General features: G+C 66.3%; 55 protein-coding genes and 1 tRNA gene (1 of these 56 running past the window's edge). 30 read left to right on the plus strand and 26 right to left on the minus strand.

The genetic code is table 11. From position 1 onward, the window contains the following. From P2G67_RS01285 to P2G67_RS01310, 6 genes are all read left to right on the plus strand, one after another. On the plus strand, positions 1 to 557 hold the 3' portion of the coding sequence (locus P2G67_RS01285; RefSeq protein ID WP_275819232.1) for a branched-chain amino acid ABC transporter permease. 340 nt of this gene lie to the left of the window's left edge; the window shows 557 of its 897 coding nt (coding positions 341-897); its start codon lies off the left edge, out of view; it ends in the stop codon at positions 555 to 557. Further along, the gene (locus tag P2G67_RS01290; RefSeq protein ID WP_275819233.1) at positions 554 to 1,591 is read left to right on the plus strand and encodes a branched-chain amino acid ABC transporter permease; all 1,038 of its coding nucleotides are present in this window, start codon (positions 554 to 556) and stop codon (positions 1,589 to 1,591) included. Before P2G67_RS01285 ends, P2G67_RS01290 begins: the two co-directional genes overlap by 4 nt. A gap of 1 nt (position 1,592) precedes the next feature. Further along, positions 1,593 to 2,747 (plus strand): ABC transporter substrate-binding protein, encoded by a 1,155-nt coding sequence (locus P2G67_RS01295; RefSeq protein ID WP_275819234.1) that lies wholly within the window; start codon positions 1,593 to 1,595, stop codon positions 2,745 to 2,747. Positions 2,748 to 2,822: 75 nt separating this feature from the next. After that, positions 2,823 to 4,142 carry a type I glutamate--ammonia ligase gene (locus tag P2G67_RS01300; protein ID WP_275819235.1) on the plus strand — a complete coding sequence of 440 codons (1,320 nt, stop codon included), beginning with the start codon at positions 2,823 to 2,825 and terminating at the stop codon, positions 4,140 to 4,142. Positions 4,143 to 4,152: 10 nt separating this feature from the next. After that, positions 4,153 to 4,956, plus strand: a complete 804-nt coding sequence (locus P2G67_RS01305; protein WP_275819237.1) for an N-formylglutamate amidohydrolase — start codon at positions 4,153 to 4,155, stop codon at positions 4,954 to 4,956. 3 nt (positions 4,957 to 4,959) lie between these two features. Continuing rightward, the gene (locus P2G67_RS01310; RefSeq protein WP_275819238.1) at positions 4,960 to 5,574 is read left to right on the plus strand and encodes a cysteine hydrolase family protein; all 615 of its coding nucleotides are present in this window, start codon (positions 4,960 to 4,962) and stop codon (positions 5,572 to 5,574) included. A gap of 12 nt (positions 5,575 to 5,586) precedes the next feature. On the opposite strand, the gene P2G67_RS01315 is transcribed toward P2G67_RS01310, so the two are convergent. The 5 genes from P2G67_RS01315 to P2G67_RS01335 form a co-directional block, all read right to left on the minus strand. Beyond that, complete coding sequence (locus tag P2G67_RS01315; protein ID WP_275819240.1) at positions 5,587 to 6,234, minus strand: DedA family protein; 648 nt, start codon at positions 6,232 to 6,234, stop codon at positions 5,587 to 5,589. After that, positions 6,231 to 6,614, minus strand: a complete 384-nt coding sequence (locus tag P2G67_RS01320; protein ID WP_275819242.1) for a hypothetical protein — start codon at positions 6,612 to 6,614, stop codon at positions 6,231 to 6,233. Before P2G67_RS01320 ends, P2G67_RS01315 begins: the two co-directional genes overlap by 4 nt. A 73-nt stretch (positions 6,615 to 6,687) precedes the next feature. Further along, positions 6,688 to 8,358: a thiamine pyrophosphate-binding protein gene (locus P2G67_RS01325; protein ID WP_322099618.1), complete on the minus strand. Its 1,671-nt coding sequence runs from the start codon at positions 8,356 to 8,358 to the stop codon at positions 6,688 to 6,690. A 133-nt stretch (positions 8,359 to 8,491) separates the two neighbouring features. Further along, positions 8,492 to 9,409, minus strand: a complete 918-nt coding sequence (locus P2G67_RS01330) for an anti-sigma factor family protein (protein ID WP_275819244.1) — start codon at positions 9,407 to 9,409, stop codon at positions 8,492 to 8,494. Continuing rightward, positions 9,406 to 9,924: a sigma-70 family RNA polymerase sigma factor gene (locus tag P2G67_RS01335; RefSeq protein WP_275819246.1), complete on the minus strand. Its 519-nt coding sequence runs from the start codon at positions 9,922 to 9,924 to the stop codon at positions 9,406 to 9,408. Before P2G67_RS01335 ends, P2G67_RS01330 begins: the two co-directional genes overlap by 4 nt. A gap of 305 nt (positions 9,925 to 10,229) precedes the next feature. Here P2G67_RS01335 and P2G67_RS01340 point away from each other — a divergent pair, with 305 nt between their 5' ends. After that, positions 10,230 to 10,622: a DUF4168 domain-containing protein gene (locus P2G67_RS01340; protein WP_275819248.1), complete on the plus strand. Its 393-nt coding sequence runs from the start codon at positions 10,230 to 10,232 to the stop codon at positions 10,620 to 10,622. A gap of 241 nt (positions 10,623 to 10,863) precedes the next feature. Here the strand turns inward: P2G67_RS01340 and P2G67_RS01345 are convergent, their stop codons facing one another. Further along, the gene (locus P2G67_RS01345) at positions 10,864 to 11,016 is read right to left on the minus strand and encodes a hypothetical protein (RefSeq protein ID WP_275819250.1); all 153 of its coding nucleotides are present in this window, start codon (positions 11,014 to 11,016) and stop codon (positions 10,864 to 10,866) included. 220 nt (positions 11,017 to 11,236) lie between these two features. Between P2G67_RS01345 and pncA the strand changes: the two genes are divergently transcribed. Together pncA and P2G67_RS01355 are read left to right on the plus strand one after the other, a co-directional pair. After that, complete coding sequence (gene pncA, locus P2G67_RS01350; protein ID WP_275819252.1) at positions 11,237 to 11,875, plus strand: bifunctional nicotinamidase/pyrazinamidase; 639 nt, start codon at positions 11,237 to 11,239, stop codon at positions 11,873 to 11,875. Between the two features lie 16 nt (positions 11,876 to 11,891). After that, positions 11,892 to 12,155 carry a hypothetical protein gene (locus tag P2G67_RS01355; RefSeq protein ID WP_275819254.1) on the plus strand — a complete coding sequence of 88 codons (264 nt, stop codon included), beginning with the start codon at positions 11,892 to 11,894 and terminating at the stop codon, positions 12,153 to 12,155. Positions 12,156 to 12,208: 53 nt separating this feature from the next. Here the strand turns inward: P2G67_RS01355 and pdeM are convergent, their stop codons facing one another. Genes pdeM through P2G67_RS01370 form a run of 3 tightly spaced genes read right to left on the minus strand, consistent with a single transcriptional unit; the run spans position 12,209 to position 15,011 of the window. Continuing rightward, positions 12,209 to 12,928: a ligase-associated DNA damage response endonuclease PdeM gene (pdeM, locus tag P2G67_RS01360; protein ID WP_275819256.1), complete on the minus strand. Its 720-nt coding sequence runs from the start codon at positions 12,926 to 12,928 to the stop codon at positions 12,209 to 12,211. Between the two features lie 14 nt (positions 12,929 to 12,942). Further along, complete coding sequence (locus P2G67_RS01365; protein ID WP_275819258.1) at positions 12,943 to 13,923, minus strand: NADPH:quinone oxidoreductase family protein; 981 nt, start codon at positions 13,921 to 13,923, stop codon at positions 12,943 to 12,945. Positions 13,924 to 13,946: 23 nt separating this feature from the next. Beyond that, entirely contained in the window at positions 13,947 to 15,011 is a 1,065-nt protein-coding gene (locus P2G67_RS01370) for an asparaginase (RefSeq protein WP_275819260.1), read from the minus strand. A gap of 88 nt (positions 15,012 to 15,099) precedes the next feature. Between P2G67_RS01370 and P2G67_RS01375 the strand changes: the two genes are divergently transcribed. The 3 genes from P2G67_RS01375 to rlmN all read left to right on the plus strand — a co-directional run bounded on the left by P2G67_RS01375 (position 15,100) and on the right by rlmN (position 17,619). Further along, complete coding sequence (locus P2G67_RS01375; protein ID WP_275819263.1) at positions 15,100 to 15,645, plus strand: RNA methyltransferase; 546 nt, start codon at positions 15,100 to 15,102, stop codon at positions 15,643 to 15,645. Positions 15,646 to 15,934: 289 nt separating this feature from the next. Then, the gene (locus tag P2G67_RS01380) at positions 15,935 to 16,468 is read left to right on the plus strand and encodes an invasion associated locus B family protein (RefSeq protein ID WP_275819265.1); all 534 of its coding nucleotides are present in this window, start codon (positions 15,935 to 15,937) and stop codon (positions 16,466 to 16,468) included. 11 nt (positions 16,469 to 16,479) lie between these two features. After that, positions 16,480 to 17,619: a dual-specificity RNA methyltransferase RlmN gene (gene rlmN / locus P2G67_RS01385; protein ID WP_275819266.1), complete on the plus strand. Its 1,140-nt coding sequence runs from the start codon at positions 16,480 to 16,482 to the stop codon at positions 17,617 to 17,619. Between the two features lie 25 nt (positions 17,620 to 17,644). Here the strand turns inward: rlmN and P2G67_RS01390 are convergent, their stop codons facing one another. Then, positions 17,645 to 18,196, minus strand: coding sequence for an invasion associated locus B family protein (locus P2G67_RS01390; protein WP_275819269.1), 552 nt, complete (start codon positions 18,194 to 18,196; stop codon positions 17,645 to 17,647). A 216-nt stretch (positions 18,197 to 18,412) separates the two neighbouring features. Between P2G67_RS01390 and P2G67_RS01395 the strand changes: the two genes are divergently transcribed. The 6 genes from P2G67_RS01395 (at position 18,413) to P2G67_RS01420 (ending at position 24,338) form a co-directional block, all read left to right on the plus strand. Further along, a complete protein-coding gene (locus tag P2G67_RS01395) occupies positions 18,413 to 19,201 on the plus strand; it encodes a DeoR/GlpR family DNA-binding transcription regulator (RefSeq protein WP_275819270.1) in 789 nt (262 codons plus the stop codon). Then, complete coding sequence (locus tag P2G67_RS01400) at positions 19,191 to 20,339, plus strand: ABC transporter ATP-binding protein (protein ID WP_275819272.1); 1,149 nt, start codon at positions 19,191 to 19,193, stop codon at positions 20,337 to 20,339. Before P2G67_RS01395 ends, P2G67_RS01400 begins: the two co-directional genes overlap by 11 nt. Positions 20,340 to 20,437: 98 nt before the next feature. Then, entirely contained in the window at positions 20,438 to 21,721 is a 1,284-nt protein-coding gene (locus tag P2G67_RS01405) for an ABC transporter substrate-binding protein (protein WP_275819273.1), read from the plus strand. 73 nt (positions 21,722 to 21,794) lie between these two features. Next, positions 21,795 to 22,673 (plus strand): carbohydrate ABC transporter permease, encoded by an 879-nt coding sequence (locus tag P2G67_RS01410; RefSeq protein ID WP_275819274.1) that lies wholly within the window; start codon positions 21,795 to 21,797, stop codon positions 22,671 to 22,673. Beyond that, the gene (locus tag P2G67_RS01415; protein ID WP_275819276.1) at positions 22,670 to 23,491 is read left to right on the plus strand and encodes a carbohydrate ABC transporter permease; all 822 of its coding nucleotides are present in this window, start codon (positions 22,670 to 22,672) and stop codon (positions 23,489 to 23,491) included. Before P2G67_RS01410 ends, P2G67_RS01415 begins: the two co-directional genes overlap by 4 nt. Positions 23,492 to 23,528: 37 nt before the next feature. Beyond that, positions 23,529 to 24,338, plus strand: coding sequence for a phosphodiesterase (locus P2G67_RS01420; protein ID WP_275819278.1), 810 nt, complete (start codon positions 23,529 to 23,531; stop codon positions 24,336 to 24,338). Here the strand turns inward: P2G67_RS01420 and P2G67_RS01425 are convergent. Continuing rightward, entirely contained in the window at positions 24,332 to 24,985 is a 654-nt protein-coding gene (locus tag P2G67_RS01425) for a DsbA family oxidoreductase (RefSeq protein ID WP_275819280.1), read from the minus strand. The two genes, P2G67_RS01420 and P2G67_RS01425, sit on opposite strands and share 7 nt — an antisense overlap. 111 nt (positions 24,986 to 25,096) lie before the next feature. Here P2G67_RS01425 and P2G67_RS01430 point away from each other — a divergent pair, with 111 nt between their 5' ends. From P2G67_RS01430 to P2G67_RS01465, 8 genes are all read left to right on the plus strand, one after another. After that, positions 25,097 to 26,743, plus strand: coding sequence for an acyl-CoA synthetase (locus P2G67_RS01430; protein WP_275819282.1), 1,647 nt, complete (start codon positions 25,097 to 25,099; stop codon positions 26,741 to 26,743). Beyond that, positions 26,740 to 27,501, plus strand: a complete 762-nt coding sequence (locus P2G67_RS01435; protein ID WP_275819284.1) for an SDR family NAD(P)-dependent oxidoreductase — start codon at positions 26,740 to 26,742, stop codon at positions 27,499 to 27,501. The genes P2G67_RS01430 and P2G67_RS01435 overlap by 4 nt, the downstream gene beginning before the upstream one ends. A 2-nt stretch (positions 27,502 to 27,503) precedes the next feature. Beyond that, positions 27,504 to 28,883: a phosphotransferase gene (locus tag P2G67_RS01440; RefSeq protein ID WP_275819286.1), complete on the plus strand. Its 1,380-nt coding sequence runs from the start codon at positions 27,504 to 27,506 to the stop codon at positions 28,881 to 28,883. A gap of 297 nt (positions 28,884 to 29,180) precedes the next feature. Then, positions 29,181 to 30,956 (plus strand): fatty acyl-AMP ligase, encoded by a 1,776-nt coding sequence (locus P2G67_RS01445; protein WP_275819288.1) that lies wholly within the window; start codon positions 29,181 to 29,183, stop codon positions 30,954 to 30,956. 63 nt (positions 30,957 to 31,019) lie between these two features. Next, a complete protein-coding gene (locus P2G67_RS01450; protein ID WP_275819290.1) occupies positions 31,020 to 32,021 on the plus strand; it encodes an NAD-dependent epimerase/dehydratase family protein in 1,002 nt (333 codons plus the stop codon). Further along, positions 32,021 to 32,272 (plus strand): acyl carrier protein, encoded by a 252-nt coding sequence (locus P2G67_RS01455; protein ID WP_275819292.1) that lies wholly within the window; start codon positions 32,021 to 32,023, stop codon positions 32,270 to 32,272. Before P2G67_RS01450 ends, P2G67_RS01455 begins: the two co-directional genes overlap by 1 nt. Then, the gene (gene spt, locus P2G67_RS01460) at positions 32,272 to 33,486 is read left to right on the plus strand and encodes a serine palmitoyltransferase (protein WP_275819294.1); all 1,215 of its coding nucleotides are present in this window, start codon (positions 32,272 to 32,274) and stop codon (positions 33,484 to 33,486) included. Before P2G67_RS01455 ends, spt begins: the two co-directional genes overlap by 1 nt. 21 nt (positions 33,487 to 33,507) lie before the next feature. Beyond that, a complete protein-coding gene (locus P2G67_RS01465) occupies positions 33,508 to 33,936 on the plus strand; it encodes a GFA family protein (protein WP_275819295.1) in 429 nt (142 codons plus the stop codon). Between the two features lie 12 nt (positions 33,937 to 33,948). Here the strand turns inward: P2G67_RS01465 and P2G67_RS01470 are convergent, their stop codons facing one another. Genes P2G67_RS01470 through P2G67_RS01505 form a run of 8 tightly spaced genes read right to left on the minus strand, consistent with a single transcriptional unit; the run spans position 33,949 to position 41,856 of the window. Continuing rightward, positions 33,949 to 34,848: a hypothetical protein gene (locus P2G67_RS01470; protein WP_275819297.1), complete on the minus strand. Its 900-nt coding sequence runs from the start codon at positions 34,846 to 34,848 to the stop codon at positions 33,949 to 33,951. An 8-nt stretch (positions 34,849 to 34,856) separates the two neighbouring features. Next, positions 34,857 to 35,813, minus strand: coding sequence for a diacylglycerol kinase family protein (locus tag P2G67_RS01475; protein ID WP_275819299.1), 957 nt, complete (start codon positions 35,811 to 35,813; stop codon positions 34,857 to 34,859). A gap of 13 nt (positions 35,814 to 35,826) precedes the next feature. Then, positions 35,827 to 36,915: an LptF/LptG family permease gene (locus tag P2G67_RS01480; protein ID WP_275819301.1), complete on the minus strand. Its 1,089-nt coding sequence runs from the start codon at positions 36,913 to 36,915 to the stop codon at positions 35,827 to 35,829. Further along, positions 36,912 to 38,099: an LptF/LptG family permease gene (locus tag P2G67_RS01485; protein WP_275819303.1), complete on the minus strand. Its 1,188-nt coding sequence runs from the start codon at positions 38,097 to 38,099 to the stop codon at positions 36,912 to 36,914. Before P2G67_RS01485 ends, P2G67_RS01480 begins: the two co-directional genes overlap by 4 nt. A 50-nt stretch (positions 38,100 to 38,149) precedes the next feature. After that, on the minus strand, positions 38,150 to 39,067 hold the full coding sequence (locus tag P2G67_RS01490) for a metallophosphoesterase family protein (RefSeq protein WP_275819305.1): 918 nt from the start codon (positions 39,065 to 39,067) through the stop codon (positions 38,150 to 38,152). Positions 39,068 to 39,121: 54 nt separating this feature from the next. Further along, positions 39,122 to 39,940 (minus strand): nucleotidyltransferase family protein, encoded by an 819-nt coding sequence (locus tag P2G67_RS01495; protein WP_275819307.1) that lies wholly within the window; start codon positions 39,938 to 39,940, stop codon positions 39,122 to 39,124. Further along, positions 39,937 to 41,079 carry a dATP pyrophosphohydrolase gene (locus P2G67_RS01500; protein WP_275819309.1) on the minus strand — a complete coding sequence of 381 codons (1,143 nt, stop codon included), beginning with the start codon at positions 41,077 to 41,079 and terminating at the stop codon, positions 39,937 to 39,939. Before P2G67_RS01500 ends, P2G67_RS01495 begins: the two co-directional genes overlap by 4 nt. 12 nt (positions 41,080 to 41,091) lie before the next feature. Further along, positions 41,092 to 41,856, minus strand: coding sequence for a sterol desaturase family protein (locus P2G67_RS01505; RefSeq protein WP_275819311.1), 765 nt, complete (start codon positions 41,854 to 41,856; stop codon positions 41,092 to 41,094). Between the two features lie 231 nt (positions 41,857 to 42,087). Between P2G67_RS01505 and P2G67_RS01510 the strand changes: the two genes are divergently transcribed. Continuing rightward, on the plus strand, positions 42,088 to 43,065 hold the full coding sequence (locus P2G67_RS01510) for a lysophospholipid acyltransferase family protein (RefSeq protein WP_275819313.1): 978 nt from the start codon (positions 42,088 to 42,090) through the stop codon (positions 43,063 to 43,065). A 61-nt stretch (positions 43,066 to 43,126) separates the two neighbouring features. Then, positions 43,127 to 43,203: transfer RNA gene (locus tag P2G67_RS01515), tRNA-His, on the plus strand. A gap of 88 nt (positions 43,204 to 43,291) precedes the next feature. On the opposite strand, the gene P2G67_RS01520 is transcribed toward P2G67_RS01515, so the two are convergent. Together P2G67_RS01520 and P2G67_RS01525 are read right to left on the minus strand one after the other, a co-directional pair. Further along, positions 43,292 to 43,750: an RES family NAD+ phosphorylase gene (locus tag P2G67_RS01520; protein WP_275819315.1), complete on the minus strand. Its 459-nt coding sequence runs from the start codon at positions 43,748 to 43,750 to the stop codon at positions 43,292 to 43,294. Beyond that, the gene (locus P2G67_RS01525) at positions 43,747 to 44,175 is read right to left on the minus strand and encodes an antitoxin Xre-like helix-turn-helix domain-containing protein (RefSeq protein ID WP_275819317.1); all 429 of its coding nucleotides are present in this window, start codon (positions 44,173 to 44,175) and stop codon (positions 43,747 to 43,749) included. Before P2G67_RS01525 ends, P2G67_RS01520 begins: the two co-directional genes overlap by 4 nt. A gap of 176 nt (positions 44,176 to 44,351) precedes the next feature. Between P2G67_RS01525 and P2G67_RS01530 the strand changes: the two genes are divergently transcribed. Both P2G67_RS01530 and P2G67_RS16415 read left to right on the plus strand, forming a co-directional pair. Beyond that, positions 44,352 to 49,214 (plus strand): NAD-glutamate dehydrogenase, encoded by a 4,863-nt coding sequence (locus P2G67_RS01530; RefSeq protein WP_275819319.1) that lies wholly within the window; start codon positions 44,352 to 44,354, stop codon positions 49,212 to 49,214. Positions 49,215 to 49,347: 133 nt separating this feature from the next. Continuing rightward, a complete protein-coding gene (locus P2G67_RS16415) occupies positions 49,348 to 49,650 on the plus strand; it encodes an HNH endonuclease signature motif containing protein (protein WP_367575368.1) in 303 nt (100 codons plus the stop codon). Between the two features lie 125 nt (positions 49,651 to 49,775). On the opposite strand, the gene P2G67_RS01535 is transcribed toward P2G67_RS16415, so the two are convergent. From P2G67_RS01535 to P2G67_RS01555, 5 genes are all read right to left on the minus strand, one after another. Beyond that, complete coding sequence (locus P2G67_RS01535; protein ID WP_275819321.1) at positions 49,776 to 50,555, minus strand: succinate dehydrogenase iron-sulfur subunit; 780 nt, start codon at positions 50,553 to 50,555, stop codon at positions 49,776 to 49,778. A 31-nt stretch (positions 50,556 to 50,586) separates the two neighbouring features. After that, a complete protein-coding gene (gene sdhA / locus P2G67_RS01540; protein WP_275819323.1) occupies positions 50,587 to 52,374 on the minus strand; it encodes a succinate dehydrogenase flavoprotein subunit in 1,788 nt (595 codons plus the stop codon). Between the two features lie 53 nt (positions 52,375 to 52,427). Further along, complete coding sequence (gene sdhD, locus P2G67_RS01545) at positions 52,428 to 52,802, minus strand: succinate dehydrogenase, hydrophobic membrane anchor protein (RefSeq protein WP_275819325.1); 375 nt, start codon at positions 52,800 to 52,802, stop codon at positions 52,428 to 52,430. Between the two features lie 12 nt (positions 52,803 to 52,814). Continuing rightward, complete coding sequence (gene sdhC / locus P2G67_RS01550; protein ID WP_275819327.1) at positions 52,815 to 53,201, minus strand: succinate dehydrogenase, cytochrome b556 subunit; 387 nt, start codon at positions 53,199 to 53,201, stop codon at positions 52,815 to 52,817. A gap of 157 nt (positions 53,202 to 53,358) precedes the next feature. Further along, entirely contained in the window at positions 53,359 to 55,065 is a 1,707-nt protein-coding gene (locus P2G67_RS01555) for a cation:proton antiporter (protein WP_275819329.1), read from the minus strand. Positions 55,066 to 55,220: the final 155 nt, after the last annotated feature.

A 55,220-nucleotide genomic window follows, 5' to 3' on the forward strand; every position in this document is an offset into this window, starting at 1 on the left:
TGCTGCTGTCCGGTCAGCCGCGGCCCTTCAACCTGCCGGGTTGGATGCGGACCAATCTGGATGTGCTCGGCGCCCGCATGACCGTGCTGGAAATCGTCACGGTGGCTGTGACCCTGCTGGTGCTGCTGGGCCTTACCTACTTCGTGCGCGGGACGCGCATGGGCATTGCCATGCGGGCGACGGCGGAGAACCCTTTGGCCGCGCGCCTCATGGGCATCCGGGTCAACAAGGCTATCGCGACCGCCTTCGCGCTCGGCGGGGCGCTGGCCGGTCTTGCCGGTCTGCTGTGGGCAGGGCGCGCCGGGCAGATTGATCCGCTCATGGGCTTCGTGCCCGGCCTCAAAGCCTTTGTCGCTGCGGTGATCGGCGGTGTGGGCAGCCTCGTCGGTGCGGTGTTGGGCGGCTACCTGCTGGGCTTTGCCGAGGTGCTGTTCGTCGGCCTGCTGCCGCCGTCCTTCGGCTCCTATCGTGATGCCTTCGTCTTCGGTCTGCTGATCCTGATCCTGCTGGTGCTCCCCAATGGACTCATGGGCCGCTCGACGGAGGAGCGGGCATGAGTGTGGGCCGTCACCATCTCGCATGGGGACTGCTGGCGGTGGTCGTCATTGCCCTGGTGGCCTATGCCGAGGGCTCGCTCAGCGGCTATGAGCGCACGGTGCTCGGCTTCGCCGGCATCTACGCCATGCTGGCAATCAGCCTCAGCTTTTCCAACGGACTGACCGGGCTTTTTTCTCTGGGCCACCCCGCCTTCATGATGGTGGGGGCCTATGTCGGGGCCGTCCTCACCTTTCCGGCCAATCGCAAGGGCTTCATGCTGCCGGCGCTGCCGGAGTGGCTGGCGAGCGTTGAGTGGTCCCTCTTCCCGGCGACACTGGCCGGCGGCATTGCCGCCGCGCTGGTTGCGGCAATCGCGGGCTTTCCGGTGCTGCGCCTGCGTGGACACTATCTGGCGGTGGCGACCCTGGGGCTGATCATCATCCTGCGTGTCGTGATCAACAACGCCGACGGTGCCACCCGCGGGGCGCTCGGCCTCAACGGCATACCGCGCCACACCGATCTCTGGTGGATCTTCGGCTGGCTGGCGGCGGCCTTGCTGGTTTGCTGGCGGCTCAAGCACTCCTCGATCGGGCGCAGCCTGCTGGCGATCCGGGAGAATGAGATGGCGGCCGCCTGCATGGGGGTGCCACGAGCGCGTGCCAAGCTGGCCGCCTTCTCGCTTGGGGCTTTCTTTGCCGGCGTCGGCGGCGTGCTCTGGGCGCATCTCCTGACCAATCTGACGCCGGGCTCCTTCGGGATTGCGCTGGCTTTCATGCTGGTGGTCATGGTGGTGATTGGTGGCAGCGGCAGCCTGGTTGGCGCGGCGCTGGCAGCGATCGCCCTGACCTTTCTCAGCGAAGCCCTGCGTCCTATCGAGCAGGCCATGGGCGCCTATGGTCTGGTCCAGATCGTCATTGCCGTCCTGCTGATCGCGATGTTGCTGCTGCGCCCTCAGGGCTTTTTTGGCAGCGCTGAACCATCCTTCCTGCGGCGCAAAGCGGCAGGGTCCCGGGCCGGGAGGCCCCTTTCACCTGGTGAAGAACGGGAGGTTTGAGATGAGGTTTCGTAGTCTTTTGATGGCTGCCGGCGCGGTGGCGCTGGCGGGCGGTGCCTTCGCAACGCAGGGCGAGGCACAGGAGCCGATCCGCGTTGCGGCGCTTTATTCCCTGACCGGCGGGCTTTCGTCCCTGGACGGACCGTCGCTGAAGGGTGCTGAGTTGCACGTCGACCAGATCAACGAGGAGGGCGGGGTTCTCGGTCGTCCGCTGGAGCTTGTGGTCTTCGATACCCGCACCGACCAGCAGGTGACGGCAACGGCGGCGCAGGAGGCCGTTTCCAGCGATGTCGTCGCCGGCTTCGGCCAGTCCGACACCACCTTCGTGATGGCGGCGGCGCCGACCTTCCAGGATGCCGGCATTCCCTTCGTCACCTCCGGCGCGACTCACCCCATGCTCCCGACCTGGGTGGGCGAGAACATGTTCATGGCGGCCTTTGGCGACGACGATCAGTCCTACGCCATCGCCGACTATTCCTACGACACCCTGGAGCACCGTCGGGTCTACGTCTGGACCGACAACTCCATGGACTTCACCCGGGCGCTGACCGCCTTCTTCAAGGAACGCTTCGAGGAGCGTGGCGGCGAAATCATCGATGAAGACTTCTTCATGATGGGCGACACCGATTTCTCGGCCCAGATCGCGCGTCTGGAAGCGGTGGAGCCGACCCCGGACGCCGTGTTCATCTCGGCCATTCCCAGCGAAGCCGGCCTGACCATCCGCCAGATCCGTGAAGCGGGCCTGGACATCCCCATCATCTCCGGTGACGGCTTCGACAGCCAGCTGGTGGCCACCGTGCCGGGGCCGGAACTGGCCAACGACGTCTGGTTCTCCACGCACACCTACCTGGCCGACGATCGCCCGGAAGTGCAGGAGTTCATCGATGCCTACGAGGCCAAGTTCGACCATCCGCCGGAGAATTCCTTCGCGCCGCTGGGCTATGACGCCATCGGTCTGATCGCCAATGCAATCGAGGCGGCGGGCAGCGACGATCCGGCGGCGATTCGCGATGCCTTGGAGGCCACGCGCGACTACCCGGCGGTGACCGGAACCGTGTCCTACACCCGTGAGAACATGGTGCCGCCGAAGCCGGTCTCGATCATTTCCGTGCAGAACGCGGAATTCAAGGTCGAGGACATCTGGCGTCCGGAATAAGCCGACGCCTTCGGGCCGGGGAGTCCGCTCCCCGGCCGGATTTACGTTCTTTCGTGAAATTTGGGGGTATGACCCGTGGCAATCGAACCTGAGAAGCTGCTCTACATCTGCTGTTCCGACATCGCCGGGCAGGTGCGGGGCAAGGGCTTCCCGGCGCGCGATCTGGAGAACAGGCGGCGCTTCGGGGTCGGCTGGACGCCGACCAACACCATGATCAACTGCCTGGGCCGTATCCCCGCGACGCCCTTCGGCCCCCATGGCGACCTCTTCCTTGTGCCCATGGCAGAGGGCGAAGTGCGCTTGGACTTCGGTGACGGCATGCCGGAGGAGCACTGGTTCATCGGCGAGATCCGCAATTTGGATGGCACTGATTGGGACTGCTGTCTGCGCTCCTTCCTGCGCCGGACGCTGGACGAACTGGAGGCGGAAACCGGCCTGCGCGTGCTGGCCAGTTTCGAGCATGAGTTTTATCTCGACGGCGCCGAGGAACGCAGCGGCGATTCCTACGCGCTCAGTTCCATGCGCGGTATCGAAGCCTTCTCGGCCGAGTTTGTTGGCGCCCTGCGGGCCAACGGCCTGGAGCCCGATACCTACCTGCCCGAATATGGCACCCAGCAGTACGAGATTACGATCGATCCGGCGATGGGGCTGGAGGCCGCTGACCGTGCGGTGAAGCTACGTGAAATTTGCCGCGCCACGGCCCAGCGGCATGGCATGCGCGCCAGCTTCTCGCCACTGGTCACCCGCGGCGTCGCCGGCAACGGCGTGCACATCCACTTCAGCCTACAGGATCGCGAGGGCCGTCCCGTGACCTGGGATCCGGATGGGCCGGGGGAACTCTCCCAGGCCGCTGGTTCCTTTGCCGCCGGCATTCTGCGCCATGTGCGCGCGCTCTGCGCCATCACCGCACCCAGCGTGATCTCCTACGATCGGCTGCGGCCTCATTCCTGGTCGGCCTTCTGGGGCAATCTGGGTCTGCGCGACCGCGAAGCCTTGCTGCGTATCTGCCCCTATCCCCACGCCGATGACGTTGACCCGGCCCCGCGGTTCAATCTCGAATTCCGTGCCGCCGATGCCGCAGCCAGTCCCTATCTGCAGCTGGCCGTGCTGATCCGCGCGGGCCTGCAGGGCTTGCGCGAGAAGCTGCCTACACCGCCGATTACCGAAGGCGATCCGGAGGCCTTGGGCGAGGCAAAGCGACGGGAGATGGGCATCCACGATCTGCCGCGTTCGCTCGACGAGGCCCTTGCCGCGCTGGAAGAAGACGAGACAGTGAGCGGCTGGCTGGGTCCGGTTCTGCTGGAGGCCTACCTGCAGCACAAGCGGGGTGAAATGGGCATGCTTGCCGGGCGCGATGAGGCCGAAATCTGCCGCATCTATGCCGAGGCTTACTGAGGACAGCACTATGGGCAGCGATGCCACCCTTTCCACCCTGTTCGGTCCCTCTGATCCGCCGCCGGTGGGCGAGCTTGCAGGTGCCGACGACAGCCCCTTCTTCCTGGTCTGCGACCACGCCGGCAATGCGGTGCCGGCAATTCTGGAGGGGCTCGGCCTGCCACAGGCCGAGCGGGAACGTCACATTGCCATCGATCGCGGTGCGCTGGCAGTCGCGAAGAATCTGGCGGCGCGGCTGCAGGCGCCGCTGGTTTATCAGCGCTATTCCCGCCTGGTGATCGACTGCAACCGCAAGCCGGAGGCCGGTGATTCGATCCCCGCCGTGTCCGATGCGACCGAGGTTCCGGCCAATCAGGGGCTGGACCCCGCAGCGCGGCAAGTCCGGCATGACGCGATCCTCAAGCCCTACCACGACCGGATCAGGGCGCTGCTCGATGCCCGGGCTGAGGCGGGTCGGCCAACGCTGTTCGTCTCCGTGCATTCCTTCACGCCGGAACTGCGCGCACGCCCACTAGAGCGCCCCTGGGACCTCGGCCTCTGCTGGGGCGATGACCGGCGTTTCAATGATCTGGTGCTGGCGGCCCTGGAAGAACAGGCAACGGACCTGCGCCTCGGCCGCAACGAGCCCTATGGCGTCGACATGGTGAACGACTATTCGATCCCCGTGCACGCGGAGGGCCGCGGCCTGCCCTATGTGGAGTTCGAGATGCGCCAGGATCACCTGGAGGATGCAGCCGCGCCGGAACGCTGGGCCGAGCGGTTGGAGCGGGCGCTGCGTCTGGCGGCGGAACGCTTTTTCAAGCAGGAAGGATAAGCCATGAGCCGTCCCGCGCCCTTGGACCGCGATGCGCCGATCGATCCCAGCCGGACGGCGCTGCTGCTGATCGACGTGCAGAAGGGTATTTTCCATCCGGGCGCGGCCGAAGCCCGGCCCTACTTCCACAAGTCGGCAAGCGAGATCGCCGTGCCCAACATGGTTCGGTTGCTGGCCGCTGCTCGCAGCAGCGGCCTGGAGGTGGTGCACACGGTGATCCAGAGCCTGACCGCCGACGGGCGTGATCGCAGCCTCGATTACAAGCTGACCGGCTTCAACTTTCCGCCGGGCAGCCGGGAAGCCGAGGTCTGTGACGAGGTGGCGCCGCAGGGGGATGAAATGGTGCTGCCCAAGACCTCATCCAGCCTCTTCAACTCGACGATCTTCGAGTACCTGCTGCGCAACATCGGCCTGGACAGCGTCATCGTCACCGGCTTCCTCACCGACCAGTGCGTCGACCACACCGTGCGCGACGGGGCGGATAGGGGCTTCCGGATGATCTGCCCCATTGATGCCTGCACCACCGATTCCCGGGAGCGGCACGAGAATGCCCTGGCTGCCTTCCGCGGGTACTGCCGACAAGCGACCACCGAGGAACTCGTGAAGGAATTCTCCTGAGCGCTGCAGCGGTCAGCGCACCTCCGTGTCGGGAGGTGGATCGCTGGCAGGTGTGACGACCTTGGCAGTGGCCTCCTTGCGCAGCCGGCGCAGCAGCAGCCACCCGATCAGCAGGGTGAGCAGCGTGAAGAGCAGCATCCAGGTCAGGTTGTCTGTCAGGTCGGCCAGGCTCTGGACGCTGCGGCTGAACAGCAGGCCCAACCCGAAATAGAGACCGATCCAAGTGCTCAGCCCAAGAAAGTCCCAGATCGCAAAGCGCGGCCAAGGGTAGCGGGTGAGCCCGGTGGCCAGATTGACCCAGGGACCCAGGGGAGAGAGCAGCCATCGGCTGAAATAGATGCCTGGGCCTCCCCAGCGCCACACCAGCGCTTCTGCTTTGTCGAAAGTTCTGGCCGCACGCGGGCGCCGGGTCAGCCTGTGCAGGACGAGGTTGCCGCCCAGTCGTCCGAGCAAGTAGCCGGTCTGGTCGCCAATCACCGCCCCGGAGATGCCGGCAAACAGAAGTGGCCAGAGCTCCATCTCCCCCTGACCCACGAAGGACCCGAGCGCCATCAGCAGGAGGGAAGTGGGGAAGGGCATGCCCAGACAGTTGGCGATCAGGATGCCGAACAGCGCGATCGCCCCATGATCCACGACGAGATCGACCAGCTCCTCGCTCACGGCTCGGCCTCGCTTGCCCCGTTGGACGGTGGCGGGCGGGCCACCTCGCCGCGGGCCATGGCAATCGCGTGCTCCAGTCGCAGGCGCAGGGCGTCGAGCGGCAGCTTCCGTTCCTCGGCAATCTCGGCGAGGGGACGCCGGTCCGGCGGTTCAGGCGGCAGGTCGAGGGCTTGGTGCAGGTCTGCCACCGGCACCTCGTAAGCATGCGCCAGATAGCCGAGCGTCATCCAGCCCTTGATGGGTTCCTGGGGTGTCTCCGACCAGTGCCGGGCATTTTCCACAAAGCGTCCCGCAAAGAACCCGCTGGCCGCTGCCGTCGCCAGGAACAATGCGAACAGCAGCCAGTGGGTTCGGGTGAGCGGTGGGAGCGCCAGCTTCATGGGACGCCTTCCTTCCCGCGGCGGGAGGCCCCGGTCCCGGTCGGTCATTCCGCCGGGACCGTGACGTGGAGGATCAGCGGGCTTCCGCCTCCGTCCTGATGGCGGTCAGCGTCTTGGCCGGGGTGATCGCGTCGGGATCGATCTGCAGTTCGAGCAGCGCCGGCTTGCCGGACTCCCAGGCTCGTTCAAAGGCCGCCTCGAACTGTTCGGTATGGGTGACCGTCTCGCCGTAGGCGCCATAGGCGCGGGCAAGCGCCGCGAAGTCGGGATTCTTCAGATCGGTGGCGCTGACCCGTCGCGGATAGTCCCGCTCCTGATGCATGCGGATGGTGCCGTACATGCCGTTGTTCACCAGGATGATGATGATCGGCAGGTCGTACTGCACCGCCGTCGCCAGCTCCTGCCCGTTCATCATGAAGCAGCCGTCGCCGGCAAAGGCCACCACCGGGCGGTCACGGTGGAGCCGCTTGGCGGCCACGGCGGCCGGCGTGCCGTAGCCCATGGAGCCGGACGTGGGGGCGAGCTGGGTGTGATCGCCGCGATAACGGTAGAAGCGGTGCACCCAGGCGGTGTAGTTGCCGGCGCCGTTGCAGATCACCGTCTCCGGCGGCAGGCGCTCGCGCAGCCAGCCGAGTATCTCGCCGAGCTGCAGTTCGCCCGGAATCGTCGGCGGTGTGGTCCAGGCCAGGTAGTCCTCACGCGCCTGGCGTGTGGCCTCGGCCCAGGGGCGTGCGCTCTTCGGCTCCAACTCGGCCAGAGCGCGCAGGGCCGGCGCCGCACCGGCGTTGATCGCAAGCGTCGGCTGATAGACGCGGCCCAGCTCCTCGGCGCCAGCGTAGACGTGCACCAGCTTCTGCTTGGGGCGGGGGATGTCGAGCAGGGTGTAGCCGCTGCTGGTCATCTCGCCCAGGCGGGCGCCGATCACCAGCAGGAGGTCGGCCTCCTTGACTCGCTTTGCCAGTTTCGGGTTCACGCCGATGCCCACGTCGCCGACATAGTTCGGATGGCTGTTGTCGATGCAGTCCTGACGGCGGAAAACCGCCGCAACCGGCAGGTCCCAGGCTTCGGCGAAACGCTGCAGGTCGGCACGAGCCTCTGGCGTGCGTCCGTCGCCGACCATCACCAGCGGCCTTTCCGCCTGGCTCAACAGCTCGGCCAGGCGCTCGATCTGCTTGGCGCCGGGGTGGGGCTGCACGGGCTCGAAGGTCTCGACCCCCTTGGGCTCGACCATGTCTCGCAGCATGTCTTCCGGCAGCGCCAGCACCACCGGCCCCGGGCGACCGCTGGTGGCGGTGTAGAAGGCCCGGGTGACGAACTCGGGAATGCGCTCGGCCTGATCGATCTGGGCGGCCCACTTCACCATGGGGCCGAAGACCTTGCGATAGTCGATCTCCTGGAAGGCTTCGCGCTCGAAGTCGCCCCGCGCGACCTGACCGACGAAGAGAATCATCGGGGTGGAATCCTGCGCGGCGATGTGCACGCCGGGGCTGGCGTTGGTGGCGCCGGGACCGCGGGTCACGAAGCAGATGCCGGGCCGGCCCGTCATCTTGCCATAGGCATCGGCCATCATCGCGGCACCACCCTCCTGGCGGCACACGGTGACCTCGATGGCCGTGCTGTCGTGCAGTGCGTCCAGCACCGCGAGATAGCTCTCGCCGGGTACGCAGTAGAGATGATCGACGCCGTGGGTTTCGAGACAGTCGACCAGAAGCTGGCCGCCGGTCCGCATATTCGGTTTCTGCATGGAGCCCTTCGCCGGTAGGTCTTTTGAACAGGCGCGCATGATGGTGCCTGCGACCGGGGCGATCAAGGCGCGCCGCGCCAATGAAGGGCCGGCGCCGGCACTTCCGGCGCTCTTCCCGCCGACCCGGGCGCAGCTACATTGCTTCTTGGTTTGTGGTTATGTCGCTGGCCGGCAGGGGCGTGAGCAGCGGCACGTTGTCCATGCCGCCAGACGTGCTCTCCCCGGTTTCGGCAGTCATCCCGCCACCGGTCGGCGGCATCATGGTGATGGGGGCGCCGCGCAAGGCACCGCGAACCTGGGCAGCGACGGACTGCGCCGAACGCCCGGCGTCCCGGCCGGTGAGTGCAAAGGTGATGGGGCCCTCGCGCCAATAGGCCAGGGTGCCGCTGTCCTGCTGGGTGCTGGAGATCGCCGGTGGGGTGCCCCCCGCACCGGGCAGCAGGAAGAGGCTGGTGCGTTCCCCGGCACCGTCCGTATAGATCAACTGCACGCCGGGAATGCCCCTCTCGTCCGTGCCACGCATGCCGACCAGGCGCAGGCCCAGGGGCGAGAGGTCGGGGGTGGGGATTCGCAGGGTGACGTCGCCCTCCTGCTCGGCGGCGACGGCCTTGGGGATCAGGGCCGAACTGTCCACGTTGCTGGCGGCGACTTCCGGTTTTGGCGACCAGTCGGAGTGCAGCGCCAGCGACGCCTCCACCAGCGCCTGTGATGGCTGTGGCGGTCCGACACTGGACTCATTGAGACTCCAGCCGAGAAAGCCGGCGGCCGCGAGCGATGCCGCAAAGGCGCCGTAGCGCAGCGAGCGTCTCCAGAAGGGAGGCGCCGAGCGCGGCTCTAACGCCGCTGCCAACCGATCGGGCAGGGGTTCGGTCACGGTGTGGTCGTAGGCGGCCCGGATGATCCGGTTCTGTGCCTCGTAATCCGCCACGCGTTGTGCGGCATGGGGATTGTCGCGCAGGTATGCGGCCACCTCCTCCCGCCGCAGGGGATCCAGAAGTCCGTCTGCATAGGCGAGGAGATCGAGCTCTTCGATCGTCCGGCCTTGTGTCACTTCACCCTCCTCACTGGCGGCACCCCCGCAGCGGCACCGCCGGTCAATCCGCGTAGTGCTTCACGTCCGCGCGACAGGCGGGACTTTAAGGTGCCCACTTCTACGCCGAGTACTTGGGCGGCCTCGTCGTAGGGCAAACCTTCCAGCGCCACCAGAAGAATGGCATCGCGTTGGCCAGCCGGCAATTTGTCGAGCGCTTCCAGCACTGTCGCGCACTCCATGTGATGGTGCTGGCGCGCCGGCATCGAGGGATGCGGCACGACAGTGTCGTCTATCGACTGCGGCGGCGGAGCGTAGCGATTCTTGCGCCCGTTCAGATAGACCGTATAGACGATCCGCAGCAGCCAGCCGCGCAGACTTGCCTGTTTGCGGACCTGCTGTTGCTTGCGCAGGGCGCGCTCCAAGGCATCCTGCACCAGATCGTCAGCGCGTGTCGGATCCTTGACCAGCGCCCGGGCATAGCGCCGCAGTCGCGGTGTTTCACGAGCGATCAGCCAGCTTACGTCGTCGGGCAAGTGTCTTCTCCTGGGCTGTGCCACCGCCCGTTCATTTGCATGACAGGCTGAGGCCACAGGCGGTTCCCTTCCCCTGCAAAAAGACTTGGGGAGGCAGACAGCCGGGGTAAAGGCTGCCGGGGCGATTGGGGCATGTTGGGCCCGTCCGGGCATCTCGGGATGCGGCGGGTTCAGGACTTTTTATTTTTCTTGGAACGAAGCGCAGCGGACCCTTGTCCGTCTATCAGCGAGCTTCGCAGGGATGCTCGTGCAACTCATCAAGATCGCGCTGCGATTATCCCAGTTTTTGAAGAAAGGAGAACGGCATGAACATGCCTATCCGCACTCTGCTCGCCGGTACCGCTGCTGTTGCGCTGATGGCCGGAGCCGCTTTCGTGGCGCCGACGCCCGTTACCGCGCAGACCGAAATGCAGCAGCAGGAAGCCCCTGCGGTAGACTATGATACCCAGACGCTGCAGACCTACGCCGCGGCCATGACCGAGGTCGTCGAAATCGGCGAGCGCATGCAGCCCTCGATTGCCGAAGCTGAATCGGAAGAGGAAGCCGAAGAGATCTGGGTGGAGATGCAGGAAGAGATGGTCTCCGCCGTCGAGCAGCAGGGTATGAGCGTCGACGAGTACAACCAAATCACTCAGCAGGCCCAGATGGATCCCGATCTCGCAGCCGAGATCAATGAGATGGTCCAGAACGGCCAGTAAGTCTCGAGCTTGCGCCCGGGCTTAGCGGCCCGGGTGCGGCCTCTCCCGGACAGGGAAAGAGGACAGGCTCCCGATATAAAGGCGCGGCTCCTTATGCGAGTGCCGCACCTTTGTGCTTTCAGGGCCGTGGTCCGGGCACTGGATATCTGCTGGATATCTGATCGTCTTGAGGTGACCACAGAAAAACAGGGGCGTCCGTGGGACGCCCCTGTTCTCCTGGAATTGGCTGGGAAGGCTGGACTTACTCGGGCGCCGTCGGGCTGCTCATGCCGCCGCCGGTGTCACCAGGCTCTTGCATCGCCGGGGGCTGGTTGTCGACATCGTCGGCCGGCTCGCAGGCGGCAAGGAACATGGCGCCGAAGAAGGTGAGAGCGATCATCCAGATGCGAGTCATGGTGGCTCCTTTCGGTCAGTGGACCTAGTTTCCGGTCCCGAAACCCTTAGGGCTTCCGAGCAGGGCCCGGATGAATAACGCCATGACCAAATGACAGAGCTCCAGAGCGATAGGTTCCTCAGAATCGCTTGGGGCTTTATAGTGTCACGCAGTGCAATTTCTGTCCCAGGTTTAAGGCCAAAGCTGCAGGCAGCAAGGTTGCATGGGTAGTGGAGAGGATATGACTGACATCATCGTTGACCGCCGCCGCGATCTCTTGCTGCTGGTAGACCCCCAGTACGACTTCTGCCCGGGTGGGGAGCTGGCGGTCCCCGGGGGAGACGAGATTTTCGAGCCCATGCGTCGGTTGGTGCCGCACTTCACAAATGTTGCGGTCACTCAGGATTGGCACCCGCCGGGCCACAGCTCTTTTGCCAGCAGTTACCCCGACAAGCAGCCCTTCGAGACCGTGGAACTGGGCTACGGCACCCAGGTGCTTTGGCCCGACCACTGTGTGCAGGGCACAGGGGGCGCCGCTTTCCATTCGGCGGCGCCGGTGGACGCGGCCCAGGTGGTCGTTCGCAAGGGCTATCACCGCGAGATCGATTCCTACTCCGCCTTCTTCGAGAACGACCATCGCACAGCCACCGGTCTTGCCGGCTATCTGCGCGAACGCGGGATCGAGCGGGTCTTTCTGGCCGGCCTAGCCTATGATTTCTGCGTGCTCTGGTCGGCGCAGGACGCGCGCAAGTGCGGTTTCGAGGTGGTGGTGGTAGCGGATGCCTGCCGCGCCATCGATCTGAACGGCTCCGCGGCGGCTGCCACGGAGTCCTTGCGTGCGGTCGGCGCGCTCCTAACTGATAGCCAGAACATCGGCTGAACCGCACGAGGTTTCGATGCCCATTCTGCGTACCCTTCTGTTCGAAGCGGCCAGGCGCGCCGCGCGCAACCCGCGAGTGCGCGCCGAAGCGGGGCGAGTCTTTCGCGACGAAGTGCAGCCGCGGCTGCAAACGGCGGCCACGAAGGGTAAGGGCGCGGCCGGCAAGTTTAATGAGGAATGGCGCGGCACGTCGGGCGAGGTCAATTTCAGACAGGATCCGGCGCGCTTTGCTGGCCGGCTGGCGGGGCGTCTGCGCCGCCGCGTCAGCCAGAAAGACTGAATAAGGCTAGCCTTCGCCTACCGCGGGCGGGCCTCACTGAAGAACCGTTAGGCTCATCGCACCTGGCGCAAGACGCTGTGCGGGAAGGCATGTACGTGCCCACGCACCGGCAGGTGAACTGCGAATCCTCGAGGGAAGAGCCGGGCGATTGCCGGAGCCAGCACGTCGAGACCGCCGGCATAGGCTCCGAAGGCTGGCAGGATCAGGCGGCGGCCATCATGAACGAAACAGCGTCCGGTGAAGCGGCCCAGGCGATGCGAAACGCTGGCCTTGGGGTGATAGTGGCCGGAGACCTCGCCGGCGACGAGACCGCTGTGCGCCTCGTGGCGCAGTACCAAAGGTCCCAGCACCAGCTCCTCCATCACGCGACCGAGACTGTCGCCCGGGGGAGCCGGGTCGTGGTTGCCGGCCAACCAGATCCAGTCCCGCTCCGCGGCCAGGGCGCGCAGGCGATCGGTCTCTTCCCGCGGCAGGCGGTCGGCGGCTTCACCGTCGTGGAAGGAATCGCCCAGGCAGACCACCCGCCGCGCCGGGCGGCGGCGCAGAAGCTCTTCCAGCCGGGTGAGGGTGGCGGCGCTGTCGTAGGGCGGCAGAAAACTGCCGCGCCGGGCGTAGGCCGAGCCCTTCTCTAGATGCAGATCGGCCAGGAGGAGCGTTTGTTTCTCCGCCCACCAGACTGCCCCTTCCGGCTCCGGCGTGAGATCCACGCCATTCAGCAGGAGAGAGGGCGCCGGTGGCGGGTGTGAAATAGTGCGCGCGGCGCCTGCTGACATGGCTTGGGTCGCGCTCAGCGGCTTACCTCCAACACAACCTTGCCGGTGGCGGCGCGCCGTTCCAGCAGCCGAAGTGCCTCGGCGCCACGCGCCAGTGGCAGACGGTGGGAAACGCGCGGCCGGAGTTTTCCCTCAGCCGCCCAGGCGGCCAACTGCTCGAACTGCGCGCGCACCCGCGCCGGAGCGTTCTTGCGGTAGGAACCCCAGTAGAAGCCGAAGGCGGCCAGGTTCTTGACCAGCAGCAGGTTGGCGGGAATCTGCTGCACATCGCCGGCGGCAAAGCCGATCACCACCAGGCGGCCTTCCCAGGCGGCGCAGCGCAGAGAGGCTTCGAAGACCTTGCCGCCCACGGGGTCGAAGACCACATCGGCGCCGCGCCCGCCGGTGATCTCCTTCACCCGGGTGCGCAGATCCTCCTCGCGGTAATTGATCAGGTGGTCGGCCCCGTGCGCCTGAGCGACGGCCAGCTTGTCGGCGCTGCCGGCCGTGGCGATGACGGTGGCGCCGAGCGCCTTGCCCACCTCCACGGCCGCCAGCCCGGTGCCGCCGGCCGCGCCGTGGACCAGCAGGGTTTCTCCCGGCTGCAAGTCCGCGCGCCAGACCAGCGCGCCATGGGCGGTCCCGTAGGTGATGGGAAAACCGGCTGCGATGGCGGCATCAAAGCCGGCAGGTCGGTGGAAGACGTCGCTGGCCTTGGCCACGGCGACCTCGGCGTAGCCGCCATGGCCGGGAATGCCCATCACCGGGTCGCCGACGCGGAAGGACTGGACGCCTTCGCCCAGCGCCGCAACGGTCCCTGCCACTTCGAGCCCGGGAGCAAAGGGGAAGGGTGGCTTCTCCTGATACTTGCCCCGGATGATCAGTGTATCGGCGAAGTTGACCCCGGCGGCCTCGACCGCAATCGCAATCTCGCCCGGGCCCGGCTCGGGGGCCGCGATCTCGTCCAGTTCCAGGTCTTCCGGTTCGCCCCAGGCCCGGCACAGCAAGGCACGCATGTCTTCTTTCCTTTCGAGAATGGTCAAAAGGACCAGTCTGCGCCGCGCTGTATCTGCCCCACTTCAAGGCCAACACGATTGTGCAGCACGGGCGCGATGTCCTGTTTCAGCTCCGCCGCGGCGGCACTGTCCAACTGGTCGAGGCGTTGCAGCAGTTGTGCCAGCAGGAACTCGCTGGCCCGGGTGGCGCCGTCGTCCACCTTGAGGGCGAGGCCCAGGCCCAACTCCGGCAGCGCGGCGCAGTAGACGCCCTCGGCGCCTGTCTTGACCAGAGCACGCCCGCCGGTTGCGGCCAGTACGCGGGTGCACATGCGCCCGGTGCCGGCGACCATATAGGGCTCGGCCGTCATGGCCTTGGCGATGCGCGCGCAGGCTACTTGCCGCCGCTCCGGCTGGTCGGCCGGGTCGGCAAAGCGCGCCATGGCGAGCGCCAGATTGCCCAGGGGAATGCCGATCTGGGGAATGCCACAGCCGTCGATGCCGCGCGGGGCAGCGCGCAGGTCCAGCCCGCACATCATCTCCAGGATCCCGAGCAGGGTCTGCTGCACCGGGTGCTCCCAGAGGATATAGCCCTTCGTCGGTACCTTCAGGTGCTTCGCCAGGGTCAGAAAGCCGACGTGCTTGCCGGAGCAGTTGTTGCGCAGCGCGCTGGCGCCGCCGCCCGCGCGCAGCAGCTCCTCCAGGCTAGCCTGGTGAGTCGGTAGTTGCGGGCCGCACTCCAGATCGCCCTCGGTACAGCCGATGCGCTCCAGCCAGGCCGCCACCGCTTCGGCCTGGGCGGCCTCGCCGTTGTGACTGGCGCAGGCCAGCGCGATCTCCTTGTCGTCGCAGCCAAAGGCCTCGGCGGCACCGCTTTCCACCAATCCCAGTGCCTGCAGCGGCTTGATGGCGGAGCGCGGATAGACCAGCGCCTCCACATCGCCGGCGGAGAGCACGACGCGACCCTCCACGTCGACCACGGCCACGGCGGCGCGGTGTCGGTTTTCCACCATGCTGCCCCGGGTGACCTCGACCAGCAGCGGATTGACCGCCGGACGGGGCGGTGTGGTCTGCGCGTGCTTGTGAGAAGTCTGGGTGGGCTCGGTCATGGTGATGTCCTGATTGCGGCGGGGACTCTGGGTCCGAAAGGTGCGCGGCAGCTTGCCCAAGCGGCTGCATCGGTGCAAGTTCCGCTCCATGCGTGGATACTTCGGAATTGGCGTCGAGGGCATCTCTAAGGCGATGAACCTCGGCAACCTGCAGCGCTCGGCCCATGCCTTCGGCGCAAGCTTTTTCTTCACGGTCGCGCCGCAGATCAAGCAGCGCGAGGTTCGGCTGTCGGACACCTCCAAGGCGCCCGATCACCTGCCGACCTACAGCTTTGCTTCGGTGGCGGAGATTCAGCTTCCTCGGCACTGTCGCCTGATCGGGGTGGAGCTGACGGACGATGCGATCGACCTGCCCAGTTTTCATCACCCCACATCTGCGGCCTATGTGCTGGGTCCGGAACGCGGCAGCCTCTCACCGGAGATGCAGGCCCGCTGTGACGCGATCGTGAAGATTCCCATGAGGTTTTGCATCAATGTCGGCGTGGCCGGCGCGATCGTCATGTACGATCGCATGACCGTAATGGGCCGCTTCGCGCCGCGGCCGGCTTCCAGTCTGGGCCGACCCGAGGAGGTGCCACCGCATGTTCATGGCGCCCAGGTGATTCGCAGCCAGCGGCCGCAGAAACAGGGCTGAGTCTCGCAAGGCGCAGGTCAGCATCCCAATGTTGCGCGCAGGATGGCGCAAGCGGGGGGTGGCTTGGCGCAGGGTGAAGCTGTTATCTTCCACACGCTGGAATCAGGCTCCCCGGTGCCGAAGGCCTTGCTCAGGGCGCCGGACGACACCATTCCTTTACGGCGTTCAGACCGGGTGATTGCGAAAGGTTCGCTGCCGGTTGTTTCCTATTGAGTCCGATTCGGTGATGATGCCCGGCGACGCGGACCTGAGTGGGCTCCGGAGCGCGAGAGTATACAGGGGATAGAACATGCAGCGAAAGAGATTGACGACCTCTGCGGCGGCCGTCGCGACCGCAGCCGCCTTGCTCACTTTCCAGCCGCAACCGGCCGAGGCGCAATCGGTTGAGCGCGTTGGCGACTTCAATGCCTGGTCCACCTATACCACTTCGGAGGATGGTAACCGGGTCTGCTTCATCGCCAGTTCGCCCACGCGCAGCGAGGGGCAGTACACGCGGCGCGGCAATGTCTTTTCCATCGTGACGCTGCGGCCCGCCGATGACCGCGACCCCGAGGTCAGCTTCATCGCCGGCTACACCTTCCAGGACGAGAGCACGGTGGAAGCCGTCATCGACCAGGACCACAGCTTTGCGCTCTTCACGCAGGAAGATGCCGCCTGGTTGCCCAACGAAGCCGGCGCGGACCGTCAGATGATTGATCGCATGCGCGCCGGCCTGACCATGGTGGTTCGTGGCACCTCCTCGCGCGGCACCCTCACCACCGACACCTATTCCCTGCGCGGTTTCATGGCGGCCTACGACGCCATGGAGCAAGCCTGTAACTGAAAGTCGTTCCCATGAGCAGAAGCGCTCACGCCCTTGCCTTCGCCCCGCCGGAAGCGGCCGCCGATTCCAAACGGGATCTGATCGGTCTCAGCCGTGATGCGCTGACTGATGCCGTTGTCCGTCTCGGCGAGCCCAAGTTTCGCGCGAAACAGCTCTGGCACTGGCTCTATCACCAGGGCGCGACCGACTTCGCGGCCATGACGACCCTGTCCAAGGGCTTCCGGGCCAAGCTGGCCGAGCACTTCCGCATTTCGCGGCCGGGGGTGGCGCGCCATCAGGTCTCCGAGGACGGCACCCAGAAATGGCTGCTGCGCTTCGACGACGGCAATGAAGCCGAGATGGTCTTCATCCCCGAGGAAGACCGCGGCACGCTCTGCGTTTCCAGCCAGGTGGGCTGCACCCTGACCTGCCGCTTCTGCCACACCGGCACCCAGCGCTTGGTGCGCAATCTCTTAGCAGCGGAGATTCTGGGCCAGATTCTGCTGGCCCGCGATTTTCTCGGCGAATGGCCCTCTCCGAAGGAGGGGCGGCGCCTCACCAACATCGTGATGATGGGCATGGGCGAGCCGCTCTATAACTTCGAGGAGGTTTCCAAGGCCCTGAAGCTGGCCATGGATCCGGACGGGGTGGCGCTCTCCCGGCGCCGCATCACGCTTTCGACCTCGGGCGTGGTGCCGATGATGGCCCGCTGCGGCGAGGAACTGGGCGTGAACCTGGCGGTCTCCCTGCACGCGACCAATGATGAGCTGCGCGATGAGATCGTGCCGCTCAATCGCAAGTACCCGATCGCCGAACTGCTGCAGGCCTGCCGCGACTATCCCGGCGTCCACAACGCCCGGCGAATCACCTTCGAGTATGTGATGCTCAAGGACGTCAACGACAGCGATGTCCACGCCGACGAGTTGGCACGTCTGCTGCGGGACATTCCGGCCAAGGTGAATCTCATCCCCTTCAATCCCTGGCCGGGGACGGTTTACGAGTGCTCCGACTGGAACCGCATCGAGACCTTCTCGGACCGGCTCTACCACCACGGCCTCTCGGCACCGGTGCGCCGGCCGCGGGGACGCGACATCGCCGCCGCTTGCGGCCAGCTCAAGAGCGCCAGTGAGCGCCTGCGCAAGAGCGAGCGGGAGGCAGCGGCCGTCGCCTGAGGGTGACGGCCGCTGCCCCAATGCCTCACTGCATAAGGGCTTCCATGCCCGCGGTGAAGCCCATGAGCGACAGCGGGACCGACACCTGCTGCTCGTCGATGTCGTAGGCCAGTACCTCCAGGGTCACCCCGCTGCGCAGGCGGCGCTGCACCTCGTCGCTCAGCTCGAGCGGCGCCAAGCAGCCGCCCGGCTCGCAATGGCGGATCGGCAGGCGGTCTGGCTCGGCGTCGTCGATGCTGAGGCCGATGCCGGGCGGCAGCAGGACCCCCAGCGGCATCACGAACCAGGCCACCGGAACGCTGTCCGGGCCGCTGGGCGCGATGACCATGGCCATTACCGGTTCCCCGGTCTCGGGATCGTCCACAGGCTGAACCAACTCGCAGCGCCGCTGCTCGGCCTCGCCCAGGCAACGCAGGCTCCAATCCTGGAACTGCTGCACCTCCACCTCCGCGTCCACATCGCTTCCCGGGGCACCCTCCGTCGGCAGCCCCTGGGCCAGGGCAGGAGTCTGCGCCAGGGCCAGAAATGCCAGGGCGCCGGCGATCAGTCCGAGGGTCGAGATCCTTCGTTCAAGCATTGCGTCTCCAAGCGTGCTGCTGTCTGCGTCGCACCCAAGCCGGATGCAGGACCTGTATAACGAAGTGCGACGGGAGCGTCGATGCGAGGCGTGCAGAGTTGTTTTTCATACGAACGTCATCAACGCGTCTTCCCGCTGAAACGAACCTCCTCTAAGATCATTCCTGTTCAAATGAACAGAAGGGCGCACTGTCTTGCACAGTGGAGGAGGGGAAGGGTGCTGAGCGACCGCCAGAAGGCGATTGTGGTGCTGATCCGGGAGCAGGGCTATCAAGCGATCGAAGCCCTGGCCGAGCGCTTCGGCGTCACCCCGCAGACCATCCGGCGCGACGTCAATCAGCTCTGCGATGCCCGGGTGCTGCGGCGCTTGCACGGCGGCGCGGAACTCTTGAGCGAAGCCGAGAACCTGCCCTACGACACCCGGCGCATCACCCACCTCGATGCCAAGCGGCGCATCGCGGAAGCGGTAAGGCCGCTGGTCGCCAACCGCTCCTCCCTGTTCATCGGCATCGGCACCACGCTGGAGCAGGTGGCTCTGGCACTTTCTGCACACGAGGACCTGACGGTGGTGACCAACAACCTGAACGCCGCCATGGCGCTGTCGGTCAACGGCTCCCACCGCATCGTGATCGCCGGTGGCAAGTTGCGCCTGCCGGATCGCGACCTCCTGGGCGAAGAGGTCGAGGCGCTCTTTTCGGCCTACAAGGTGGACATCGGCATTTTCGGCGCCGGCGGAATCGACGAAGAGGGGACGCTGCTCGACTTCGATCCGGCAGAGGTGCGCGCCCGCGAGGCGCTGGTGGCCAACTGCAGGCGGCGCATTCTGGTGGCCGATGCCACCAAGTTCGGGCGCAGTGCGCCGGTGCGCGGCGGTCACATCGCGGATGTGGATCGTTTCGTCACCGACCGACCGCCGCCCCCGCCCATCGCAGCGCTGCTGAGCGAGGCAGGGTGCGAGACCATAGTGGCACAGTCTGTTGAAAGGGAGAGAGTGCATGCCGGCTGACAGCGGTCCCGCAGCGGTCGAAGCGGAGGCGATCCGCAAGACCTGGGGCGATGCCGTCGCGGTCGACGGCATCAGCTTCCGGGCCGAATCCGGCGAGTTCCTCGTGCTGCTCGGACCGTCCGGGTGCGGCAAGTCCACGACGCTGCGCATGGTGGCCGGGTTGGAAGAGAGCGACAGCGGGCGCATCCTGATCGAGGGGCGCGACGTGACGGGACGGCCGCCGGCTGAGCGGCAGATTTCCATGGTCTTCCAGTCCTATGCCCTCTTTCCCCATCTTAATGTGGCTGAGAACATCGTCTTCGGCCTCAAGGTGCGCCGGGTGCCGCGCGCCGAGCGGGACGAGCGCCTGCGTCGGGTGGCCGAACTCACCGGGCTGTCGGCACTGCTGGAACGCAAGCCGTCCCAGCTCTCCGGCGGTCAGCGCCAGCGCGTCGCCCTGGCCCGGGCCGTGGTGGCGGAACACCCGATCTGCCTGATGGACGAACCTCTGTCCAACCTCGATGCCAAGCTGCGTCACGAGATGCGCCAGGAGATTCGCGCCCTGCAGCAGCGCCTTGCCATGACGGTGCTCTATGTCACCCACGATCAGACCGAGGCCATGTCCATGGCCGATCGCGTGATGCTGCTCAACGGCGGGCAGGTGGAGCAGTTCGCCACGCCGGATCGGCTCTATGACCGGCCGGACAGCCTCTTCGCCGCGGCCTTCATCGGCAGCCCGCCCATGAACCTGCTGCCCCTCGAGTCTGCAGGCGAGTCTGTGCGCCTGCCGGACGGCCGCAGCGTGGCGGCATCGCTGTCGGCGAAAGCGGTGCTGGGTCTGCGCCCGGAGGCCCTGCGTCCGGTTGAGCCGGGGCAGGGCTTGCTGCTGAGCGAAGTGACCGCGGTCGAGTATCTCGGTGCCGACAGTGTCGTCAGCGCCAGAGCGGGCGAGGCGCCCCTGGCGGTGCGGCTGCCGGGGCGGGTGAGCTTGAAGCCCGGTGATGCCATGGAGCTCACCTGGGATCGGGAAGACCTGCATTGCTTCGATGCCGCCAGCGAGCGGCGGCGCGATGAGTGGCGCGACCTGCTGGCAGGGGCGCTGCACGGGGTTTCGGCTGGAGGCGGCGCTTCCGGTCGATCCGGGGAACCGGTGGCATGACGCCGCGGGTTCGTCGTTAACCGGGGGCAGGCGGTTTTCCCGGCCGGAAAAGCCGAACCGCCGCGCTCCGAAAGCTGCAACCGGAGGGGAATGGTGCCATGACGACTCGAACGAAAAACCTGATCGGCGGTCTCGCGCTGTCGACGGCTCTGGCCGGGGGCGCGGCTTTGCCGGCCGCGGCCGAGGTCGAGCTCACGATGTTCTATCCCATCGCCGTGGGCGGTGCCCTGACCGAGGTGGTCGACGGTCTCGTCGAGGACTTCGAGGCAGAGCATCCCGACATCAGCGTCAACGCCATCTATGCCGGCAACTATGACGACACCCGCGTGCGCGCCCTGGCGGCCCTGAATGCCGGGGAGCCGGCACAGCTGTCCGTGCTCTTCTCTATCGACCTCTTTGAGCTGCTGGAGCAGGACATCATCGTTCCCTTCGACTCGCTGGTCGAGACTGACGAGGACCGGGAGTGGCTGGATTCCTTCTACCCGGGCCTGATGGCCAATGGGGTTACCGAGGGGCAGACCTGGGGCATTCCCTTCCAGCGCTCCACCATCGTGCTCTACTGGAACAAGGACGCCTTCGCCGAGGCCGGCCTGGATCCCGAGACGCCGCCGGCCAACTGGGACGAGATGGTCGAAATGGGCCAGGCCCTGACCAAGGACGACGGCTCCCAGTGGGGCGTAATGGTGCCCTCCACCGGCTACCCCTACTGGATGTTCCAGGCCTTTGCTCTGCAGAACGGCATCGAGCTGATGAACGAGGCAGGGACCGAGACCTATTTCGACGATCCGGCCGCTGTCGAGGCGCTGGAATACTGGGTCTCGCTCTCGGCCGAGCACGGCATCATGCCGAGCGGCACGGTGGAGTGGGGCACGCTGCGCCAGAACTTCCTCGAAGGTCAGACGGCCATGATGTGGCACACCACCGGCAACCTGACCGCCGTGCGGAACCAGGCCGAGTTCGACTTCGGCGTGGCCCTGCTGCCGGCGAAGGAGCGCTATGGTTCCCCGACCGGTGGCGGCAACTTCTACGTCTTCAAGGACGCCTCCGAGGAGGAACAGAAGGCGGCGATGACCTTCATCAAGTGGATGACCGCTCCGGAGCGTGCGGCCGCCTGGTCCATCGAGACGGGCTACATGGGTGTGAGCCCGGCCGCCTACGAGACCGATGAGCTCAAGGCCTACATCGAGGACTTTCCGGCTGCGGCCGTGGCCCGCGACCAGCTTGAGCACGGTGCGGCCGAACTCTCGACCTACGAGGGTGGGCGCGTGCGTGAGGCACTGAACAACGCGGTTCAGTCGGCGCTGACCGGATCGGCCGAACCGGCGGACGCCTTGGCCGAGTCACAGGCCACCGCGGAGCGTCTGCTGCGCATGTATCGCTAAGACCCTGTAAGCCGCACCCCGGCCAAGCGACCGGCCGGGGTGCGGTCTTTTCCTGTTGTTGATTCGCGGTGCCATGCCCCGATTGAAAACCACCACGCTCTATGGCTGGCTGCTCTTCGCTCCTGCGGGAGTGATGCTGACGCTCTTTGCCTTCAGCCCGACCATTGCCACCTTCTGGCAAAGTCTTTTTTCGCGCGGCACCGCGCGACGCCCGTCTCAGTTCATCGGCCTGGATAACTACGAGGCCATGCTGGCGGACCCGATCTTTTGGCAGGTGGCCAAGAACTCGCTCTGGTACGCCGTCGGCACAATTCCGACCTCCATCGCGATCGCGCTCGGCATGGCGCTCTGGGTCAACTCCAAGCTGCCGGCGCGCACCCTGGTGCGCATGGCCTACTTCACGCCGACCATCCTGCCCATGATCGCCGCGGCCAATATCTGGCTGTTCTTCTACACCCCCAACATCGGCCTGCTCGACCAGATGGGCCGTGCCCTGGGACTGGGCGGACACAACTGGCTTGGCGATCCCTCCACGGCGCTCGGCGCCATCATCGTCACCACGGTGTGGAAGGAGGCCGGGTTCTTCATGATCTTCTACCTGGCCGCACTGCAGACCATCCCCCCGGACCTGAAGGACGCGGCCGCCATCGAGGGGGCGGGACGCTGGACCTGGTTCCGCCGGGTGGTCTTTCCGCTGCTGATGCCGACGACGCTTTTCGTGCTGGTCAACGCCATGATCAACTCGGTGAAGCTGATCGACCATCTCTTCATCCTGACCAAGGGCGGCCCCAGCAACGCCTCGAAGCTGCTGCTCTACTACGTCTATGAGACGGCCTTCAGCTACTTCGACCAGCCCTATGCCGCCACGCTCACCGTGGTGATCCTGCTCACGCTGGGCCTGCTGGCCGTGGTGCAGGTGCGTGGCCTTGATCGACGGATACATTACCGATGACCCCGCGCCGCCTCACTCTTGGACGCTGTGTGGAGGTGTCGGCTGCCTGGCTGCTGGCGCTGATCTGGATCGCGCCGCTGCTTTACGCCTTCTGGGCTGCCTTCCATCCGCCGGCCTATGTCACGCGCTTCGAGCTCTTCGCGCCGCTGACGCTGCAGAACTTCGTGGAAGCCTGGGGCTATGCCCCCTTTGCGCGCTACTTCCTCAACACCTTCCTGCTCGTGAGTCTGATCCTGGCCGGGCAGTTTTTCTTCTGCACCCTGGCCGGCTATGCCTTCGCGCGCTTCGCGTTTCCGGGGCGAGACCTGCTCTTTGCGCTGACGCTGATGCAGCTCTTCATCCTGCCCGAGGTGCTGATTGTCGAGAACTACCGCATCATGAGCGGGCTCGGCCTGATCGACACCATCGCCGGTATCGGCCTGCCCTACATGGCCAGCGCCTTTGGCATCTTCCTGCTGCGCCAGGCCTTCAAGCAGGTGCCGCGCGAACTGGAAGAGGCGGCCCGGGTGGAGGGCTGCGGCTTCCTGGGCGTGCTCTGGCGAGTCTATGTGCCGGTGGCCAAGCCGGTCTATCTGGCCTACGGCCTCGTTTCCGTGTCCACCCACTGGAACAACTTCCTCTGGCCGCTGGTGGTCACCAACTCGGTGGAAACCCGGCCGCTGACCGTCGGGCTGGCGATCTTCGGTGCGCCGGAGAGCGGGGTAAACTGGGCGGTGATTTCAGCGGCGACGCTGATGGTTGTCGCACCGCTTCTGATCGCCTTCCTCCTGTTCCAACGCCAGTTTGTGCAGTCCTTCATGACCGCCGGCATCAAGTGAGTTCTGGGCAAGCGAGTCCTCGTCGGGGAGACAGTCCATGTTGATCGCACAACTTTCCGACCCGCACGTCATGGCGCCGGGCCAGCGTGCCTTTGGCCGGATCGATACCGCCGCCCTGTTGGAGCAGGCGGTGGCACGGCTCTTGCGGGTGGAGCCGCGGCCCGACGTGGTGCTGCTGACCGGGGATCTGGCCGACGGCGGGGCGCCGGCGCCCTATCGGGAGCTGCGTCGCCTCCTGGCGCCCCTGCCCATGCCGGTCTATCTGCTGCCGGGCAATCACGATAACCGGCAGGAATTGCGCGCGGCTTTTCCCGAGGCGGACTACCTCCGGCAGGATCCCGACTTCCTGCATTTCGACCTCGACCTCGGCGCCTGTCGCCTGCTGGCCCTGGACAGCCTGCTGCCCGGCTCGATTAATGGTGAACTCTGCGAGCGGCGCCTGGCCTGGACCGCGGCGCGGCTGGAGGAAGCGCCGGACAAGCCCGTGATCATGGCCATCCACCATCCCCCCTTCACCACGGGCCTGGCCAAGATGGACGACTACGGATTGACGCGGGGCGGGACCGAATTGGCGGCCATCGTGGCCCGCCACCCGCGCGTGGAGCGCCTGCTCTGCGGCCATCTGCATCGCCCGATCCAGGTCCGCTGGGCTGGAACACTGGCAATGACGGCACCCAGCACCGCGCATCAGATGAGCCTTGATCTGCGCCCCGACGCGCCGCTCACCATGCACCTGGAGCCACCCGGCTTCCTGCTGCACCAGTGGATCGAAGGGCAGGGGCTGGTGAGCCACCTGCTGCCCACCGGGGCGTTCGAGGGCCCGTTACCGCTCGGCGGTGCTCACTGAACTGGCTTTCCCGTTCCGCCTTCGCGGGCGAGGTCGAAGAGCTGCAGCAGGGCTTCGGGCGGCTGCGCGCCTGGCAGGGCGTAGTCTCCATCGATGATGAAGCAGGGCACGCCGCTGATTCCCGCCGCGCGCGCCTGCTGGTCCTCGCTGCGGACCGCGGCACTGTCGGTATCACTTTCCAGGTAATCCCTGGTTTCCGCCGCTGGTAGCCCCACCTGTTCGGCCACCTCCAGCAGGGTTTGCCGCTGCCCGATGTCCTGTCCGGCCAGGAAGTAGGCCTGGAACAGCCCCTCCACCAAGGAATCTTGCAGACCTTGGTCACCGGCAAAGCGGATCAGGCGGTGCGCCTGCACCGTGTTGGGGGTACGCCGGATGGCAGGGAAGTTGAAAGCAATGCCTTCGACCGCTCCCACGGCTGAGACATTGCGGTAAACTTCGGCGCTGGTGGCCGCTGGGCCGAACTTCAGTCTGAGATAGAGATCACGTTCGATCCCCTCTTCGGGCATGTCCGGATTAAGCTGAAAGGCGCGCCACCGGATCTCCGCCGTCTTCGCCACTTTGGGCCGGGCGGCAAGCGCGCGTTCCAGGCGACGTTTGCCCACATAGCACCAGGGGCAGATGACGTCGGAGAAGATGTCGATGCGCATGGCTGGTCTTTCCGGTTGGAGTGGGTCGGATCGCTTGACCTTTACCGACTGCCTCACGACCATAGCCGCCCACGGGCCGCAAGGCCATGGGACCAAAGCGAGGGAGTGCCAATGGCTGAAGCCATCAGCAAGTTCGACCAGGATCTGCCGCGTCGGGAAGCCAACCACGTCGCCTTGTCGCCGATTTCCTTCCTGCAGCGCTCCGCGGCGATCTATCCGGAGTCGACCGCTGTCATTCATGGCCGCCATTACAGTTACCGCGAATTTGCCGAGCGCTGCCGCCGGCTTGCTTCGGCCCTGCGGAAGCGCGGCCTCGGGCAGGGCGACACCGTGGCGGTCATGGCACCCAATGTTCCGGCGCTCTTGGAAGCGCATTACGGCGTGCCGATGTTCGGCGGCGTGCTCAACGCCCTCAACATTCGCCTGGATCCGGCCACCATCGCCTTCATCCTGCAGCACGGCGAGGCCAAGGCGCTGATCGTCGATCGCGAGTTCTCGCCGGTGATCCAGGCCGCCCTGGCCGATCTGGACCGCAAGCCGCTGGTCATCGACTACGACGATGCTATGACGGAGGCCCAGGGCGGAACGCGCGGGCCGCTGATCGGCGAACTGGAGTACGAAGCCCTGCTGGCGGAGGGCGATCCCGATTTCGCCTGGCAGCCGCCGGCCGACGAGTGGCAGGCGCTGGCGCTGAACTACACCTCGGGAACCACCGGTGATCCTAAGGGCGTGGTCTATCATCACCGCGGCGCCTTCCTGAACGCGGTGGGCAACGCAATGGTGTTGGGCATCGACCGGCGCGCCGCCTACCTCTGGACCCTGCCGATGTTCCACTGCAACGGCTGGACCTACACCTGGGCAGTCACCGCCATGTCCGGGACCCATGTCTGCTTGCGCAAGGTGGACCCGGCGCTGATCTACCCCTTGATCGAGGAAGCAGGGGTCACGCATCTCTGCGGCGCGCCCATCGTTCTCAACCTGCTGGCGCATTCTCCAGCGGACGTTCGGCGGCCGCTGCCGCGGCGGGTGCGTGTCGGCACCGGCGGCGCGGCGCCGCCCTCGGCGGTGATCTCGCGCCTGGAGCAGCAGGGCTTCGAGGTCCTGCACCTCTACGGCCTGACCGAATGCTACGGCCCCTCGACGCTCTGCGCCTGGCAGGACGACTGGAGCAATCTGCCGCTGGAGGAACGTGCCGTAAAAATGGCGCGCCAGGGCGTGGCCTATCCGACGCTGCAGGAAGCCAGCGTGCGCGATCCGGAGACCCTGGAGGCTGTGCCGGCCGACGGGGAGACGGTGGGCGAGCTGATGCTGCGCGGCAACACGCTGATGAAGGGCTACCTGAAGAACCCCGAGGCCACGCGCAAGGCCTTCGCCGGCGGTTGGTTCCGCACCGGTGACTTGGGCGTGGTCCATCCCGACGGCTATGTGGAAATCAAGGACCGCTCCAAGGACATCATCATCTCCGGTGGGGAGAACATCTCCTCCCTGGAAGTGGAAGAGGTGCTCTACCGGCACCCCAAGGTCATGGAAGCAGCAGTTGTCGCCCGGCCCGATCCCAAGTGGGGCGAGAGCCCCTGTGCCTTCGTGACCCTGCAGCAGGGGGAGGAGGCGACGGCGGAGGAGATTCTCGCCTGGTGCCGCGATCACCTGGCGCGCTTCAAACTGCCCAAGACGGTGGTGTTCGGCGCCCTGCCGAAGACTTCCACCGGCAAGATCCAAAAGTTCGTTCTGCGCGAGCAGGCCAAGGAGCAGAAATGATTCACTCTGATCTGAGCGGCCGCGTCGCCTTGGTTACCGGCGCGTCCAGCGGTATTGGCCACCACTTCGCCCAGACCCTGGCCCGTGCCGGTGCGCGGGTCGCCATCGGCGCACGGCGCAGTGAGAAGCTGGAATCTCTGGCGTCGGAGATCGCCGCGGCCGGTGGGCGGGCGCTGCCGTTGCGCCTGGACGTGACCGACCGGAACTCTGTTGTCGAGGCCTTCGCCCATGCGGAGACTGAACTGGGCACCCCCGACATCATCGTGAACAACGCCGGCGTGACCATCGACCGCCCGAGCCTGGAGCAGGACGAGGAGGAGTGGGACCGGGTGGTGGACACCGATCTGAAGGGCGCCTGGCTGGTGGCCTGCGAGGGCGCCCGGCGCCTGGTCGCGGCCGAGAAGGGCGGCAGCATCATCAACGTGGCCTCGATTTTGGGGATTCTGGGCACGCCGCGGGTAGCGGCCTACACGGCGGCCAAGGCCGGCCTGATCAATCTTTCGCGCAGTCTCGCCATCGAGTGGGCGCGCCACGACATTCGGGTGAACGCGCTCTGCCCCGGCTACATCATCACTGATCTCAATCGCGAGTTCCTGGAAGGGCCGGTGGGTGAGAAGCTCGCTCGGCGCATCCCGCAACGCCGTTTCGGCCAGGCAAGCGATCTTGACGGCCCGCTTCTGCTGCTGGCCTCCGACGCCTCGCGCTGGATGACCGGCAGTGCTTTGGTGGTCGACGGCGGCCAGAGCGCGGCGGCCTGACCATGCTGTTGGATGATACGAGGCGCGAAGCCCTGGCTGCCTGGATCGCCGAGCGCGCCGGGGTGAAGGACTGCGCAATCCGTGAGGCCCGGCCCCTGTCGGGCGGTGCAATTCAGGAGAACTGGCTGCTTGCCGTCGAACTGCTGGACGGTCCCGGCAGCGGCCATGCCGAGTTCGTTCTGCGGGCGGATGCGCCCTCCGGCGTGGCGGTCAGCCACAGCCGTGCGGAGGAGTTTGCCCTGCTGCAGGCCGCGCGGGCTGCCGGTGTGACCGCGCCGGAGCCCTACTGGCTCGCCGACGCGGAGGGCCCGCTGGGGCGCCCCTTCTATCTGATGGCCAAGGCCGAGGGTGTGGGACTTGGTGCGAAGGTCGTGAAGGACACCAGCTTGGGCGGCGATCGCGCCGCGCTGGCCGAGCGGCTGGGGCGCGAACTGGCGCGCATTCACTCCATACGCCCGCCGCGCGACGATCTCGCCTTCCTCGGCAGCCCGCCGGAGGACCCGGCCGCGGCCTTCGTGGCCTCCTATCGCGCGCATCTCGACGCCCTGGGGCAGCCGCGTCCCGCATTGGAGTGGGCCTTGCGTTGGCTGGAGCGGCAGGCGCCGCAGCCACCCATGCAGGTGACGCTGGTCCACAACGATTTCCGGACCGGAAACTATCTGGTGGACTCCCAGGGACTGACCGCGGTGCTGGATTGGGAGTTCGCCGGCTGGGGCGACCCAGAGTCCGATCTCGGCTGGTTCTGTGCCGCCTGCTGGCGTTTTTCCCGCCCCGAGCTCGAAGCCGGCGGCATTGCGGCGCGCACTGACTTCTACCGCGGCTACGAGGCGGAGAGCGGGCGAAAGATCGATGATGCGCGCGTGCGCTATTGGGAGGTGGCGGCGCATCTGCGCTGGGCGGTCATTGCGGTGCAACAGGGCAGGCGCCACTGGAGCGGTGCCGAGCGCTCGCTGGAACTCGCCCTGACGGGGCGAATCGCTGCGGAACTGGAACTGGCTCTGCTGCGCATGACGGCGCCGGAGGCCTCCGAGGACGCATCCGAGATCGGTGACGATCTGCCAGGCAACCAGGATCGCCCCACCGGCGCCGAGTTGCTGGCGGAGGCCCGTCGCCTGCTCCGCGAGGCCATCTCGCCTGCGCTGCAGGGCAACGCGCGCTTCGAGGCGGCGATGATCGGCAACGCCATGGGCATCGCCGAGCGTGAATTGCGCGCGGCGGCCACGGCGGAGGAAGCTCCTGCGCTCGGCGATCTTGCTGCCAGACTTCGCTCGGGGGATGCGGACGGGGACGGCCGCGTGCACGCGCAGTTACTGGCCGATGCCGAGCGGCGCACAGCCATCGCAAATCCCGCCGCGCTGGAGCGTGCTTCCGGGGCTGCCTGAAAGCGCGTTGCAATTACCCGGCCCCGGCTGGGAACCCTCCGCCTGGATCGGGCATTCTTCATTGCAGTACAACAGGTTATTCCCCCTGTGTTGCGATTGCGGGGGTGGTCCTATTGCAACGCGAGTTCATTTTGCTGCATTGCGATCACCGCCTATAACTTGATAACGGGTCGAAAGCGTCGAGTCGTGCAGCCAGGCAAGCGCCCGGCGTGCCAACGCACCGCTTCCGATCTTGTGATCTGTCTCGTGCTTCCGCCATTCGGCCGAAGCCGGCCGAAGTCCGATTGGAGCCATCGCATGCAGTTAACGACGACCAGCAACGATAACCTGCCGCTGCGGGTCGGTGCTTTCGAGACGCTCGTCGAAGGCCTCGACTACGCCGCCCGCGGTGCCACCGGCTTCAACTTCTTCTCCGAGCGCGGCAAGCCCAGCCTCTCCCTGACCTATCGCGAGATCCGCGAGCGGGCACTGGATCTGGCGCTGCGCTTCTCGGCTTCGCGTCTGGGCCGCGGTGCCCGGGTGGCGATGATTGCCGAGACCCGGCCAGAATTCATGGTCGCCTTCTTCGCCTGCCAGTATGCCGGCCTGGTGCCCGTGCCCCTGCCGCTCAGCGTCAACCTGGGCGGCCGCGAGGCCTACGTGACGCGCCTCGCCGCGATGATGAAGCGCGCCCACGTCTCGGCCGCGATCACCTCCGACGATCTCTTCCCCATGCTGGACGAGGCAGCCGGCCAGGTCGGTGTGGATTGCGTCGGCACCTACGAGGATTTCGCCGCGCTCTCCTACGCCGGCGGCGAGATCCGTCCGCTGGGCAAGGAGGATCCGGCCTACATCCAGTTCTCCTCGGGCAGCACCTCGCTGCCACGCGGCGTGATGGTCTCGCAGCGCTCGATCATGGCCAATGCACGCGGCATCGGTCAGCACGGCCTGCAGCTGCGCGCCGGCGATCGCGCCACCTCCTGGCTGCCGCTCTATCACGACATGGGGCTCGTGGGCTTCTGTCTGACGCCGGCGATGGCCCAGATTTCCGTTGACTACCTGGCCACCACGACCTTCGCCCGCCGGCCGCTGCTGTGGCTGCAGACGCTCTCCGAGCGCGGCGGCACCATCGCTTTCGCACCGACTTTCGGCTACGAGCTTTGCCTGCGCCGCGCCGCGAAGGTGGAGCCGGGCCAGTTCGACCTCTCGCGCTGGCGCGTTGCCGGCATCGGCGGGGAGATGGTGCGGGCCTCCGTGCTCGAAGCCTTCTCCGAGCGTTTTGCCGACTGCGGCTTCGACGGCAAGGCCTTCCTCCCCAGCTACGGGCTTGCGGAGTCAACGCTGGCCATCAGCTTCAGCCGTCTGGGCGAAGGCGTGAAGACCGACACGGTGGATCTGGAGGCCGCGGCCAAGCGCGATCTCGCTCTGCCGCTGCATGGCCAAGGCACCTCGCAGCGCGCACGCACTTTCGTGCGTTGCGGCACGCCCTTGCCGGAGCATCGTGTGGAAATCCGCGACACCCAGGGCCGTGTTCTGCCCGAGCGCCGCATCGGCCGCGTCTACATCACTGGCCCCAGCCTGATGGAAGGCTATTTCCGCGACACCGCAGCGACCAAGAAGGCCATGCCCGAGGCCGGCTGGCTGGATACCGGCGATCTCGGCTACATGGCCGAGGGCGAATTGGTCATCACCGGACGCAGCAAGGACCTCATCATCATCGGCGGTCGCAACATCTGGCCGCAGGATCTGGAGTGGGCGGTCGAAACGCTCGATCGTGTCCGTGCCGGCGACGTGGCGGCCTTCGGTGTTTCCGACGGGGACGAGGGCGAGCGGGTCGTGCTGGTGGTGGAATGCCGCCTGAAGGACGCGAGCGAGCGCATGTTGTTGCGCCGGGAGATCGCGGCGATCGTGCAGCGCAGCTCCGGTGTTGCCTGCGACGTGGTGCTGACCCGTCCGAATACGCTGACCTTCACCTCTTCGGGCAAGCTGAGTCGCGCCGCTGCCAAGGCCGACTATCTCTCCGAGCGCATCAGTGATCTCGACAGCGATGCCGAGCAGGAAGCCGCCTATGCCCTGGCTGTCGGGGCGGAGTAGAGCGGGACGCTGCCTCCGCCGGGACGGTCTTTTCGCAACCGGATGTGAAAGCCGGCTGACCCAGTGACTTCCGTTTCAGACCCGGCATCCGCCGTCATCGCCGTGACCGGGGCCAGTGGTTTTGTCGGTCGGGCGACGGTGGCCCGTCTGGCGGCCCATGGGCTGCGGCCCCGCATCTTGCTCCGCCGCCCGGATCCAGATCTGGAAGCCATGGCGGCCGGGGTGGTGCGCGGCGACCTGACGGACAGCAGCGCCCTGGAACGCCTGGTCGCAGGCGCGGACGCGGTGGTGCACATTGGCGGACTGGTGTCCGCGGTTCGAGCCAGCGACTTTCACCGTATCAACTGCGTGGTGACGGAACGCCTGGCGGCGGCCGCTGCTGCTGCGGGTGTGAAGCGCTTCCTCCTCGTCTCCTCCCTTGCGGCGCGCCAACCGGAACTTTCCCCCTATGCGGCAAGCAAGTCCGCGGCGGAACAGGCGCTGTTGCGCGCGGCCCCGTGGCTGTGCCGTGCCATCGTCAGGCCGCCCGGAGTCTACGGCCCCGGAGACCGCGCCACCCTGCCGATTTTCCGCCAGCTTGCCGGCGGCCTGGTGGTGATGCCCGGCAGCGCGCAAGCGCGCTTTTCCCTGATCTACGTCGATGACCTGGCGCGCGCTCTGGCGTCCCTGGTCGAGCATCCCGATGCCGCGGCCTGGGATGGTGAGCCTGTGCCCCTGGATGATGGGGCGGAAGGGGGGTATGCCTGGAGCGAACTGGCCGCGCTTGCCGGTCGGGCGCTGGGGCGACGGGTGCGGGTGCTGCAACTGCCGCCTGGTCTCCTGGCGCCGCTGGCCTGGGGCAGTGCGGGTCTGAGCCGGCTTAGCGGCCGGCCGGCGATGATCTCCCCGGGCAAGCTGCGTGAACTGGCCTGGCCCGACTGGGTGGCCAAGGCGCAACCGGAACGACTGCCACCCGAGGGGCGACCGCGCGTTGGCTTTACCGAGGGCTTTACCCTGACCCTCCAATGGTATGAAAAGCAGGGGTGGCTTCCCGCGAGCCGCATCCGTCAAGAAGAGGCAGAATGATGAGCGATACCGAGCAGACGGTCTACGATACGGTCTGTGAGCTGCTGCAGCGCTACAACCGCGAAGGTCGGGAGCTGCGGCCCGAGACCGATCTCAATGCCGAGCTCAATATTGACTCGGTGGCGGCCATGGACCTGATCATGGAGATCGAGGACAAGTTTGACATCGATATCCCGATCAACCTGGTGGGTGACCTTCGCACCGTGAAGGATCTCGTCGCCACGGTTCGCAGCCAGCAGGAAGGCGCCTGATGGACATTCTCGCCAAGTACGATGGCCTTGCCGAACGGCGCGATCTCATGCTCGAGGCCGGGGCCAATCCCTTCGGCCTGCGCATGGAGAAGGTGCTCTCGCCGACCGAAGCGCTGGTGAACGGCCGGCGCACGCTGCTGGTGGGGACCAACAACTATCTCGGGCTGACCTTCGATCCGCATTGTATCGCCGCCGGCGTGAAGGCGCTGCAGGAGCAGGGCACCGGCACCACGGGCTCGCGCATTGCCAACGGCAGCTACGCCCTGCATGAGGCCCTCGAAGAGGCGATCGCGCGCTTCCTCAAGCGCAAGTCGGCCATCGTCTGGCCCACGGGCTACCAGGCAAACCTCGGCATGATCGCCGGGCTGGCCGGGCCCGGGGACACCATTCTGCTCGACGCCGATTCCCACTCCTCGATCTATGACGGCTGCCGTCTGTCCGGCGCGACACTGGTGCGTTTCCGCCACAATGACCCGGCGGATCTCGACAAGCGCCTGGCCCGGCTGCGGCGCCAGGGTGCGGCGGAGAACGGGGCGCTGCTGGTGATCGTCGAGGGCATCTATTCCATGCTGGGCGACATCGCCCCACTGCCCGAGTTCGTCGAGGTCAAGGACCGGCATGGCGCCTTCCTCCTGGTGGACGAGGCCCACTCCCTGGGCGTGATGGGCGTCTGTGGCCGCGGCGTTGCCGAGGCGCAGGGGATCGAGGCGGGCGTGGATTTCCTGGCCGGCACCTTCTCTAAGTCTCTGGGTGCCATCGGCGGGTTCGGTGTTTCCGACCACCCGCATTTCGAGCGGCTGCGCTACTGCAGCCGACCCTATATGTTCACCGCCTCCGCCTCGCCGGCGAGCATCGCCACGGTGATTGCGGCCATCGAGCGGATCGAGCAGGAGCCCGGGCTGATAAAGCAGCTCTGGCGCAACGCCGAAGCGCTGCACAGCGGCCTTGCGGCCGAGGGCTTCGAGATCGCCGCACCGGTCAGCCCGGTGGTGGCCGTCAAGCTGCCCGACGAGCGACTGGCGGTGGCCTTCTGGAACGCGCTGCTGCAGGCAGGGATCTATGTGAATCTGGCGGTGCCGCCAGGAACGCCCAACAACAGCTGCCTGATGCGCTGCTCCGTCTCCGCGGCGCACACGCCCGAGCAGATCCAGGGGGTGGTGCGCACCTTCGTCGAGGTGCGCGAGGCGCTGGACGCGAGCGCTCCGGCAAGCTGACCCGAAAGTCGGGTGGCGGTGATGGCTGGCGACAGGATGCAGCATAGGGCGGCATGCCACTGTGGGGCCGTGCAGTTTCAGGTGCGGCTGAGCGACGGCTTCGAGACGCTCCGCCGCTGCTCCTGCTCTTATTGCCGAATGCGTGGCGCGATCGCGGCGTCGGCGCGCTTGGAGGACATCACCTTCCTCCAGGGCGAAGAGAAGCTCACGCTCTACACCTTCAACACAGGCAATGCGAAGCACTACTTCTGCAGCGTCTGTGGCATCTACACCCACCACCAGCGGCGCTCGAACCCGCAGGAGTTCGGCATCAATGTCGCCTGCATCGAAGGTGTCAGCCCCTTCGATTTCGCGGAAGTTCCGGTGATGGATGGGGTTCAGCACCCTTCCGACACCGGCGCTGCGGCCCAGGTTGCCGGCACGTTGCGCTTCATAGCAAAAGCAAAGTGATCGACTCTGCTCTCAGCGAAAGCCGCCCTTGCGATAGAGACGCCAGGCCAGGAAGGGAGCGGACAGCAGCGGATGGCGCTGCTCCCAGGGTTTGGGCACGACGCGCACGCCCGAGTGTCGCTCGATCTTCCAGAGCAGATAGCTCTGGCCGCCGGCAAAGGTGAAGGCGGCTTTCGTTAAGCGCGCCACCGAAAGCAGCTTGCCCCAGAGCCGGCGCAGCGCCCAACGCCGGTTGGCACGACGCTCGCCGTCAGCGCTCGGCGGCGGCAGTTGGGGCAAAAGGCACGCTCCTAGCGCCTCATAGCGCACGGCGTAGCGCGCGACCAACTCTGCCGCTCGTCCTGGCTGCTCCGCGCGCAGTTCGGTGCGATAGGTCTCCGCAAAAGCCCGTTCGAACAAGGCGGCCGGGGAGGTGCTTTTCGGCAGCAGCGGGCGCGTCTGGGCGCCGAGCGTGGCGACGGACTGCGCCAGCAGCGCCACCGACCTCCGTCGCACCGCGGCATCGCTGGACCAGAGCAGACCCGTGGGCTGGGCGAAGCGGGCCCAGAAGTAGGAATGGAAACTGCGCTGCGTCACCAGCCGCTCCAGCGCACTAAGGGTTACCAACGCGTACTTCGCGCGCACGATGCGGCCCTCGAACGCGACCTCCTGATAATAGACGTTGGGTGGCAGCACCCGGTTGCCCAGCGCCGAGAGCGGGTTGCGGTGCGCCTGACGGTAGCTCTCCACCAGGAGGTAGAGATCGACCAGCCCCCCCTCGTCGCTGCCACTGCGCAGGCAACTGCCATAGAAGAGGATGGCAAGGGTTCCGGGATGGCGCGCGCGGGCGGCCTCCGCTACGGCGTGCACCGCGGTGGAGGCGGGCGCATCGATCTCGCCTTCGATGATTGCCTGGAGAGGGGACAGGTCCATCGGTCGCCTCAAAAGCGCAAGAAGGACAGGCTGTCGTCGGCGGTGATCCGCAGGGGACGGGAGGGATCGGGCTGATAGAACTGGCCGTCGAGGGTGAAGGGCTCGCGCAGCTCCAGCTCGATGCTGCGCGCGCCGCGGCTGCGGTAGCCCTCGGGCAGGCGGCGCGTGCGTCCGCCGTAGAGGACACAGGGCGCGTGCCACAAGAGGCGCCGGGGCGGATGGGCGATGGCCGTATAGCGCAAAGGACCCCCGTCCTGATTCCAGAAGGGACGCGAACCGACCACAAGGCGATCCAGCGTGGTGACCAGGACCAGAAGTTCATGCCGTTCGTTGGGCGATGCGCCGTCGAAGGCAGTGGCGATGGTCTCGCCGGGCACCGCATCGCGGCTGGTCCCCAGAGCCCAGCCGAGCAGCAGGCCGGCGATGGTCAGGCCTGCGGCCCAGTCGGCCTCGATGCCCAGCGCGTGCACCCGGCGGCGGCAGATCTCGATGGCCTGATGAATCCCGGCGGCACCAAAGAACATGCCGCGTTGGGGTGGCGCATCGGCCATGCCCTCCAGGCGCAGGATCGGTCGATGGCGCAGGTGGCGTTCGATTTCGCCGCTGCGCGCCAGGGCCGTGAGTCGCCGGAGGATCCCGCCCGGGCGCCCGCGCAGGCCCACATCGGCCGCCGTCATGTTGGTCATGCCGCGCGGCAGCAGGGCGAGCAGGGGCGGTCGCGCGCCATAGGGCCGCTCTTCCAGAAGGCTTGTCATCACCGCCTGCACCGTGCCGTCGCCCCCGGCCACGGCCAGGATGCCGACCTCGTGCCGCGCGAAGTCACGCAGGACCTGCGGGATCTCCGCCACATCGTCCAGGCGATGATGCAAAAGGTCCGGCAAGGCGTCGGCCGCGGCCTGCAGGCGTGGCATGCCGCGCTTGTTCTGCTGGCTGCGCGGGTTGCTGACGAGGCCCACTTTGAGCACAGGCGCTGCTTTCTCAGGAACGTCGGGAGAGGGTGATGGGTGCGGTCGCTTCCGGCTTCAGCAGCAGGTGCGCCACAAGACAGGCGAGCAGTATGGGCGGCGACCAGGCCGCCAGCAGCGGCGGCAGGAAGCCCACCTCGCCCAGAGCCACCGACATGCCGTCCAGAATGAAGAAGGCAAAGCCGAAGGCCAATCCGCTCAGTGTCAGGCGAGTCACTTCGCCGGTGCGTCGCCAGCCCTGACCGAGGGCAAAGGCGAGGCAAAGCACCAGCGGCGCGCCGAAGAACTGGGCGAGACGGGCGTTCACCCAGGTGGCATAGAGCTCGCGGGGTCGCTGGCCATAGCCGTCGCTTTGCAGCAGGTCCCAGAGATCGACCAGCGCCAGTTCGCGCGGCGGTCGCTCCACCAGACGGAGCTGCGCGACCTCCACGTGGCCTTTCCATGCGAGTTCCGGCACTTCTGTGGTGCGGTAGGGATCGGTGTCGTGCCTGACCACGTCGCGCAGCAGCCAACCGTCTTCGCGCTTCACGGCAACGGCCGCATCGAGCCGATCGAGCAGCGTGCCATCCTCGCTGCGGCGGAAGAGGGTGACCTGTTCAAGCTGCTCCTCCTGCAGGTTCTGGGCCGCGATGCGCACGATGTCGTTGCCGCTGCGCAGCCAGATGAACTCCCGGTCCCCGCTCAGCAACCCGCCGCTGCGAAACTCCCCCACACCCCAGTCACGCAAGGCGTCGGTCGTGTGCGGCACCACCTGGTCGTTGAGCAGGAACTGGAGCAGACCCAGTGACAGCAGGACCGGCAGCAAGCCGGTGAGCAGGCGGAACTGCGACAGGCCGCTGCCCCAGGTGGCCACCAGTTCCCGCTGCCGCAGCAGTTCCGCCACGGTGAGCAGCGCGGCGATCAAGGTCGCGATCGGCAGCAGCTGCGCCATCAATGAGGGCAGGCGCAAGAGCGTATAGCGAAAGACTGTTTCGCTGGTCCACTCGTCGCCGCTGAAGGCCTCGGTCATCTCGAAGGCCACCACAGCCAGAGAGACGCCGATCAGCACCAGCAGGAAGCGCAGGATGAACAGGCGGGCAAAGTAGCGGTGCAGCGTCGTCATCCGGGCGCCGCTCCCCGACCTTCATCCGGCCGTCGGCGTCTGCGTCGGCGCAGCAGTCCCGAGCCCGGCACACGGAAGGCGGCGCGCAGGAAAAGCGTGAATGACAGCAGGGCGAAACCCGCCACCGGCAGCCAGATCCCAATCGCCGGCTCGATGTTGCCGCGCCGCACTTCCCTCAGCCCCGACTGCAGCAGTTCGTTGAAGAGCAGCAGCACCACCACGCCGATGAGCATCCCGTAGTTGCGCGCGCTGCGCCGGCGCCCCATGGCCAGCGGAATGGCGAGGAAGGGCAGAATGGGAATGGAGACTATGCGCGCCAGGCGCATGTTGAACTCGCCGATCAGGCGCTCGCGGTCGATGCCCACGTCCGGGTCGTCGCGCCGGTTCCAGAGCTCGGCAAGCGTCAGTTCCCGCTCATCCATGCCCCGGGCGCGAAAGGCCGTGAAGGCGCCGTCCCCGATGGTCGTGCGCAGCTCGTCGAAGCGCAGCACGCCCTCTGAGGCTTCGGGGCTGTCGCGATCCTCGGCCGGGTTCAACCGCGTCGTCAGCTGAACGCCGTCGAAGAGGCGAACCACCGGCGGGTGGTTGCTGCCGGTTTCCACGAGAACGCCGTCCTGGGCGGTGATGGCCAGCGCCTGGTCCTCGTCGGTTTCGCGATAGACGAAGACCCGCTCATAGCGCTCCTTGTCACGCGAGGCGCCCTCCACCATGAAGGTGAAGCCGTCGGCTGAGACGAAAACGCCGGGCTGTAGCAGAGCCTGGAGCGACACGTTGGTCACCGCATAGACCACGGCCCGGTAGGCATAGCGGCTGTGGGGTTGCAGCGAGTTGAAGATCACGAAAGCGAGCATCGCCAGCAGCAGCGTCGCCGCCAGGGCGGGGCGCAGAAGTTGGTGCAGGCCGGTGCCCGTCGCCAGCATCACATCCAGTTCGCTGTCGCGCGACAGCTTGCGGAAGGCGAAGTAGACCGCAAGGAACAGCGCCATGGGCAGTGCGAGGCCCAGGTAGTGCGGAACGAGGTAGGCCAGCAGCTCCACGACCACGCGCACGGGCCCCTTGGCGCCCAGCACGAAGTCCAGCACCCGCAGCATGCGCTCGACCAGCAGCACCATCAGGGCGATCAGCAGCGTCAGCCCCAGCGGCGGCAGCAGGAGTTTGATGACATAGCGGTTGAAAATGGGCATTGCGTCCCGCTTTCCGTCCCGGGGCACCGGCCCCGCTCGGCGCGACTGTCCTAGCGCAGCCGGCCCGGCAAGGCCAGTGTGCGGCTGTCGCGCTCCAGGAAGCGGCCGGCTTCGGGATCGTAGCCTCGTCGCTGCAGCCGCAGCCCGCCGTCCTCGGCGAAATGCAGAAGGTGGTAGCCCGCCGCCGGGCGGCCGTGCCAGGCAAGCGCGCTGCCAGAGGCGACGCCAAGCACCGGGATCGGCCCGTCGGGCCCGGGCAGCTCATCTTGCAGGTAGCGATGGTCGTGGCCGTGCAGCAGGAGGCTGCAGCCGCGCCGCACCAGGATGTCGCGCAGCGCCGCGGCATCGCTCAGGGCCTTGCGGCGGCTGTTGCGGCCGGCGACCGGGCTGTGATGAATGAGGATGATTACCTGGACCGCTTCCTGATTCAGTTCCGCCAGCATCTTATCCAGGCGCTCGAGCTGCGCCCGGCCGAGGCGACCGCTTGCCAAGGTCGGCGCGGTGGGGACGGCGGTAGACAGGCCGACCAGGGCCAGAGGGCCGCGGCGGGTGAGGGTGGGGAAAGGGTCCGCGAAGCTGGGAGCTCCTCGGCCCGCCGGCGTGCCGGGCAGATAGGCCTGCCAGTGGCCCCAGGACTGCTCCCAGGTCTGGCGCACAAGATGGTCGTGGTTGCCGGGAACCAGCGTCAGCCGCTCGGGCGGCGCCAGGCGTTCGAGGAGGCGGGCCGCCGCCGCAAACTCAGCCGGCAGAGAGAGGTTCACCAGGTCACCGGTGAGCGCGATGTGATCAGGTGCCTGCGCCTGAATGTCCTCCAGAAGCGCCTCCAGCACCTCGGGCCGATGGACCGCCTTGCGCTTGCTGTGCCAGGACAGCCAGCTCAGCAGTCGCTTGCCGAGCAGCTCCCGCGGGCGGGCGCGGGGCAGGGGCGGCAGGTGCAGGTCGGAGATGTGAGCGAGAACGAAGGTCAAGCGCGGGCATCCAGGCGGTGACAATAGGCTGGCGGAAAGCCGGGAAGCTGCAGTCTAGGCTTCGGCATTGCGGCTTGCCAGGATGCGCTCGGCCAGGGCCAGATCCTCCGGCTTGTCCACATCCACCGCTGCCCAGGCCTCGGGGAGGATTACGGTGCGCGCCTGGGCACCGGCAACACGGGACAGCCGGCCCATAGCGTGCTCCAACGTCAGTCGGCGCAGCAAATAGGCGAGCAGCGTGCCCGGACCGACGCGCCGGGCGATGCGCCAGGGGCGCTTGCGGTCCTGCTCCACCGATTGCCAGAAGGCAATGGCGTCGGCCGCAGCCGGACGTTTGAGCGCAAAGAGGTTCGCGCCACTGTAGGACTCCTCGCGAAAGCGCAAGAAGGTGCGCCGACTCTCCGGGAAGGCAGCTCGGATCGCGCTGGCCGGCACCAGGGCGGCATCGATGTCGCTCTCCTGCGCCAGTGACCGGGCGCAGAAGGCATCGATCAGTGCGGGCGTGAGCAAGGCATGGTCGGCGGTGGTGACCAGGGTGGGGCAGGGATATCCCAACTGCTTCCAACCTGCGGCGACGCTGCCCGCGGGGCCGGCGCCGGTGGGCAGCATGACGATGCGTCCGGACTCCAAGGCTGGTCTCAAGCCTTCGATCTCCGAGAGCAGATCGGGTGTCGGCGCTGCCACCGCGATCTTGTCGATGCTCCGGGCCGCCAGCAGCGCGTCGAGCACCCGCTCCACCATCGGCCGGCCCGCCACCGGCGCCAGGGCCTTCCAGCGCTGTCCGCTGTGGCGTGCCACCGGATCGTCCGGTCCGCGCTGGCCGGCGAGCACGAGCGCGGTGACGGTGCCCGGCGGTGGTGCGGCGGCGCTCACGTCAGTTCCTTCTGGTAGATCCGATAGGTCTTGTAGGCCTGGGGGGCCAGCCGCTCGATCAGGCGGCGCATGGGGCGGTTGTTCTCCAGCACCCAGGAGAGCTCCGCGCCGGTCACGCGCCCCCGGGCACGGTGGTACTCATAGGCCCGTTCGATGACGCCGAGCGCGAGCGCCGCGCCCAGGACGCCGCCCTGGTAGCGCTTGCGCACGCCCATCAAGGGCATGCGGCCGCTGGTGGTGCCGCGCACCTTGATGCGCCAGAGCAGCTTCGCCAGGCCGAAGGGCAGGAGACGGCCGTTCAGGTCGGCAATGGCCTCGTTGACGTTCGGGAGCGTCACGGCGAAGGCTGCCGGCTCGCCCTCCACCTCGCCGATGGTGACCCACTCGGGCTTGATCAGCGGGCGCAGGCTCTTGGCCAGGTGCCGCACCTCGCCCTCGGTCATGGGCACAAAGCCCCAGTTGTCGCGCCAGGCATCGTTGAAGATGTCGACGATCAGCCTGAGTTCTTCGGTGTAGCGGGAGAAATCCATCGGCCGGAAAGTGACGCGGCTGTCTCCGATCCCCGAGGCGATCAGGCGCTTGAGTGAGTCCGGGAAAGGCTGGGTCATATCGACCCAATAGGCCAGAAGGTCGCGCGCCTTTGTGTAGCCCTGCTCCTCCACCCGCGGGCCATACCAGGGTCGGACGTGGCCCATCATCATCGACGGCGGGCGATCGAAACCGTCGACCAGCAGCCCGCTTTCATCGTTGATCGAGAGGCTGAAGGGGCCGAAGACGCGCTGCAGGCCCTTGCTGCGCAGCCAATCCTCCGCGGTCCCGAAGAGCGCCGAAAAGACTTCCTGACGATCGATGGCTTCCAGGAATCCGAAAGTGCCGGCCTCGTCTTTGTGCTGCTCCAGGCGCAGCCGGTCGACCTGCGCGCTGATGCGGCCGACGGGCACGCCATCGGACCAGGCGATCCACAGCTTGGCCTCGGCGTGCTCGAACCAGGGATTGTGTTTCGGACTCAGATGTTGGCGCCGCTCCAGGAGCAGCGGCGGTACCCACTGCGGGTCCTCGGCGTAGATTCGCCAGGGAACCCGCAGGAAGGCATCGAGATCCTTACCGGTCTCGACAGGCGTGACCTGGATGTCGGTCATGCCCGGACGGCGTCAGCGGCTGCGGGCCGGCCGCAAGGCCCCCGTTTGCTGATGCGCAGCATCGGACAGCGCCTCGACCCAGGGGTAGTGCTCGGCCTTCTCGGCCGTGTAGCCGAGGTTGAACACCGTTTCGCTGCGCGGCACGTCGCGCGGATGGCCGTAGTAGGTGTTCAGCAGCCGGTCCCAGAGGAAGTTGGTGATGCCGAAGTTGCCCTTCTCGCTGTGGAAGTGATGGGCAAGGTGTAGCCGCTTCATCTGCTTCAGCCAGTTCCACTTCGGCTTGAAGGGCAAGTGCTGGATGCAGTGGCAGAACTCATAGAAGCAGGTGGTGAGCAGGCCGGCGGCCGTGGCCGCCGCGGCACCGGCCGACCCGGCGATGACCCAGCCAAGCGGCACCGTGACGATGAGGATCGTCGGCAGTGTGGTGTAGAGCGCGCCGAAGAGCACCGAGAGATCGTGCGGGTCTTGATGGTGATCGTAGTGGATGCGCTTCCAGACCTTGGCGGTCCAGGGCATGCGATAGAGCCACTGACCGTGCAGGACCCAGCGGTGCAGCCCATACCAGACAGCCGGATAGAGCGGCAGAACGATGCCTGCGGCAAGGGCGGGACCGATCCAGCCCTCGGCCCAGTACAGGGTCAGCGCAATGGCTCCCGCCGCCAGCAGGAGGTACACCAGAATCGCATAGTAGGTGAAGTAGGCGATCACCAGATCGCGCAAGGTCATCTTGTCGAGAAAGTACTTGCGCCCGGACCAGGGGCCGATAGCTGGGCTCACGGATCTGCCTCGTTGAACTGTATCAGGGTGGTATCACGCTGCGACGGCGCATCCCATGACGCGCCAGGCTGGAAGCTAGTGAGCGCACCGCAAAGGGACAAGGCGCACCGGCAAACGGAAAGTCCGCCGGCGTTGCACGCTCTTGCCTGGGGCCGGCGGGGGCCATAGCTTTCGCGAGTTTGCGGGATGCGAGCCTGTAACAAGGATTGACGGGCGGAAAGGACCAAAGGCGTGGCGGGAGAGCTCTTCGGCAAGAAGGCGCAGCGATGGGCCGCACGCCTTGCCCCGCTGCGACTCCTGCTGCAAAGCCTGGAAGCGTTGGTTCTCCTGCTCTTTCTGGCGCTCGCAGCGCTGCTGCCGCCGAAGCGCGCGTCGTCCTTCGGGGCGGCGCTGGCCGGATGGATCGGGCCGCACTTGGCCAAGCATCGCCATGTGGAACGCAACCTCGCTTTCGCTTTGCCCGAGGGTGCGCCGGGCGAGAGAGAGGCTGCCGCGCTGGGGAGCTGGCGCACGCTGGGCGCCGTGCTCGGGGAGATGCCCCACCTTGGCCGCCTCGCCGATCTGGAGCGCCGCCCGCCGGCCGTGGAGCTCTGTACGGCAAAAGGGGCGGAGGATATCCCGGACCGCCTGGCGCGGGGCGAGGCCTTCGTGTTCGTCACCGCCCATCTGGGCAACTGGGAACTCCTGCCCCGCCTGCTGGTGCAACTCGGCGGCAAGGCAGCCGTGATCTACACGCCCCAGGGCAATCCGCTGACCGATTCCCTGCTGCAGCGGCTGCGCAGGAGCCCCGGCATCGCCTTCATCGGCAAGCAGGGGGGCGTGCGCGCCTTGCTGCAGGCGATGCGCCGCGGGGAGAGTCTCGGCCTGCTGGTCGACCTGCGCAGCGACGAGGGCGAGGCAATCCCCTTCTTCGGCGTGCCCGCCATGACCAGCACGGCGCCGGCGCGGCTCGCCCTCATGGCCAAGGCGGAACTGGTGCCGGTGCGCGTTGAGCGGCTGGCCCCGGCGCGCTTTCGCGTAACCGTGGACAGGCCCATCGAACCGCGCGATTCGGTTGCCTCGGCACAGGCACGCGCTCGGGACATGACGGAACAGGTCAACGCGCGTTTCGCTGCATGGATCCGCCTGCGCCCCGGCGATTGGCTCTGCACCAAGCGGCGCTTTCCCAAGGAGATCACGCCGCCTTTGGCGCCCGATAGAGGCGCTTGACCCGCGGGAATGCGCGGAGTACATGGTGCGCCACTGAACGAGCGCTCGCTCGCTCATAGTGGTGGCTGTAGCTCAGTTGGTTAGAGCGCCAGGTTGTGGTCCTGGAGGCCGTGGGTTCGAATCCCATCAGCCACCCCATTCTCCCTAAAGTGGAAGATCCTGAGAGGGATCCCGCGCAATGTTGCACGCAGCATGCGCGAGCCTATCCGCCGAACAACCGCCTGTCCTAGTACACGGGGCGATGCAGGCTGGCCGTGATCGCGTGACACTCCGGATGAGCCGGATTGATGATCACATTGTTCTCGATCCTTGCGACCACACTGGGCACGAGAAGGACGGCACTGCGGCGATCCTTGCACCATGCCTCGCCGAACTCCTTGCTCACCGTCGCGGGCATACTGTCCCAACCTGGCAGGGACGGTGATGAGAAGGTCTCGTATGACAGGCCGCGCGGCAGGGTGATCTCTATATAGTGCTGATTAGGTGGCAAGCGGCCGCTGCCATAGACCAGTTTTTCAAGCAGCGCGGTCGAGTAGTGCTCCGAGATATAGATGACCGGACAGCCTGGCGTGTTCCAACGCCCCGGCGCCAGCGTTGAGCCCGTTGCATCGTAGATTGGATAGGTGCCCAGGGGGTCTCCGATTCGATAGCAGGTCAGGGTCCGGTCGAGAACCTGTGCCGTCACGCAGCGCTGCCGTACTTCAGGCCACGCAAGATGTCTGACACCATTTCAGCGCCGAACTCACTCTGGATCACCACGTCGATCGGTCGCTTGTCCTCCAGCATGGCATGGGGACGGAACAGGAAATCCCGTGCTTCCGCCTCAGTCCCCCAGACATCCACGGCCTGGCCCCATACGCGAGCGACACGCGTTAGCCGCGTCCCTTCCTCGGCAGAAAGCACCTTCTTGCCCTTGCGGCGCTCATAGGTTGCGCGCGGCACCAAGCGATACTTGAACTGGGTGTCTCCCGGGGCGACCATTGCGGCAACGCGGTCAAGCGCGGCGAGCGGCAGCCCATCTTCGATCCGGGCCACGAGCGCCATTGGAGAGTCTGGCACGAGTTTGTCAGGCAAGCCGAGCACATCCGCTACACGCGCCATCGTCAGCATAGGTGCCTCCTTCTCATGTGAGAGGAAATATAGTCTCATTTGAGACGGGCGGCAATACGGCGCGCTCCCGGCGTTTGGCGCTTCGGCCTTTGGCAATCGCGCCGCGAAGCCATCCCTTCCCACCACCGGCTCAAGGCACTAGGCTGCCTCGGAGGCGTTGTGCCCAAGGCAGAAGCATGCCGGCTCAAGAAATGGGGGAGGACATGGCAAAGCGGGCGCGCAAGCAGTGCAATGAACTGGTGGAGACGGCGCTGGAAGCGGTGCTGAGTCGCGGCGCTGCCGATAACTGCCCGGCCTTGGAGGTCTTTGCGCGCGCCTTCCTGGCCGACGCCCCGCCGGAGGATGTCCGGCATGAGACGCCCGACAACCTGGCCGGCATGGCGTTGGATCTCTTCCGCTTTGCGCGTCAGCGCGACGAAGCGAGCCAGGCCAAGATCAAGGTCTATGATCCCACCCCGGAGCAGGAAGGCTGGAGCAGCGCGCACAGCGCGGTTGCCATCGTCAACAACGACATGCCCTTCCTGGTGGACTCGGTGACGGCCGAACTGAATCGGCTTGGGGCCGAGGTCTTCCTGGTGGTGCATCCCATCCTGCTGGTGCGCCGTGACGCGGAGGGCCGGCTGGACTCCCTGGCCGAAGCGACCGATCCGGACGCGGATGGCCGGCCGGAATCCCACATGCTGCTGCTGATCAGCGAGCAGCCGCGCGAGCGCCATGCCGAGATTGCCGCCGGCCTGGAAGCCGTACTCGCTGACGTGCGCAACGCCGTCGAGGACTGGCGTCTGATGCGCCAGCGCTGCCGCGAGCTGCTGCGCGAACTCGAGCGCGACCCGCCGAGCCTGCCGCGTGAGGAAATCATCGAGGGCATAGACTTTTTGGAGTGGCTGGACGACGACCACTTCACCTATCTCGGCTATCGGGAATATGCCTTCCGCGGCAAGGGCGCCGAGGCGGTGGCCGACATCGATGCCGAGAGCGGCTTGGGCATCCTGCGCGACCCTGATTACTCGATCTTTGCCGGCCTGCGGAGCCTGGGAAAGCTTCCTTCGGATGTGCGGGCCTGGGTCAAGTCGCCCCAGCTCGTGCGCATCACCAAGGCAAACCGCCGTGCCACGGTGCATCGACGCGTGCCCATGGACACCATTGCAGTCAAGCGCTTCGACCGGGCCGGTCACGTGATTGGCGAGCGCGTGTTCGTCGGCCTCTTCACCTCCACGGCCTACAGCCGCAGCCCGCGGCAGATCCCGCTGCTGCGGCGCAAGGTGGATGACACCATCGCCGCTGCCGGCTTTGTGCCCGGCAGTCACAACGGCAAGGCGCTGCTGCACATCTTGGAGACCTACCCGCGCGACGAGCTGTTCCAGATCGATGCGGCGGAGCTGCACCAGATCGCTGAGGGCATCCTGCATCTACAGGAGCGTCAGCGCACCGCGCTGTTCGTGCGGCGGGATCCCTTCGAGCGCTTCGTATCCGCCATGATCTTCGTGCCGCGCGACCGCTTCGACACCAACCTGCGCTTGAAGCTCCAGAACAAGGTGGCTGAAGCCTATGCCGGGCGCGTGGAGAGCTTCGGAACGCAGATTGGTGAGTCACCGCTGGCACGGCTGCACGTCATCGTCCGCACGGAACGAGGACGGGTGCCCAAGGTCGATGTGGAAGCGCTTGAGAGCGAACTGGCCGAAGTGGCGCGCTCATGGATCGACCTGCTGGAGCAGGGCCTAGTGCAGGCACATGGTGAAGAACAGGGATTGCGCCGCTTTGCCCAGTGGCAGCGTGCCTTTCCGGCCAGCTACCAGGAGGATTTCAAGGAAAGCGACGCCGTCGCCGACATCGCCAAGATCGAGCGCCTCATGGAAGGCAGCGACTTGGAGGTGGACCTCTATCGGCCGCAGGCTGCCCCGCGCAGTGTCCTGCGCTTCAAGGTCTATATCCGCGGCCGCCAGCTCGCGCTCTCCGACATGCTGCCGATGCTGGAGAACATGGGGCTGCGCGTGCTGGGGGAGGTGCCCTACGCGGTGCGCCCGGGCGACGGCGAGGAAGAGTACTGGATCCATGACTTCGATCTTGAGCGCCCCGCCGGAGAGGCTGATCTCGAAGCAGTACGCGATGCCTTCCATGAAGTCTTCTCTCACGTCTGGTTCGACCGCATGGAGAACGACGGCTTCAACCGCCTGGTGCTGGCAGCCGGCCTGCGAGCGCGGGAGATCCAGATCCTGCGTGCTTACTGCAAGTATCTGCGTCAGGCCCAGATCCCTTTCAGTCAGGCCTATATGGAAGCGACGCTGGCGGCCAATCCCGATCTGACGCGCAAGCTGGCGGAGCTCTTCATGCAGCGCTTCGACCCGGAGCTGCAGGAAAGCGGTGGCGCGGCGGCGCAGGGACTGGTTGATGCGGTTCAGGCTGGCCTGGAGGAGGTGGCCAACCTGGACGAAGACCGGATCATCCGGCGCTACCTCAACCTGATTCTCTCCACCTTGCGCACCAACTATTTCCAGCAGGCGGAGGATGGCAGCGCAAAGCCGACCATTGCCTTCAAGCTGGATGCCGGGGCGATCGAGGAACTGCCGGCGCCGCGGCCCTATCGGGAGATCTTTGTTTACTCGCCGCGGGTGGAAGGCGTCCACCTGCGCTTCGGCTCGGTGGCCCGTGGCGGCCTGCGATGGTCGGACCGCAAGGAGGACTTCCGCACTGAGGTGCTTGGTCTGGTCAAGGCGCAGCAGGTGAAGAATGCAGTCATCGTGCCGGTGGGCGCGAAGGGCGGTTTCGTCGCCAAGCGTCTGCCGCCACCTGAAGCTGGCCGTGATGCCTGGATGGCCGAAGGGGTCGAGGCCTACAAGGCCTTCATCCGGGCCTTGCTGGACGTGACGGACAACCTCGACGGCGACCGCGTGGTGCCGCCCGAGCGCGTGGTGCGCTACGACGCTGATGATCCCTACATGGTGGTGGCGGCTGACAAGGGCACGGCCACCTTCTCGGACATCGCCAATGGGGTGGCAGTCGACTACGGCTTCTGGCTCGACGATGCTTTCGCCTCGGGCGGCTCGGCCGGCTACGATCACAAGGCCATGGGCATCACCGCGCGCGGGGCCTGGGAGTCGGTCAAACGGCATTTCCGCGAACTCGGTCGCGATATCCAGACGGAGGATTTCACCGTCATCGGCTGTGGCGACATGTCGGGTGACGTCTTCGGCAACGGTATGCTGCTGTCCCGCCACATCAAGCTGGTCGGGGCCTTCAATCACCTGCACATCTTCGTCGACCCCGATCCCGATCCGGCGGCCTCCTGGGTCGAACGCAAGCGACTCTTCGAACTGCCGCGCAGTGCCTGGACGGACTACGACGCCAAGCTGATCTCCAAGGGCGGCGGCATTTTTGACCGCAAGGCCAAGTCCGTCCCCGTCTCCGAAGAAATGCGCCGCTGCTTCGGCCTGGAGGCAGACAGCGTAACGCCGAACCAGTTGATCAGCGCCATGCTGAAGGCCGAGGTGGACCTGCTCTGGTTTGGCGGCATCGGCACCTACGTAAAGGCGCGCGACGAAAGCCATCCAGAGGTGGGCGACCGCGCAAACGACTCGATCCGGGTGAACGGCAACGACCTGCGGGCCAGGGTCATCGGCGAGGGCGCCAACCTCGGCATGACCCAGCGCGGGCGCATCGAGTATGCTCTGGCCGGCGGACGGCTGAACACCGATGCCATCGATAACTCGGCCGGCGTCGACTGCTCCGACCACGAGGTGAACATCAAGGTGCTGCTGGGCGCGGCCGCCAAGCGCGGCCGGCTGGCACGCAAGCGTCGGGATGCCTTGCTGGAGCGGATGACCGACGAGGTGGCGTCACTGGTGCTGCGCGACAACTACCTGCAGAGCCAGACCATCTCGGTGACCAATATGCTGGGCACCCGTCTGCTGGACCGATTGGGCCGCTTCATGCGGGCGTTGGAGCGTGCGGGCCAGCTCAACCGCGCGCTGGAGTTCCTGCCGGACGAGGAGACCTTGGCCGAGCGCGTCGCTAATGGCGTCGGACTGACCCGGCCCGAGATCGCCGTGCTGCTCGCCTATGCCAAGCTCGACCTCTATCAGCAGCTCCTCGCGTCCGACATGCCGGACGATCCCTGGCTGGAGCGCGATCTCTTCGCCTACTTCCCGGAGCCTCTGCAACAGGATTTCGCGGCCGATATCCGCCGCCATCGGCTGCGCCGGGAACTGGTGGCCACCCAGGTGAGCAACGAGTTGGTCAATCGCCTGGGCATCACCTTCATCCATGAGGCGCGGGAGAAGACCGGTCTGCCGTCCTCGGCCGTGGCGCGGGCCTTCGTGGCGACCCGCGATCTGCTGAACCTGCCGGCGCTCTGGCACGACATTGAGGCTCTGGACAACCGGGTGCCGGCGCGCGCGCAGATCGCCATGCTACTGACCTGCGGCCGGGCAACCGAGCACCTGACCTCCTGGTTGTTGCGCTCGGCGTCCCAGGTGGCGGATATCCAGAGCTGCGTTGAACGCTATGCCGCCGGCCTGACGCGCCTGAGCGAAGCCCTGCCGGGCTTGCTGGCGGATCATCGCCGCCATCTGCTGGAGAGCGAGGCTGCAGGCTTCAGCGAACAGGGGGTCCCCGAGCCATTGGCCACCCGGGTTGCCACCGTGGCCCAGGTTGCCACGGCGGCCGATGTGGTTCGCTTGGCCGACGAGTGCGGCCGGGATCTCGACGTGGTGGCAGCGGCCTACTTCCGCGTGGGCACGCGCTTCGGCTTCGACTGGCTGCGTGAGGCCGCGGCCCAGTTGCCGCGGGATCTGGCCTGGAACCGCCTGGCGATCACGGCGCTGATCGACGACCTCTATGAGTCCCAGGCCCGGATTGCGGCAGCCATTCTTGCCAAGGCGGGTGACTACGAGGACAGGATGGCCGAATGGCTGGAGCCGCGTGCGCTGGTGGCAGCGCGCAGCGATCAGTTGATCGGCGAACTCCAGGCCATGGCCGCACCTAACCTGGCAATGCTCACCGTCGCCAACCGCCAGCTCAAGACGCTGACGGAGTCGAGCTGAGGCTGGGTTGGCCCCGTTTGTCGATTGAGGAGTCGTGGGAGCCTTGAGCGTATCAGACGAGCGATCTGTGCCACGCCGGAATCAGCATACCGCTCGGCGCGTCGCAAACGAGGCCTACGCGTTCCGTTGCTGCATGGTCTGCGGATTGCAGATCCCCACCTGTCTGACCATTGCCCATCTGGATCAGGATGCAGGCAACAATGAGCCAGACAACTTGGCTTTCTTGTGCCAGACGCACCACTGGATGTACGACGCTGGCCTCTATCCTATTGAAGCCATAAAGCTTCTGCGGGTCCATTGGCAGCAGACGCAGGGCGTGGCGTCGCACTCTGCGAGGATGAAGGATGCCGGTGCGAAGGCCGCACGATCCAGAAAGCGGGCAGAAGCGGCACGCAAAGCATGGGTTACTCGTCGTTCAGGGACAGGCGCTCAGTAGCGCCTTCCAGCACGGCAAGTGTTGGCGTCACGCAGCCCATTCTACGTGGTGAACAGAAAAAGGCGGCATCCCACTGCAAGGGATGCCGCCTGAACCTGCGTGCTGGTCTGTGACAGACAGCCGGATTAGGTCTTCCGCTCAACCATCAGCTTCTTGATCTCGGCGATGGCCTTGGCCGGGTTGAGGCCCTTGGGGCAGGTTTTGGTGCAGTTCATGATGGTGTGGCAGCGATAGAGCCGGAAGGGGTCCTCCAGCTGGTCCAGGCGCTCGCCGGTGAATTCATCGCGGGTGTCGGCGATCCAGCGATAGGCCTGCAGTAGAACCGCCGGGCCCAGGTAGCGATCGCCGTTCCACCAGTAGCTGGGACACGCGGTGGTGCAGCAGAAGCAGAGGATGCACTCCCAGAGGCCGTCCAACTGGGCGCGTTCCTCCGGGCTTTGCAGGCGCTCGCGCTCCGGTGCTGGGGTCGTAGTCTTCAGCCAGGGTTCGATCGAGGCAAGCTGGGCATAGGCCTGGTTTAGATCGGGCACCAGATCCTTGACCACGGGCTGGTGCGGCAGGGGATAGACCTTCACCTCGCCTTCCACATCGTCCATGTTCTTTGTGCAGGCCAGCGTGTTGGTCCCGTCGATGTTCATGGCGCAGGAGCCGCAGACACCCTCGCGGCAGGAGCGGCGGAATGTCAGCGTCGGATCGATCTCATTCTTGATCTTGATCAGCGCGTCCAGAACCATGGGCCCGCAGTCGTCGAGATCGATCTGATAGGTATCGACCCGGGGCGTCGCACCGGAATCAGGATCCCAGCGATAGATCTTGTAGGTCTTGGTCCGCTTTGCCCCGGAGGGGGCGGGCCAGGACTTTCCGTCGGTGATCTTCGAATTGGCGGGCAGCGTAAAAGCGACCATCGGACTTCGCGCCTTTCCTGGGTCTCGCTATTCAGTAGGAGCGTACCTGCGGGGGGAACGCCTGCACCTCGTTGGTCAGGGGCTGCAGCATGACCGCGCGCGACCCCAGCGTCACTGAGCCGGCATCGTCGACCCAGGCAACCGAGTGTTTCATCCAGTTATCATCATCACGATTTGGGAAGTCTTCGCGTGCGTGGGCGCCGCGGCTTTCCTCGCGGGCGGCGGCCGCTTCCAGGGTGGCCGCGGCCTGGTAGCTGAGGTTGTCGTACTCCAGGGTTTCCACCAGATCGGAGTTCCAGATCATCGAGCGGTCGCTGACCGACAGGTCGGCCTTCATGGCCCAGACTTCGGCCAGCTTGCGCTTGCCTTCCGCCAGGCTCTCGCCGGTGCGGAAGACGGCAGCATGGCTTTGCATCACCCGCTGCATGGCCAGGCGCTGCTGGGCCGTGCGGGTGTCCCCCTTCGCGTGACGCATGCGATCGAGCCGCTCCATGGCGCGCTCGTCTGCGTCAGCCGGCAGGGGCCGGTGGCTTTCGCCGGACCGGAGCGTCTCGGCGCAGCGCTTGCCGGCTGCACGGCCGAAGACCACCAGATCGAGCAGGGAGTTCGAGCCAAGCCGGTTGGCACCGTGTACGGACACGCAGGCGGCCTCACCGGCGGCCAGCAATCCCGGCACCACTGCATCCTTCTTGCCGTCCACCACAGTCAGCACCTCGCCGTGCACGTTGGTGGGGATGCCGCCCATGTTGTAGTGGCAGGTGGGGATGACGGGGATCGGCTCCTTGGTCACGTCGACGCCGGCGAAGATCTTGGCTGTCTCGGAGATGCCCGGCAGGCGTTCGTGCAGGATCTTCGGGTCGAGGTGCTCGAGATGCAGGTGGATGTGGTCTTTCTCGGGGCCCACACCGCGGCCCTCGTTGATCTCAATGGTCATGGAGCGGCTGACCACGTCGCGGCTGGCCAAGTCCTTGGCGTTAGGCGCGTAGCGCTCCATGAAGCGCTCGCCCTCGGAGTTGGTGAGGTAGCCGCCTTCGCCGCGCGAGCCCTCAGTGATGAGACAGCCGGCGCCGTAGATGCCGGTGGGATGGAACTGCACGAACTCCATGTCCTGCAGCGGCAGGCCGGCGCGGGCCACCATGCCGCCACCGTCGCCGGTGCAGGTGTGGGCCGAGGTGCAGGAGAAGTAGGCCCGTCCATAGCCGCCGGTGGCCAGAATGGTCTTATGAGCGCGGAAGCGGTGGATGGTGCCATCGTCCAGATTCCACGCGACGACGCCCCGGCACTCGCCATCCTCCATCATCAGATCGAGGGCGAAGTACTCGATGAAGAACTCGGCGTTGTTGCGCAGGGACTGCTGATAGAGCGTGTGCAGCATGGCGTGCCCGGTTCGGTCGGCGGCCGCGCAGGTGCGCTGGGCCGTGCCCTTGCCGAACTCCGTGGTCATGCCGCCGAAGGGGCGTTGGTAGATCTTGCCGTCCTGGGTGCGGCTGAAGGGCACCCCGAAGTGCTCCAGCTCGATGATGGCGGGAATCGCCTCCTTGGTCATGTACTCGATGGCATCCTGGTCGCCCAGCCAGTCGGAGCCCTTGACGGTGTCGTACATGTGCCAGCGCCAGTCGTCCTCGCCCATGTTCGCGAGCGCCGCGGAGATTCCGCCCTGGGCGGCCACGGTGTGGCTGCGCGTCGGGAAGACCTTGGAGATGCAGGCGGTCTTCAGGCCGGAGCGGGCCAGTTCCAGCGTGGCGCGCAGTCCGGCGCCGCCGGCGCCGACGACGACAACGTCATAGGTATGGTCGATCTTGGTATAGGCTTCCGGCATGAGATCGTGCCTTCGTGTTATCGTGGGGCCGACGGGTGGGTCGGATGCAAACGCTAGAACAGCAGGGACAGAACCGAGATGACGCCGACAGTGGCGAGCAGAAAGCCCAGCCCCTGCACCAGCAGCAGCACCGCCATGCGCGCCACCCGGTCATGCATGTAGTCCTCGATGACCACCTGCAGGCCGAGCACGGCATGGTAGAAGGTGGCGATGATCAGAAGGATTAGCAATGCGGCCGTGACCGGGTTGCTCACCCAGTCGACCATGCTGCGATGATCTGCCCCCAGCATGCCGATCACTGAAATGACGAACCAGAGCAGCAGGGGCACGAGGGCCAGCGCGGTCACGCGCTGCAGCCACCAGTGATGGGTGCCGTCCTTGGCGGAGCCGAGGTGACGGACGCGGGCGAGGGGCGTTCTAAGGCTCATGGTGTCGCTCCCTCAAATCACGATCAGGCCGATGACCCAGGCCAGCACTGTCAGCGTGCCGGTGCCGATCACCACAGCCCAACCGGAGGTGTAGGCCTGGGGCAGTTCGAAGCCATAACCGGCATCCCAGAAGAGGTGCCGAATGCCATTGCAGAGGTGGTAGAAAAGCGCCACCGACCAGCCGAACAGCAGCAGCACGCCCAGCCAGGAGCCCATGAAGCTCTGCGCCCCGTGGAAGGCATCCGGTCCGGCCGCGGCTGCAGCCAACCAGTAGACCAGGAGCAGGGTGCCGACAGCCAGCGCGATACCGGTCAGGCGGTGCAGAATGGAGAGCGTCGAGGTGAGCTGCGGTCGATAGATTTGCAGGTGCGGCGATAGCGGCCGCCGATCAGCGGACATTGGCTCAATCCCCTCGTCTGTTCGGGCCTTTGGCTGCCCGGCCCTTGGTGGGTTGGTTTAGTGCGCTGCGGCATTCAAGTCAACGAAACGACCTTTTCCAAGCTTTTCCTGCCATCGCACGTCGCTGCGCCAGAGTGCGATATGAAGCTGCTCGTAATCATGTGCGGGCTTCCTGCTCCCAGGGCTCGTCCTCCTCGCCCAGTTCCCCGGCAATCCTTTCCACCGCGCGAATCGAGGCATCGTGGAAGGGATTCAGCACCAGATCGGCGCCGGCCTTATAGAGGGTGCGGGCATCGAGGAGATCGGTGCTGGGCAGGGCGAACCTGCCCCTGAAACCCGCCTCGCGGAAGGCCTGCATCATGGCCAGGCGCGGATCGCTCTGCCCCGGCGGCACGCGATGGGGCGGGGTCGCCAGTACGATCCACGAGACGCCTTCAAGGCGCAGGCTGGCGGGAAACTCCGGATCTCCGGCATCGCCATAGGTCCCGGGGAGACCGCGGGCGGTCCAGCGCCTAAGGGCCTCGGGATCGAAGTCGACTCCGAGCACGGTCTGCCCGCGATCGTGCAGCCCGCGCGCGATGCCGCGACCATAGCGGCCGAGTCCGAAGAGGATCGTGTCGAAGTTGGTGGGACCCTGAAAGGCTTCGGCCGCGTCCTCGCGGAAGGGATGGCGTCGCTCGAATGGCTTAATCACGGGGTCGATCAGGGCGTAGAGCCTTTGACTGTGCACGATCATGTAGGTCGAGAGCGTGATCGTCACGAGACCGACCAGCGTGACAAGCCCCATGGCTGATGGGCCGACGTGGCCAAGGGCCAGCCCCATGGCCATGAAGATAAGGGAGAATTCGCTGATCTGGGCCACGGTCAAGCCGGCCAGCAGGCCGGTGCGGCGCCGGTAGCCCATGTAGCCCATGATCGCGAGCACGATCAGCGGATTACCGATCAGGACGAAGAGGGAGAGAATAAGGGCGGCCGGCAGTTCGTTACCCAGCATGCCCAGATCCAGTCGCGCGCCCAGTCCGACGAAGAAAAAGAGCAGCAGGAAGTCGCGCAGGCTGGACAGGCGCGCAGCAATGGCCTCGCGAAAGGGCGAAGAGGCGAGACTGACGCCGGCGAGAAGGCCGCCCAACTCCTTGCCGAAGCCAAGCAGGTCCCCCACGGCGGCAAGCACCACCGCCCAGGCGATGGCAAAGGTCACCAGCAGTTCCGGGCTGCGGGCCAGGCGGCGCAGCAGCGGGTCGGCGCCATAGGTGATGAAGAGCACGATTCCGGCGACCATCGCCACACCGCCGAGCAGCACCCGCAGCAGGGCCAGGCCCCCGCCGTCGCCGGCTGCGGCCCCGATGCCGACAGCGGAGAGGATCACCATCGCCAGCACCACGGCGATGTCCTGGACGATGAGGAAGCCAAGTGCGATCCGCCCGTGCAGGGAATCGATCTCGCGTTTGTCGGACAGCAGCTTCACGACGATGATTGTGCTGGAAAAGGTGAGGGCCACGGCGACGTAGCTGCTGGTCACCCAATCCATGCCCAGGGCCAGACAGATCAGGAATCCAATGCCCACCGTAAAGGCCACCTGGCCCAGTCCAGTGGCGACGGCGACGGCACCAAGGGTGCGCACCAGACCGACGTCCAGCTTGAGGCCGACGAGAAAGAGCAGTAGCGCCACGCCGATCTCGGCCAGCAGCTCAATGTGATCGGCAGACTGGGCGAGACCGAGCACATCCGGTCCAGCGATGATCCCGGCAGCGATAAAGGCGACGATCAGGGGTTGCCGCAGCAGCAGGGCCGTGAAGCCGACCACGGCCGCCAAGGCGAGCAAACCAGCCACCTCGATGAAAACCGATGTGATTTCGTGCTCCAAGTCGATGCCCCCACTGCGATCGATGCCTACCGAGGCTGCCCTAATGAGGCTTTTATCCCGGGCGTTGGATACTCAGCCGGGATAAAAGCTACATGAGGGATTGCCGGTTTGCATGAGCGATATCAAAGCAACTTTGCAGAGCTGCTCCCTGCCCG

This window comes from Aquibaculum arenosum (assembly GCF_029222965.1).
Classification (GTDB): Bacteria; Pseudomonadota; Alphaproteobacteria; order Kiloniellales; family DSM-21159; genus Aquibaculum; species Aquibaculum arenosum.

Excerpts from the sequence above, each read along its gene's own strand:
- P2G67_RS01290 (WP_275819233.1), top strand. The coding sequence starts at position 554 with ATGAGTGTGGGCCGTCACCATCTCGCATGGGGACTGCTGGCGGTGGTC.
- P2G67_RS01295 (WP_275819234.1), top strand. The coding sequence starts at position 1,593 with ATGAGGTTTCGTAGTCTTTTGATGGCTGCCGGCGCGGTGGCGCTGGCG.
- P2G67_RS01305 (WP_275819237.1), top strand. The coding sequence starts at position 4,153 with ATGGGCAGCGATGCCACCCTTTCCACCCTGTTCGGTCCCTCTGATCCG.
- P2G67_RS01310 (WP_275819238.1), top strand. The coding sequence starts at position 4,960 with ATGAGCCGTCCCGCGCCCTTGGACCGCGATGCGCCGATCGATCCCAGC.
- P2G67_RS01320 (WP_275819242.1), bottom strand. The coding sequence starts at position 6,614 with ATGAAGCTGGCGCTCCCACCGCTCACCCGAACCCACTGGCTGCTGTTC.
- P2G67_RS01325 (WP_322099618.1), bottom strand. The coding sequence starts at position 8,358 with ATGCAGAAACCGAATATGCGGACCGGCGGCCAGCTTCTGGTCGACTGT.
- P2G67_RS01340 (WP_275819248.1), top strand. The coding sequence starts at position 10,230 with ATGAACATGCCTATCCGCACTCTGCTCGCCGGTACCGCTGCTGTTGCG.
- P2G67_RS01345 (WP_275819250.1), bottom strand. The coding sequence starts at position 11,016 with ATGACTCGCATCTGGATGATCGCTCTCACCTTCTTCGGCGCCATGTTC.
- pncA (WP_275819252.1), top strand. The coding sequence starts at position 11,237 with ATGACTGACATCATCGTTGACCGCCGCCGCGATCTCTTGCTGCTGGTA.
- P2G67_RS01355 (WP_275819254.1), top strand. The coding sequence starts at position 11,892 with ATGCCCATTCTGCGTACCCTTCTGTTCGAAGCGGCCAGGCGCGCCGCG.
- pdeM (WP_275819256.1), bottom strand. The coding sequence starts at position 12,928 with ATGTCAGCAGGCGCCGCGCGCACTATTTCACACCCGCCACCGGCGCCC.
- P2G67_RS01365 (WP_275819258.1), bottom strand. The coding sequence starts at position 13,923 with ATGCGTGCCTTGCTGTGCCGGGCCTGGGGCGAACCGGAAGACCTGGAA.
- P2G67_RS01370 (WP_275819260.1), bottom strand. The coding sequence starts at position 15,011 with ATGACCGAGCCCACCCAGACTTCTCACAAGCACGCGCAGACCACACCG.
- P2G67_RS01375 (WP_275819263.1), top strand. The coding sequence starts at position 15,100 with ATGCGTGGATACTTCGGAATTGGCGTCGAGGGCATCTCTAAGGCGATG.
- P2G67_RS01380 (WP_275819265.1), top strand. The coding sequence starts at position 15,935 with ATGCAGCGAAAGAGATTGACGACCTCTGCGGCGGCCGTCGCGACCGCA.
- rlmN (WP_275819266.1), top strand. The coding sequence starts at position 16,480 with ATGAGCAGAAGCGCTCACGCCCTTGCCTTCGCCCCGCCGGAAGCGGCC.
- P2G67_RS01390 (WP_275819269.1), bottom strand. The coding sequence starts at position 18,196 with ATGCTTGAACGAAGGATCTCGACCCTCGGACTGATCGCCGGCGCCCTG.
- P2G67_RS01400 (WP_275819272.1), top strand. The coding sequence starts at position 19,191 with ATGCCGGCTGACAGCGGTCCCGCAGCGGTCGAAGCGGAGGCGATCCGC.
- P2G67_RS01405 (WP_275819273.1), top strand. The coding sequence starts at position 20,438 with ATGACGACTCGAACGAAAAACCTGATCGGCGGTCTCGCGCTGTCGACG.
- P2G67_RS01410 (WP_275819274.1), top strand. The coding sequence starts at position 21,795 with ATGCCCCGATTGAAAACCACCACGCTCTATGGCTGGCTGCTCTTCGCT.
- P2G67_RS01415 (WP_275819276.1), top strand. The coding sequence starts at position 22,670 with ATGACCCCGCGCCGCCTCACTCTTGGACGCTGTGTGGAGGTGTCGGCT.
- P2G67_RS01420 (WP_275819278.1), top strand. The coding sequence starts at position 23,529 with ATGTTGATCGCACAACTTTCCGACCCGCACGTCATGGCGCCGGGCCAG.
- P2G67_RS01425 (WP_275819280.1), bottom strand. The coding sequence starts at position 24,985 with ATGCGCATCGACATCTTCTCCGACGTCATCTGCCCCTGGTGCTATGTG.
- P2G67_RS01430 (WP_275819282.1), top strand. The coding sequence starts at position 25,097 with ATGGCTGAAGCCATCAGCAAGTTCGACCAGGATCTGCCGCGTCGGGAA.
- P2G67_RS01435 (WP_275819284.1), top strand. The coding sequence starts at position 26,740 with ATGATTCACTCTGATCTGAGCGGCCGCGTCGCCTTGGTTACCGGCGCG.
- P2G67_RS01440 (WP_275819286.1), top strand. The coding sequence starts at position 27,504 with ATGCTGTTGGATGATACGAGGCGCGAAGCCCTGGCTGCCTGGATCGCC.
- P2G67_RS01445 (WP_275819288.1), top strand. The coding sequence starts at position 29,181 with ATGCAGTTAACGACGACCAGCAACGATAACCTGCCGCTGCGGGTCGGT.
- P2G67_RS01455 (WP_275819292.1), top strand. The coding sequence starts at position 32,021 with ATGAGCGATACCGAGCAGACGGTCTACGATACGGTCTGTGAGCTGCTG.
- spt (WP_275819294.1), top strand. The coding sequence starts at position 32,272 with ATGGACATTCTCGCCAAGTACGATGGCCTTGCCGAACGGCGCGATCTC.
- P2G67_RS01465 (WP_275819295.1), top strand. The coding sequence starts at position 33,508 with ATGGCTGGCGACAGGATGCAGCATAGGGCGGCATGCCACTGTGGGGCC.
- P2G67_RS01470 (WP_275819297.1), bottom strand. The coding sequence starts at position 34,848 with ATGGACCTGTCCCCTCTCCAGGCAATCATCGAAGGCGAGATCGATGCG.
- P2G67_RS01480 (WP_275819301.1), bottom strand. The coding sequence starts at position 36,915 with ATGACGACGCTGCACCGCTACTTTGCCCGCCTGTTCATCCTGCGCTTC.
- P2G67_RS01485 (WP_275819303.1), bottom strand. The coding sequence starts at position 38,099 with ATGCCCATTTTCAACCGCTATGTCATCAAACTCCTGCTGCCGCCGCTG.
- P2G67_RS01500 (WP_275819309.1), bottom strand. The coding sequence starts at position 41,079 with ATGACCGACATCCAGGTCACGCCTGTCGAGACCGGTAAGGATCTCGAT.
- P2G67_RS01525 (WP_275819317.1), bottom strand. The coding sequence starts at position 44,175 with ATGCTGACGATGGCGCGTGTAGCGGATGTGCTCGGCTTGCCTGACAAA.
- P2G67_RS01530 (WP_275819319.1), top strand. The coding sequence starts at position 44,352 with ATGCCGGCTCAAGAAATGGGGGAGGACATGGCAAAGCGGGCGCGCAAG.
- P2G67_RS16415 (WP_367575368.1), top strand. The coding sequence starts at position 49,348 with ATGGTCTGCGGATTGCAGATCCCCACCTGTCTGACCATTGCCCATCTG.
- P2G67_RS01535 (WP_275819321.1), bottom strand. The coding sequence starts at position 50,555 with ATGGTCGCTTTTACGCTGCCCGCCAATTCGAAGATCACCGACGGAAAG.
- sdhA (WP_275819323.1), bottom strand. The coding sequence starts at position 52,374 with ATGCCGGAAGCCTATACCAAGATCGACCATACCTATGACGTTGTCGTC.
- sdhD (WP_275819325.1), bottom strand. The coding sequence starts at position 52,802 with ATGAGCCTTAGAACGCCCCTCGCCCGCGTCCGTCACCTCGGCTCCGCC.
- sdhC (WP_275819327.1), bottom strand. The coding sequence starts at position 53,201 with ATGTCCGCTGATCGGCGGCCGCTATCGCCGCACCTGCAAATCTATCGA.